This is a genomic window from Streptomyces sp. NPDC006997 (assembly GCF_040635175.1).
GTDB lineage: Bacteria > Actinomycetota > Actinomycetes > Streptomycetales > Streptomycetaceae > Streptomyces.
The window spans coordinates 110,581-165,424 of record NZ_JBEYHH010000010.1 but is presented as its reverse complement, the minus strand read 5'-3'; the positions used below and the strand labels follow the sequence as shown (position 1 = coordinate 165,424).

General features: G+C 72.5%; 56 protein-coding genes, 1 other RNA gene and 5 pseudogenes (1 of these 62 cut by a window edge). 30 read left to right on the top strand and 32 right to left on the bottom strand.

Annotation, left to right across the window (positions count from 1 at the left end):
* Together ABZ659_RS12875 and ABZ659_RS12870 are read left to right on the top strand one after the other, a co-directional pair.
* Positions 1-432: the 3' portion of an ATP-binding cassette domain-containing protein gene (locus ABZ659_RS12875; protein WP_360217383.1), read on the top strand. Its footprint begins 591 nt before the window's first position; only the last 432 of its 1,023 coding nucleotides appear in the window; the start codon falls outside the window, past its left edge; it ends in the stop codon at positions 430-432.
* Positions 429-1,250, top strand: coding sequence for an ABC transporter permease (locus tag ABZ659_RS12870; protein ID WP_360217380.1), 822 nt, complete (start codon positions 429-431; stop codon positions 1,248-1,250). The genes ABZ659_RS12875 and ABZ659_RS12870 overlap by 4 nt, the downstream gene beginning before the upstream one ends.
* Before the next feature lie 11 nt (positions 1,251-1,261).
* On the opposite strand, the gene ABZ659_RS12865 is transcribed toward ABZ659_RS12870, so the two are convergent.
* Positions 1,262-4,516 (bottom strand): BTAD domain-containing putative transcriptional regulator, encoded by a 3,255-nt coding sequence (locus tag ABZ659_RS12865; protein ID WP_360217376.1) that lies wholly within the window; start codon positions 4,514-4,516, stop codon positions 1,262-1,264.
* A gap of 268 nt (positions 4,517-4,784) precedes the next feature.
* On the opposite strand from ABZ659_RS12865, the gene ABZ659_RS12860 reads away from it, so the two are divergent.
* Complete coding sequence (locus ABZ659_RS12860) at positions 4,785-5,585, top strand: site-2 protease family protein (protein WP_360217373.1); 801 nt, start codon at positions 4,785-4,787, stop codon at positions 5,583-5,585.
* Here ABZ659_RS12860 and ABZ659_RS12855 read toward each other — a convergent pair.
* The 3 genes from ABZ659_RS12855 to ABZ659_RS12845 all read right to left on the bottom strand — a co-directional run bounded on the left by ABZ659_RS12855 (position 5,575) and on the right by ABZ659_RS12845 (position 7,674).
* On the bottom strand, positions 5,575-5,760 hold the full coding sequence (locus ABZ659_RS12855) for a hypothetical protein (protein WP_360217370.1): 186 nt from the start codon (positions 5,758-5,760) through the stop codon (positions 5,575-5,577). The two genes, ABZ659_RS12860 and ABZ659_RS12855, sit on opposite strands and share 11 nt — an antisense overlap.
* Before the next feature lie 81 nt (positions 5,761-5,841).
* Positions 5,842-6,558 carry an NADPH-dependent F420 reductase gene (gene npdG, locus ABZ659_RS12850; RefSeq protein ID WP_360217367.1) on the bottom strand — a complete coding sequence of 239 codons (717 nt, stop codon included), beginning with the start codon at positions 6,556-6,558 and terminating at the stop codon, positions 5,842-5,844.
* Between the two features lie 33 nt (positions 6,559-6,591).
* Complete coding sequence (locus ABZ659_RS12845) at positions 6,592-7,674, bottom strand: sialidase family protein (RefSeq protein WP_360217364.1); 1,083 nt, start codon at positions 7,672-7,674, stop codon at positions 6,592-6,594.
* Positions 7,675-7,787: 113 nt separating this feature from the next.
* On the opposite strand from ABZ659_RS12845, the gene ABZ659_RS12840 reads away from it, so the two are divergent.
* A complete protein-coding gene (locus tag ABZ659_RS12840; RefSeq protein WP_360217361.1) occupies positions 7,788-8,390 on the top strand; it encodes a hypothetical protein in 603 nt (200 codons plus the stop codon).
* Between the two features lie 225 nt (positions 8,391-8,615).
* Here ABZ659_RS12840 and ABZ659_RS12835 read toward each other — a convergent pair whose 3' ends face one another.
* Positions 8,616-8,840 carry a hypothetical protein gene (locus tag ABZ659_RS12835; RefSeq protein ID WP_360217358.1) on the bottom strand — a complete coding sequence of 75 codons (225 nt, stop codon included), beginning with the start codon at positions 8,838-8,840 and terminating at the stop codon, positions 8,616-8,618.
* A gap of 58 nt (positions 8,841-8,898) precedes the next feature.
* On the opposite strand from ABZ659_RS12835, the gene map reads away from it, so the two are divergent.
* Positions 8,899-9,756: a type I methionyl aminopeptidase gene (gene map / locus ABZ659_RS12830; RefSeq protein ID WP_360217355.1), complete on the top strand. Its 858-nt coding sequence runs from the start codon at positions 8,899-8,901 to the stop codon at positions 9,754-9,756.
* A gap of 99 nt (positions 9,757-9,855) precedes the next feature.
* On the opposite strand, the gene ABZ659_RS12825 is transcribed toward map, so the two are convergent.
* Positions 9,856-10,059, bottom strand: a complete 204-nt coding sequence (locus ABZ659_RS12825) for a hypothetical protein (RefSeq protein WP_360217352.1) — start codon at positions 10,057-10,059, stop codon at positions 9,856-9,858.
* A 92-nt stretch (positions 10,060-10,151) separates the two neighbouring features.
* A complete protein-coding gene (locus ABZ659_RS12820; RefSeq protein ID WP_360217349.1) occupies positions 10,152-10,796 on the bottom strand; it encodes a PhzF family phenazine biosynthesis protein in 645 nt (214 codons plus the stop codon).
* Between the two features lie 259 nt (positions 10,797-11,055).
* On the opposite strand from ABZ659_RS12820, the gene efeO reads away from it, so the two are divergent.
* Genes efeO through ABZ659_RS12800 form a run of 4 tightly spaced genes read left to right on the top strand, consistent with a single transcriptional unit; the run spans position 11,056 to position 15,309 of the window.
* Positions 11,056-12,216 (top strand): iron uptake system protein EfeO, encoded by a 1,161-nt coding sequence (efeO, locus tag ABZ659_RS12815; protein ID WP_360217340.1) that lies wholly within the window; start codon positions 11,056-11,058, stop codon positions 12,214-12,216.
* Between the two features lie 17 nt (positions 12,217-12,233).
* Positions 12,234-13,481, top strand: a complete 1,248-nt coding sequence (gene efeB / locus ABZ659_RS12810) for an iron uptake transporter deferrochelatase/peroxidase subunit (RefSeq protein WP_360217337.1) — start codon at positions 12,234-12,236, stop codon at positions 13,479-13,481.
* Between the two features lie 3 nt (positions 13,482-13,484).
* Entirely contained in the window at positions 13,485-14,348 is an 864-nt protein-coding gene (efeU, locus tag ABZ659_RS12805; RefSeq protein WP_360217334.1) for an iron uptake transporter permease EfeU, read from the top strand.
* A complete protein-coding gene (locus tag ABZ659_RS12800; protein ID WP_360217331.1) occupies positions 14,317-15,309 on the top strand; it encodes a hypothetical protein in 993 nt (330 codons plus the stop codon). The genes efeU and ABZ659_RS12800 overlap by 32 nt, the downstream gene beginning before the upstream one ends.
* A 15-nt stretch (positions 15,310-15,324) precedes the next feature.
* Here ABZ659_RS12800 and ABZ659_RS12795 read toward each other — a convergent pair whose 3' ends face one another.
* From ABZ659_RS12795 to ABZ659_RS12775, 5 genes are all read right to left on the bottom strand, one after another.
* A complete protein-coding gene (locus ABZ659_RS12795) occupies positions 15,325-16,056 on the bottom strand; it encodes a bifunctional DNA primase/polymerase (RefSeq protein WP_360217328.1) in 732 nt (243 codons plus the stop codon).
* Between the two features lie 137 nt (positions 16,057-16,193).
* On the bottom strand, positions 16,194-16,823 hold the full coding sequence (locus ABZ659_RS12790; protein ID WP_360217325.1) for a TetR/AcrR family transcriptional regulator: 630 nt from the start codon (positions 16,821-16,823) through the stop codon (positions 16,194-16,196).
* Positions 16,824-16,915: 92 nt separating this feature from the next.
* A complete protein-coding gene (locus ABZ659_RS12785; RefSeq protein WP_360217322.1) occupies positions 16,916-17,944 on the bottom strand; it encodes a small ribosomal subunit Rsm22 family protein in 1,029 nt (342 codons plus the stop codon).
* 142 nt (positions 17,945-18,086) lie between these two features.
* The gene (locus tag ABZ659_RS12780; RefSeq protein WP_360217319.1) at positions 18,087-19,280 is read right to left on the bottom strand and encodes a serine hydrolase domain-containing protein; all 1,194 of its coding nucleotides are present in this window, start codon (positions 19,278-19,280) and stop codon (positions 18,087-18,089) included.
* Positions 19,232-20,545, bottom strand: a complete 1,314-nt coding sequence (locus ABZ659_RS12775) for a multidrug effflux MFS transporter (RefSeq protein ID WP_360217316.1) — start codon at positions 20,543-20,545, stop codon at positions 19,232-19,234. Before ABZ659_RS12775 ends, ABZ659_RS12780 begins: the two co-directional genes overlap by 49 nt.
* A gap of 114 nt (positions 20,546-20,659) precedes the next feature.
* Here ABZ659_RS12775 and ABZ659_RS12770 point away from each other — a divergent pair, with 114 nt between their 5' ends.
* Entirely contained in the window at positions 20,660-21,685 is a 1,026-nt protein-coding gene (locus tag ABZ659_RS12770; RefSeq protein WP_360217313.1) for a Gfo/Idh/MocA family oxidoreductase, read from the top strand.
* On the opposite strand, the gene ABZ659_RS12765 is transcribed toward ABZ659_RS12770, so the two are convergent.
* The gene (locus tag ABZ659_RS12765) at positions 21,672-23,312 is read right to left on the bottom strand and encodes an alkaline phosphatase D family protein (protein WP_360217310.1); all 1,641 of its coding nucleotides are present in this window, start codon (positions 23,310-23,312) and stop codon (positions 21,672-21,674) included. The two genes, ABZ659_RS12770 and ABZ659_RS12765, sit on opposite strands and share 14 nt — an antisense overlap.
* A 215-nt stretch (positions 23,313-23,527) precedes the next feature.
* Between ABZ659_RS12765 and ABZ659_RS12760 the strand changes: the two are divergent.
* Positions 23,528-23,910: pseudogene (locus ABZ659_RS12760) on the top strand (3-oxoacyl-ACP reductase); the annotation flags it as partial.
* Positions 23,911-24,173: 263 nt separating this feature from the next.
* Here the strand turns inward: ABZ659_RS12760 and ABZ659_RS12755 are convergent.
* Positions 24,174-24,500, bottom strand: coding sequence for a nuclear transport factor 2 family protein (locus tag ABZ659_RS12755; RefSeq protein ID WP_360217307.1), 327 nt, complete (start codon positions 24,498-24,500; stop codon positions 24,174-24,176).
* Between the two features lie 178 nt (positions 24,501-24,678).
* On the opposite strand from ABZ659_RS12755, the gene ABZ659_RS12750 reads away from it, so the two are divergent.
* From ABZ659_RS12750 to ABZ659_RS12740, 3 genes are all read left to right on the top strand, one after another.
* Positions 24,679-25,224, top strand: a complete 546-nt coding sequence (locus ABZ659_RS12750; protein WP_360217304.1) for a DoxX family membrane protein — start codon at positions 24,679-24,681, stop codon at positions 25,222-25,224.
* Between the two features lie 41 nt (positions 25,225-25,265).
* Positions 25,266-25,679, top strand: a complete 414-nt coding sequence (locus ABZ659_RS12745) for a MazG-like family protein (protein ID WP_360217301.1) — start codon at positions 25,266-25,268, stop codon at positions 25,677-25,679.
* A gap of 158 nt (positions 25,680-25,837) precedes the next feature.
* Positions 25,838-27,028 (top strand): glycoside hydrolase family 64 protein, encoded by a 1,191-nt coding sequence (locus ABZ659_RS12740; RefSeq protein WP_360217298.1) that lies wholly within the window; start codon positions 25,838-25,840, stop codon positions 27,026-27,028.
* Between the two features lie 19 nt (positions 27,029-27,047).
* On the opposite strand, the pseudogene ABZ659_RS12735 reads toward ABZ659_RS12740, so the two are convergent.
* A pseudogene (locus ABZ659_RS12735) lies at positions 27,048-27,426 on the bottom strand (hypothetical protein).
* Complete coding sequence (locus ABZ659_RS12730) at positions 27,423-27,635, bottom strand: hypothetical protein (protein ID WP_360217295.1); 213 nt, start codon at positions 27,633-27,635, stop codon at positions 27,423-27,425. The pseudogene ABZ659_RS12735 and the gene ABZ659_RS12730 overlap by 4 nt, the downstream one beginning before the upstream one ends.
* Before the next feature lie 95 nt (positions 27,636-27,730).
* On the opposite strand from ABZ659_RS12730, the pseudogene ABZ659_RS12725 reads away from it, so the two are divergent.
* Positions 27,731-27,852 (top strand): annotated as a pseudogene (locus ABZ659_RS12725) (ATP-binding protein); the annotation flags it as partial.
* Positions 27,853-28,085: 233 nt separating this feature from the next.
* The gene (locus tag ABZ659_RS12720) at positions 28,086-29,270 is read left to right on the top strand and encodes a type III polyketide synthase (protein WP_360217292.1); all 1,185 of its coding nucleotides are present in this window, start codon (positions 28,086-28,088) and stop codon (positions 29,268-29,270) included.
* Positions 29,271-29,306: 36 nt separating this feature from the next.
* Here the strand turns inward: ABZ659_RS12720 and ABZ659_RS12715 are convergent, their stop codons facing one another.
* The 4 genes from ABZ659_RS12715 to ABZ659_RS12700 all read right to left on the bottom strand — a co-directional run bounded on the left by ABZ659_RS12715 (position 29,307) and on the right by ABZ659_RS12700 (position 34,429).
* Positions 29,307-31,418 carry a SpoIIE family protein phosphatase gene (locus ABZ659_RS12715; RefSeq protein WP_360217289.1) on the bottom strand — a complete coding sequence of 704 codons (2,112 nt, stop codon included), beginning with the start codon at positions 31,416-31,418 and terminating at the stop codon, positions 29,307-29,309.
* A 340-nt stretch (positions 31,419-31,758) separates the two neighbouring features.
* The gene (locus tag ABZ659_RS12710) at positions 31,759-31,950 is read right to left on the bottom strand and encodes a YbdD/YjiX family protein (protein ID WP_360217286.1); all 192 of its coding nucleotides are present in this window, start codon (positions 31,948-31,950) and stop codon (positions 31,759-31,761) included.
* On the bottom strand, positions 31,947-34,118 hold the full coding sequence (locus ABZ659_RS12705) for a carbon starvation CstA family protein (RefSeq protein WP_360217283.1): 2,172 nt from the start codon (positions 34,116-34,118) through the stop codon (positions 31,947-31,949). The genes ABZ659_RS12710 and ABZ659_RS12705 overlap by 4 nt, the downstream gene beginning before the upstream one ends.
* A gap of 89 nt (positions 34,119-34,207) precedes the next feature.
* On the bottom strand, positions 34,208-34,429 hold the full coding sequence (locus ABZ659_RS12700; RefSeq protein ID WP_360217280.1) for a DUF3311 domain-containing protein: 222 nt from the start codon (positions 34,427-34,429) through the stop codon (positions 34,208-34,210).
* A 168-nt stretch (positions 34,430-34,597) separates the two neighbouring features.
* Between ABZ659_RS12700 and ABZ659_RS12695 the strand changes: the two genes are divergently transcribed.
* The 5 genes from ABZ659_RS12695 (at position 34,598) to ABZ659_RS12675 (ending at position 39,936) form a co-directional block, all read left to right on the top strand.
* Positions 34,598-36,139: a sodium:solute symporter gene (locus ABZ659_RS12695; protein WP_360217277.1), complete on the top strand. Its 1,542-nt coding sequence runs from the start codon at positions 34,598-34,600 to the stop codon at positions 36,137-36,139.
* Complete coding sequence (locus tag ABZ659_RS12690) at positions 36,136-36,705, top strand: SigE family RNA polymerase sigma factor (RefSeq protein ID WP_360217274.1); 570 nt, start codon at positions 36,136-36,138, stop codon at positions 36,703-36,705. Before ABZ659_RS12695 ends, ABZ659_RS12690 begins: the two co-directional genes overlap by 4 nt.
* Entirely contained in the window at positions 36,702-37,040 is a 339-nt protein-coding gene (locus ABZ659_RS12685) for a hypothetical protein (protein WP_360217271.1), read from the top strand. The genes ABZ659_RS12690 and ABZ659_RS12685 overlap by 4 nt, the downstream gene beginning before the upstream one ends.
* A gap of 99 nt (positions 37,041-37,139) precedes the next feature.
* Positions 37,140-37,283, top strand: coding sequence for a hypothetical protein (locus ABZ659_RS12680; protein WP_360217269.1), 144 nt, complete (start codon positions 37,140-37,142; stop codon positions 37,281-37,283).
* A gap of 79 nt (positions 37,284-37,362) precedes the next feature.
* Complete coding sequence (locus ABZ659_RS12675) at positions 37,363-39,936, top strand: DUF262 domain-containing protein (protein ID WP_360217266.1); 2,574 nt, start codon at positions 37,363-37,365, stop codon at positions 39,934-39,936.
* Positions 39,937-40,032: 96 nt separating this feature from the next.
* Here ABZ659_RS12675 and ABZ659_RS12670 read toward each other — a convergent pair whose 3' ends face one another.
* The 4 genes from ABZ659_RS12670 to ABZ659_RS12655 form a co-directional block, all read right to left on the bottom strand.
* Positions 40,033-40,200, bottom strand: coding sequence for a hypothetical protein (locus ABZ659_RS12670; RefSeq protein WP_360217263.1), 168 nt, complete (start codon positions 40,198-40,200; stop codon positions 40,033-40,035).
* A gap of 162 nt (positions 40,201-40,362) precedes the next feature.
* The gene (locus ABZ659_RS12665; protein WP_360217260.1) at positions 40,363-40,911 is read right to left on the bottom strand and encodes a hypothetical protein; all 549 of its coding nucleotides are present in this window, start codon (positions 40,909-40,911) and stop codon (positions 40,363-40,365) included.
* Positions 40,908-41,978 (bottom strand): AAA family ATPase, encoded by a 1,071-nt coding sequence (locus tag ABZ659_RS12660; protein WP_360217257.1) that lies wholly within the window; start codon positions 41,976-41,978, stop codon positions 40,908-40,910. The genes ABZ659_RS12665 and ABZ659_RS12660 overlap by 4 nt, the downstream gene beginning before the upstream one ends.
* 102 nt (positions 41,979-42,080) lie before the next feature.
* On the bottom strand, positions 42,081-42,554 hold the full coding sequence (locus ABZ659_RS12655) for an ATP-binding protein (RefSeq protein ID WP_360217254.1): 474 nt from the start codon (positions 42,552-42,554) through the stop codon (positions 42,081-42,083).
* A 162-nt stretch (positions 42,555-42,716) separates the two neighbouring features.
* On the opposite strand from ABZ659_RS12655, the gene ABZ659_RS12650 reads away from it, so the two are divergent.
* Positions 42,717-43,592, top strand: coding sequence for a helix-turn-helix transcriptional regulator (locus ABZ659_RS12650; RefSeq protein WP_360217252.1), 876 nt, complete (start codon positions 42,717-42,719; stop codon positions 43,590-43,592).
* Entirely contained in the window at positions 43,589-43,792 is a 204-nt protein-coding gene (locus tag ABZ659_RS12645) for a DUF397 domain-containing protein (RefSeq protein WP_360217249.1), read from the top strand. Before ABZ659_RS12650 ends, ABZ659_RS12645 begins: the two co-directional genes overlap by 4 nt.
* A gap of 24 nt (positions 43,793-43,816) precedes the next feature.
* Here ABZ659_RS12645 and ABZ659_RS12640 read toward each other — a convergent pair whose 3' ends face one another.
* Complete coding sequence (locus ABZ659_RS12640) at positions 43,817-43,993, bottom strand: hypothetical protein (protein ID WP_360217246.1); 177 nt, start codon at positions 43,991-43,993, stop codon at positions 43,817-43,819.
* 87 nt (positions 43,994-44,080) lie between these two features.
* Between ABZ659_RS12640 and ABZ659_RS12635 the strand changes: the two are divergent.
* The 5 genes and pseudogenes from ABZ659_RS12635 to ABZ659_RS12615 all read left to right on the top strand — a co-directional run.
* Positions 44,081-44,242: pseudogene (locus ABZ659_RS12635) on the top strand (N-6 DNA methylase); the annotation flags it as partial.
* Between the two features lie 70 nt (positions 44,243-44,312).
* Entirely contained in the window at positions 44,313-44,702 is a 390-nt protein-coding gene (locus ABZ659_RS12630; RefSeq protein ID WP_360217244.1) for a hypothetical protein, read from the top strand.
* Positions 44,703-45,089: 387 nt separating this feature from the next.
* A complete protein-coding gene (locus ABZ659_RS12625; protein ID WP_360217241.1) occupies positions 45,090-45,800 on the top strand; it encodes an excisionase family DNA-binding protein in 711 nt (236 codons plus the stop codon).
* On the top strand, positions 45,797-46,366 hold the full coding sequence (locus ABZ659_RS12620; RefSeq protein WP_360217238.1) for a Fic family protein: 570 nt from the start codon (positions 45,797-45,799) through the stop codon (positions 46,364-46,366). The genes ABZ659_RS12625 and ABZ659_RS12620 overlap by 4 nt, the downstream gene beginning before the upstream one ends.
* Before the next feature lie 310 nt (positions 46,367-46,676).
* Positions 46,677-47,117 (top strand): transposase, encoded by a 441-nt coding sequence (locus ABZ659_RS12615; RefSeq protein ID WP_360217502.1) that lies wholly within the window; start codon positions 46,677-46,679, stop codon positions 47,115-47,117.
* Positions 47,118-47,183: 66 nt separating this feature from the next.
* Here ABZ659_RS12615 and ABZ659_RS12610 read toward each other — a convergent pair whose 3' ends face one another.
* The 4 genes and pseudogenes from ABZ659_RS12610 to ABZ659_RS12595 all read right to left on the bottom strand — a co-directional run bounded on the left by ABZ659_RS12610 (position 47,184) and on the right by ABZ659_RS12595 (position 50,240).
* A complete protein-coding gene (locus tag ABZ659_RS12610) occupies positions 47,184-47,957 on the bottom strand; it encodes a hypothetical protein (protein WP_360217235.1) in 774 nt (257 codons plus the stop codon).
* A 165-nt stretch (positions 47,958-48,122) separates the two neighbouring features.
* Positions 48,123-48,528, bottom strand: an RNA gene (gene rnpB, locus ABZ659_RS12605) — RNase P RNA component class A.
* Positions 48,529-48,646: 118 nt separating this feature from the next.
* Positions 48,647-49,363: pseudogene (locus tag ABZ659_RS12600) on the bottom strand (DMT family transporter); the annotation flags it as partial.
* Between the two features lie 82 nt (positions 49,364-49,445).
* Positions 49,446-50,240 carry an AraC family transcriptional regulator gene (locus ABZ659_RS12595; protein WP_360217232.1) on the bottom strand — a complete coding sequence of 265 codons (795 nt, stop codon included), beginning with the start codon at positions 50,238-50,240 and terminating at the stop codon, positions 49,446-49,448.
* A gap of 236 nt (positions 50,241-50,476) precedes the next feature.
* Between ABZ659_RS12595 and yaaA the strand changes: the two genes are divergently transcribed.
* Both yaaA and eda read left to right on the top strand, forming a co-directional pair.
* Positions 50,477-51,265, top strand: a complete 789-nt coding sequence (gene yaaA / locus ABZ659_RS12590; RefSeq protein WP_360217229.1) for a peroxide stress protein YaaA — start codon at positions 50,477-50,479, stop codon at positions 51,263-51,265.
* 66 nt (positions 51,266-51,331) lie between these two features.
* A complete protein-coding gene (gene eda, locus ABZ659_RS12585; RefSeq protein WP_360217226.1) occupies positions 51,332-51,973 on the top strand; it encodes a bifunctional 4-hydroxy-2-oxoglutarate aldolase/2-dehydro-3-deoxy-phosphogluconate aldolase in 642 nt (213 codons plus the stop codon).
* On the opposite strand, the gene ABZ659_RS12580 is transcribed toward eda, so the two are convergent.
* From ABZ659_RS12580 to ABZ659_RS12570, 3 genes are read right to left on the bottom strand one after another with little or no spacing between them, the layout of a single operon-like run.
* Positions 51,945-53,117: a bifunctional RNase H/acid phosphatase gene (locus ABZ659_RS12580; RefSeq protein WP_360217223.1), complete on the bottom strand. Its 1,173-nt coding sequence runs from the start codon at positions 53,115-53,117 to the stop codon at positions 51,945-51,947. The genes eda and ABZ659_RS12580 overlap by 29 nt on opposite strands.
* Positions 53,118-53,129: 12 nt before the next feature.
* Entirely contained in the window at positions 53,130-53,873 is a 744-nt protein-coding gene (locus ABZ659_RS12575) for a C4-type zinc ribbon domain-containing protein (protein WP_360217499.1), read from the bottom strand.
* Positions 53,870-54,715, bottom strand: a complete 846-nt coding sequence (locus tag ABZ659_RS12570; RefSeq protein ID WP_360217220.1) for a Nif3-like dinuclear metal center hexameric protein — start codon at positions 54,713-54,715, stop codon at positions 53,870-53,872. Before ABZ659_RS12570 ends, ABZ659_RS12575 begins: the two co-directional genes overlap by 4 nt.
* Between the last annotated feature and the right edge of the window lie 129 nt (positions 54,716-54,844).

Sequence of the window (54,844 nt, the reverse complement as noted above, 5' to 3'; positions counted from 1 at the left end):
CTGACCACGCAGTACATGGAGGAGGCCGAGCAGCTCGCCTCCGAGCTGACCGTCGTCGACCGCGGCAGGGTGATCGCGGGCGGCCGGATCGAGGAGCTGAAGGCGAAGGTCGGCGGGCGCACCCTGCGCGTCCGCCCGGCCGACCCGCTCCAGGCGCGCCCGCTGGCGTCCTGGCTGGACGAGCTGGGGATCACCGGGCTCGCCACCATCACCGTGGAGGCCGACAGCGGCACCCTGCTGGTGCCCGTGCTCAGCGACGAGCAGCTGACCGCGGTGGTCGGCGCGGTCACCGCGCGCGGGGTCACCCTCGCCTCCGTCAGCACCGAACTGCCCAGCCTGGACGAGGTGTTCCTGTCCCTCACCGGCCACCGCGCGAGCGCCCCGCGGGGCACCGCGTCCGCCCCCGGGATCCGCGAGGAGGTCGCCGCGTGAGCGCCACCACCCTGACCACCGGTGCCCCGGTCGCCGACAGCCGGATCTCGCTGCGCGGGCACCTGCGGCACACCGGAGCGCTGGTCCGCCGCAACCTGCTGTGGATCCGGCAGGACCCGGAGTCGATGTTCGACGCGATCCTCTTCCCGGTCGTGTTCACGCTGCTGTTCGTGTACGTCTTCGGCGGTTCCATCGGGCAGTCGCTCGGCGGCGGGCAGGAGGCGTACGTGCAGTACGTCGTGCCGGGGCTGATGGCCATGATGGGCATGAGCATGGCCCAGGGCGTGGGCACCGGCTTCAACCAGGACTTCAACACCGGCGTGATGGACCGCTTCCGGTCGCTGCCGATCGGCCGTGGCTCGGTGCTGTTCGCGAAGATCGCGGTCGAGCTGCTGCGGATGCTGTTCGCGACGACCGTGCTGCTCGTCGTGGGCGTCCTGGTCGGGTTCGACATCACCGACTGGGGCGGGCTGCTGGCCGCCGTCGGACTGTCGGTCGTGTTCGGCTCGGCGCTGATGTGGGTGTTCATCACCCTGGGCGTGATGATGAAGAACGCCCAGTCGGTGCAGGCGATGGGCTTCCTGGTGCTGATGCCGCTCCAGTTCGGCTCGTCGATCTTCGCGCCGACCGACTCGATGCCGGGCTGGCTGCGGAACTTCACCGACGTCAACCCGCTCTCCGCGCTCGCGGACAGCGCGCGCGGGCTGATGGTGGGCGGGCCGGTCGCCGGCGACGTGTGGCTGACGCTGGCCTGGTCGGTGGGGATCACGGCGGTGATGGCGCCGGTGGCGGTCCACAAGTTCCGTACGAAGAGCTGACCCGCGCCGGGTCAGACGAGGGCGGTGGCCTCCTCCGGGGAGAGGGCGCCGCCCTCCTCGTACGCCTTGGTGTACTCCTCCTCGGGCAGGACGACGCGGGTGAGGTCCACGGCCCGTTGCAGGACCGAGCGCTCCAGCAGGGAGAGCCGGTGGCCCGGCGGCAGCAGCGATGCGGCGGCGCCCAGACAGCGGGCGGCGGCGGTGGGCTCGCCGGTTCCGGTGAGCGTGAGGGCGGTGGTGACCAGGTACGCCGAGGCCAGCTGCGGGGCCATCGCGCGGGGCAGCGGTTCCTGGGCCAGCAGCACGCCGCGCCGCGCCTTGGTCCGGGCGTCGTCGTACCGCTCGTCGAGGACGTCCAGCCAGGCTTCCAGGCAGAGGATGAAGGCGTCGAAGACGACGAAGGCGCTGAGGGCGAAGTCCTCCCGCAGCCCGCGCAGTTCGGTACGGGCCTCCGCCGCCCGCCCGGTCACGCTCAGCCACCCGGCGAGGAACACCCGGGCGAACGCGGTGGACTCGTGCGGGCCCAGGTCCTGCGCGATGACCTCGCGCAGCAGCCGCTCCCCGCGCTCCCCCTGCCCGGCCTCCAGCAGGGTGCTGCCGAGCCGGGCGTTGAGGACGGCGAGCTGGGCACGGGCGCCGAGCCGCTCGGCGAGTTCCATGGCCGCCTCGAAGTCGGCGGCGGCGTCGGCGAACCGGCCCTCGTGCTCGGCGGTCTCGCCCCGGGCGGACAGCGCCTCCGCGGCGCCCCAGACGTCGCCGAGGCGCCGGTAGACGGTGAGCGCCTCGTCGGCGTCGCGGGCGGCGTCGCCGGCCCACTCGGGCCGGTGGGCGATCATGTTGGCGCGCATCTGGAGGCAGGCGGCCAGCTCCCAGTCGAAGCCGGGGGTGGCGCGGCAGGTCGCCACGGCGGCGTCGCAGACGTCGGGCAGCAGGTGCACCTGGCCGGTCAGCATCACCGCGTACATCCACGTCATACCGGGGACGCGGCAGACCTGCGGCAGGCCGGGCTCGTAGACCTCGGTGATGGCGCGCAGCTTGCGCTGCCGGTCCTCGCTCTCCCAGACCTCCAGCTCGGTGTCCATGCAGGCCATGTGGGCGAGGTGGGCGCCGCGCCGGGCCTCGGCCAGCAGCTCGCCGGTCCACGGCGGGGGCCGGTCGGTGCAGCGCTCGTGGACCGGTTCGGCCCGCCGGAGCGGTGCGGCGAACGGGTCGGGGCCCAGCTCCATGACCTCGGCGCACCAGTTGCGGGCCTCCGTGCGCAGGTCACGCATCTGCCAGAACCAGCACAGCGACAGCACCAGGCACAGCCCCTCCTGCTCGTCGCGGCGGGCGACGGCGTGCCGCAGGGCGGTGCGCAGGTTCTCGTACTCGCGCTCCAGGCGGGCGATGGCGGCGAGCTGGCCCGAGCCGCGCAGCGACGGGTCGGTGGTGCGGGCGAGTTCGCGGTAGTAGGTGAGGTGGGCGCGCTCGGCGGCGTCGCGGTCCCCGGCCTCGTCGAGGCGTTCGGCCGCGTACTCGGCGACGGTCTCCAGGAGCCGGTAGCGCATCCCGTCGTCGTCGGAGGGGGCGGCGACGACGAGCGACTTGTCGACGAGGGAGCCGAGCACGTCGAGCGCGGCGGGCCCGCAGACGGCCTCGGCGGCGGTCAGGTCGCAGCCGCCCGCGAAGACCGACAGGCGGCGCAGGACGTCCCGCTCGGGCGCGTCGAGGAGGTCCCAGGACCAGTCGACGACGGCGCGCAGGGTCTGCTGGCGGGGCAGGACGGTGCGGCTGCCGGAGGTGAGCAGGCGGAAGCGGTCGTCGAGCCGGTCGGCGATCTGGCGGGGGGTGAGCATCCGCAGCCGGGCGGCGGCGAGTTCGATGGCGAGGGGCAGCCCGTCGAGGCGGCGGCAGATCTCCGCGCACGCCTCCGGGTCGTCCTCGGCGCGGAAGCCGGGGCGGGCGGCGGCGCCGCGGTCGGCGAGCAGCCGCAGCGCGTACGGCTCCGGCAGCGGGTCCACCGGGCGCAGCACCTCCCCGCTGACGCCGAGGGGTTCGCGGCTGGTGGCCAGCACCGTCACGGCCGGGCAGCGGGCGAGGAGTTCCGCGACGAGGTGGGCGGCGGCGTCGACGACGTGCTCGCAGTTGTCGAGGACGAGCAGGATCCGCTGTCGGCCGCAGTGCTCGACGAGGCGGTCCACGGGGTCGTCGTGCCGGTCGCCTCCCACGGCCCGCATCCCCTCGGCCCCGGCGCCGTACAGCACGGTCTCGCGCGCTCCCACGGCGGTCAGGACGGCCTCGGGTACGGCGGCCGGGTCGTCGACGGGGGCCAGCTCGGCCAGCCACACCCCGCCGGGTACGGCGTCCCGTACCGACTCGGCGGCCTCCTGCGACAGCCGGGTCTTCCCGGCGCCGCCGGGCCCGAGCAGGGTGACGAGGCGGGCGGTGGCGAGGTCGGCGCGGATCGCCTCGATGTCGCCCTCCCGGCCGACGAAGGAGGTGAGCCGGGCGCGCAGGTTGCCGCGCGGGCGGGGGCCGTCGGGGACCGGCGGGGCCGCGTCGGGCCGCAGCAGTTCCGCGTGCAGGGCGCGCAGCTCGGGCCCGGGGTCGGAGCCGAGCCGGTCGGCGAGGAGGCGCCGTACCTCCTCGTAGGCGGCCAGGGCCTCCGCCGTACGCCCGGTCCCGCGCAGGGCGCGCAGCCGCAGCGCCTGGAGGGGTTCGTCCAGCGGGTGCCCGTCGCACAGCGCGGTCAGTTCGGGCAGCGCCAGGTCGGCCTGGCCGAGGGCGAGGGCGGCGGCGAGGCGGGCGCGCCGCACCTGAAGGAGCCGGGCCTCGCAGCGGGCGGCCTCGGCGGCGCGGTCGGGCAGGTCGGCGAGGGCGGGGCCCTGCCACAGCCCCTTGGCGTCGTCGAGGAGGGCGGCGGCCCGCGCCGCGTCCCCGTCGGCCAGCGCCCGCAACCCCTCCTCGGCGAGCCGCTCGAACCGGTGCAGGTCGACGTCGTCGGCCTGGGCGGTGAGCCGGTAGCCGCTGTCGGCGGAGGCGACCGCGTCGGCGCCCAGGGCCCGCCGCAGCCGTCCGACCAGCGCCTGCACGGCGGCGGGCGCGTCGCCGGGCGCGTCGCCGTCCCACACCTCGTCGACCAGCAGGCCCACGGGCACGGCCCGGCCCGCCCGCAGGGCCAGCACGGTCAGCAGGGCGCGCAGGCGCGCCCCGCCGACCGGGACGGGGGTGCCGTCGGGACGGAACGCCTGGGTGGTGCCGAGGATGCGGTAGCGCACGGGGTCCATTGTCCCTGGCCGGGCCCTGGTGCCGCGCCCGGGTTCACACGGGCAGGACGCGCACCGCCGCTCGCCATGTCAGCCGCGGACCACCAGGCCCGGGTGCACGCGGGCACGACCGGCCCGGCGCCCGGGCGTCCCGCGGCGGAGGGGCCGACCCGGCCCCACGGAACCCGCACCGCCCCCCGGGACGTTCTCCCCCAGAACCCGCGGGACGTTCTCCCCCGGTCACCTGTACGGTCGACCCGACACCCCGGTCCCCCCTGTCAGGAGCCCCATGACCACCGCCACCGCCCGCCCCGGCGACCGGCGTATCAGCCCCGTCTTCCTCGGGATCCTCGTCGTCGCCGCGGTGACCGGCTGGGCGACCTGGACCGGGTTCGCCGCGGAGCCCGGGGTCGCCGTGTTCCTGTTCGTGACGGCGGCCTGGGTCGTCTCGCTCTGCCTGCACGAGTACGCGCACGCGCGCACCGCCCTGCACAGCGGGGACATCTCGATCGGCGCGAAGGGCTACCTCACGCTGAACCCGCTGAAGTACACGCACGCGCTGCTGAGCGTCGTGCTGCCGGTGGTGTTCGTGATCATGGGCGGGATCGGTCTGCCGGGCGGCGCGGTGTTCATCGAGCGGGGCCGGATCCAGGGCCGCTGGAAGCACAGTCTGATCTCGGCGGCGGGCCCGCTGACGAACGTGCTGTTCGCCCTCGTGTGCACGGCGCCGTTCTGGCTGGACGCCCTGGACGGCATGCCCCGCGACTTCCGCTTCGCGCTCGCCTTCCTCGCCCTGCTCCAGGTGACCGCGGCGATCCTGAACTTCCTGCCGGTGCCGGGCCTGGACGGCTACGGCGTCGTCGAGCCCTGGCTGTCGTACGACGTCCGGCGGCAGGTGGAGCCGTTCGCCCCGTTCGGGCTGCTGTTCGTGTTCGCGCTGCTCTGGCTCCCGGCGCTGAACGGCGCGTTCTTCGACCTGGTCGACGCGGTCCTGCGCGGCATGGGCGTCGACGACGTCGACACCTACTGCGGTTTCGAGCTGTACCGCTTCTGGCAGGGCGGCGACGACTTCTGCTCGGTCACTCCGTGACGGACGCGCGCCGCTCGGCCTGGCCGCGCTTCAGGTAGTACCACCACATGTTGGACGACAGTCCCGCGAGCAGCACCCACACCACCCCCAGCCAGCTGCCCCGCACGAAGGACAGCACGGCCGCGGCGGTGGCGAGGACGCACACGACGAGGGCGTACACAGCGAGACGAGGCATGGCGGCGGGCTCCTGTCGGGGACACGGTGGGACGGCGGCCGGGTCGCGGTCCGCCGCTGCCCACCAGTGTCCCCCATGGGGTCACACGTCCGTGACGCGGAGTCCGGCGTGGGCCTTGTAGCGGCGGTTCACGGAGATCAGGTTGGCGACCAGCGACTCCACCTGGTGGGCGTTGCGCAGCCGCCCGGCGAAGACGCCCCGCATCCCGGGGATGCGCCCGGCGAGCGCCTGCACCGTCTCGACGTCGGCGCGCTCCTCGCCCAGCACCATCACGTCGGTGTCGATCTCGTCGATCTCCGGGTCCTGGAGCAGCACGGCGGACAGGTGGTGGAAGGCGGCCGTGACCCGGGAGTCCGGCAGCAGGGCGGCGGCCTGCTCGGCGGCGCTGCCCTCCTCCGGCTTCAGGGCGTAGGCGCCCTTCTTGTCGAAGCCGAGCGGGTTGACGCAGTCCACGACCAGCTTGCCGGCCAGCTCCGCGCGCAGGGACTCCAGGGTCGTGCCGTGGCCCTCCCACGGCACGGCGACGATCACGATGTCGGCGCGCCGCGCGCACTCGGCGTTGTCGGCGCCCTCGACGCCGTGGCCCAGCTCCTCGGCGGCGGCCCTGGCGCGCTCCTCGGCCCGCGAACCGATGATCACCTTCTGTCCGGCCCTGGCGAGCCGGTAGGCCAGGCCCTTGCCCTGCGGCCCGGTCCCGCCGAGCACCCCGACGACCAGACCGGAGACGTCGGGCAGGTCCCAGGGATCCTTGGCGGGGGCCTTCGCGGGCTTCTGTGCGGCACTGTCGGTAGAGGTCATGGGCCGACTCTACGGCCGGGCCGCACGGAGGGCTCAGGTGAACCGCGTCACGGGGAGGGCGTGGAAGGCGATGCGCTCGTACTGTCCGAAGTCGCCGGTCTCGTACAGCAGTCCGACGGTGTCCGGGTCGACGCGGACCAGGTCGGAGTAGGCCGCGGGCAGCCCGTCGACGGTGTGGGCGGTCCGCCAGGTGGTGCCGCCGTCGGTGGAGGCGCGCACGGTCATCAGCGCCCGGTGGCCGGGGTCGGCGGGGCCGGAGTAGAGCAGCACGTCGGGGTCGCCCAGGTGCAGCACGCTGCCCTGGCAGACCGGTCCGGTGAGCCCCGCCTGCGGGCGGAAGGGCCGTACGAGGGTGCGTCCGCCGTCGGCCGAGTGGGCGTCGGCGCGGTTGCCGGGCGAGCGTGAGTCGTTGCGGGTGTTGAAGTAGACGCGCCCGTCGGGCAGTTCGGCGGCGGTGGTCTCGTTGGCGTTGATGTAGCCGTCGGTGTCCTGGTCCAGGTAGCCGAGGTACCAGCTCTCCCCGCGGTCGTCGCTGAGCAGGCAGTGGCCGCCGTTGTAGTGCGGCTCGGCGCCGGTGTCGGAGCCCTCCGGGGGGAGGGTGTGGTTGCCGGGGACGACGACCCGGCCGGTGCTGAGCTGGATGCCGTGCCCGGGGGTGGTGGCGTACCAGCGCCAGCCGGGCTGCTTGACCTGCCCGGTGATCTCCCGGGACGGGGACCAGGTCAGCCCCGCGTCGTCGCTGTGCCGCACCCACACCCGGCGCCCGTCGGCCTCGGCGACCTTGCCGTGCCGGATCAGGTCCTCGGAGGCGTCGGCGGCGGAGCGGACGTGGACGAGGAGGACCCGTCCGTCGTCGAGGACGACCGGCGCGGGGTTCCCGGCGAGGTCCGTCCCGTTGGCGGCGACCACCTGGAGCGGCCCCCAGGTGCGGCCCCCGTCCGTGGACCGCTTCATGACGACGTCGACGCGGCCCCAGTCCCGCGCGGACTCCATCCGCCCCTCGCAGAAGGCGAGCAGGGTGCCCGGCCCGGTGGCGACCACGGCGGGGATGCGGTAGCTGGCGTACCCCTCCCGCCCGGCGGTGAACGGGACGGTGGCGACGGGGGTCTCCGACATGCGCGGCTCCTCGGCTCCTGGAATTGACGACGGTCCGGCAGGACTGCCCGTTCTGGGCGAATTCGGGGTGAACTCGGGGTCAAGAGTGTCCCGTTACGGCAGGATGCGTTCGCATGGATGCCGTACGTGTCGCGCTGTTGCGGGAAGTGCTGGCCGGGACCGAGTGGCTGGGGGCCACCCGGAGATTCGCGGGGGCGCTGCGCGGGTCGGTGGTGTCGCACGGCGGCGGGCTGCTGCTGGTCGGCACCCCGGAGTACGAGCCCTGGCACCTGGCGGCCCACCTGGTGGACGAGGCGGCCTGGTCGGGGACGCCGGAGCTGGCGCCGACGCTGGTGCGGCACGGCGCGCGTCCCACGGACCCCGCGCACCTGGCGGTGGGGCTCGGCAGGATCGAGGCGGCGAAGCGGGGCGAGACGCTGCTGGTGGTGGCGGACCGGGAGCCCGGCGGGGCGCTGCTGGAGCGGGTGCACGACGCCCGCAGGTCGGGGGCGACGGTCCTCGCCCTGGGCTCCGGCGACGAGGGCCTCGCGGCGATGGCGCACGAGGCGCTGCCGGTGCGCGAGGACGCGGAGCTGGACCTGGACACCGTGCAGCACCTGGTGAGCGCGGCGGCGGGCGAGAACCCGCTGCCCTCCCCGACAGGGCGCCGCCGCCTCCGCGACCGCCTCACCCGGCTCGCGGACCAGCTCACGGCACCGCCACCGCCGCGGTGGTGACACGGGCCACCGGAAAAGCCGTTACCCGCGGCGAGTCCTGCGACGGAGAGCATGGATCTTCGTGACCGACGCCCCTCCCGCGGCCCCTCGACCCCCGCGGCCCCCGCGGCCCCCTCGGGCCCGCGTGCCCTGCTGCCCGACCTGACGCGACGTCCGCACCGAGCACGCGGTACGCCTCCGCGCACCGCGCGCGGCCACGGCGGTGTAGGGCCGCCCCCGGGGCCGTCAGTCCTCGTCGCGGCGGGTGGCGTCGTGCCAGCGGGGGTCGTTCTCCCACTCCAGGTTGCGTTCGCGGGCCGTCTGCATGGCGTGTTCGGCCTCCTTGCGGCTCGGGTAGGGACCGAACCGGTCCTTGGCCGGGCACTCCGGACCCTCCTCGACCTTCTGGTGTTCCAGGCAGTAGTACCACTCGCCCGGCTTTCCGACCGTGCGCTTCTTGAACAGGGCCATGACCGGCTCCTTTCGCCAGGGACATGGTGTCGTATGCCCGCTGGTTAGACTCGCTGGCATGTCTGGCCAGTCGCTGCTCGTACCAGGGGAGCTGTCTCCCACCCGTTCCGTACCCGGAAACATCCGCCGTCCCGAGTACGTGGGCAAGCCCGCGCCCACCCCCTACACCGGCCCGGAGGTGCAGACCCCGGAGACCATCGAGGCGATGCGGACCGCGGGGCGGATCGCGGCGCGGGCGATGGCGGAGGCGGCCAAGCTGATCGCCCCCGGCGTCACCACGGACGAACTGGACAAGGTGGCGCACGCGTACATGTGCGACCACGGCGCCTACCCCTCCACCCTCGGCTACCGCGGCTTCCCCAAGTCCCTGTGCACCAGCGTCAACGAGGTCATCTGCCACGGCATCCCGGACTCCACGGTGCTGCGCGACGGCGACATCGTCAACCTGGACGTGACCGCGTACATCGGCGGTGTGCACGGCGACAACAACGCCACCTACCTGGTCGGCGAGGTGGACGAGGAGAGCCGCCTGCTCGTCGAGCGCACCCGCGAGTCGCTGAACCGCGCCATCAAGGCGGTCAGGCCGGGCCGCCAGATCAACGTCATCGGCCGGGTCATCGAGTCGTACGCCAAGCGGTTCGGCTACGGCGTGGTGCGGGACTTCACCGGACACGGCATCAACGCGTCGTTCCACTCCGGCCTGATCATCCCGCACTACGACAGCCCGCACGCGACGACGGTGATCCAGCCCGGCATGACGTTCACGATCGAGCCGATGCTGACCCTGGGCACCCACGAGTACGACATGTGGGACGACGGCTGGACGGTGGTCACCAAGGACCGCAAGCGGACGGCCCAGTTCGAGCACACCCTGGTGGTGACGGACATCGGCGCGGAGATCCTCACCCTCCCGTAGACGGAACGGACGGGCGACCGGAAGACCGACCGGGAGGCCGCCCACAAGCGCAGTCCCCCTCGCGCACTCCACCGTGCGCGAGGGGGACCGTCGTCCCGCTCAGAAGCGGCCGTCGCAGCGGGCGCCGCCCCACTCCACCTCGGCGGTCTCCATCTCGATCTCGCCGTGGTACGGGCTGCACGCGTGCCCGCCGTTGAACGGGTAACGCTGACCGTCGCCGTCGCCGTCACCGGCGGTGGCGGTCGCCGCGCCCGTGGCGGTCAGCGCGGCGGCGAGGACGGCGGTGGCCAGAACAGAACGCATACGCATGGAACACCTCTCGTGGTACGGGTCGGACATGCCCAGAGGTCCCCGTTCGCCACGGCCCGCACACGCGGTTCCACCCGTACGGCCGCTCAGCGCTCCAGCCGGACCCGCCCCCCGACCTCGACCCAGCCGTGCGGCTGCGGCGCGGTCAGGATCTGGGAGCCCAGCCCCTGCGTGATGTTGAGCGCCCGCCCGAGCCGCTCGGTCAGCAGCAGCGCCGCCGCACCGGTCGCCTCGTCCTCCTCCACCCCGTCGCCGCGGCCCGGGAAGGCCCGCGCCCGCACCCGCCCCGCGGCCTCGTCCTCCCAGGCCCAGGCGTACACCCACTCCCCGGCCGGGGGCACCGCCAGCGCCTCCACCTCACGGGCGCTCGGATACCGCCGCAGGGTGCGCGGCGGCACCCACTCCGCCCGCGCCTCGATCCAGCTGAACTCCCCGTCCAGCCGGACCCCGACCGGCCCCGCCCCGGTCACCAGCTCGGGCACGTCGAGCAGCCATCCCACGCCCACGCACGGATGCCCGGCGAAGGGCAGCCGCGTGCCGGGCGTCCAGATGTCGACGACGCCCCGCTCGGGGTCGTCGACGAACACCGTCTCGCTGAACCCCAGCTTCGCCGCCAACGCCTGCCGCTCGTCCGCCCCGGGGACCTGGGACCCCTCCCGGACGACACCGAGTTCATTGCCGTACCCACCGTTCGGCGCACAGAAGACGCGCAGCACGTCGTAGTCAGTCACGTCGGCATTCAAGCACCAACGGGGCGGTCGTCGGCCCGGGACACTTGAACAGCTCTTTGCCTTTTCTTGGCCTTTTTGACCTACCCATGGCATCCCGATTGGTCATCCGTGATCATTTCGCGCTCGTACGCCGTCCATGAGAGCTGAATCACCACACGCGTGGGTAGCCCACAGGTAAGCCTCAGATAAGTTAGGTGAGCCTACCCAATTCCGAGTGACCCCCGTCACACGGCGTAAGAGTCACCCTCATGGAGCCCGTATGCGCGCCGCCCGCCTGACCGTCGCGACCGCCGCCACCGCGGCCGTCCTCGCCGCCGTCTCCGGCTGCACCGAGAAAAGCGGTGCCTCGGACGGCGAGCACGTCATCAACGTGACCGCCACGGACGACGCGTGCGAGGTGTCGAAGACGTCGGTGCCCGCCGGGCACGTCGAACTCGCCATCGAGAACAAGGGCTCCAAGGTCACCGAGGTCTACCTGCTCTTCCCGGACGACCGGGTCGTCACCGAGCGGGAGAACATAGGCCCCGGCACCAAGCAGCGGGTCACCGCCGAGGTGAAGGCCGGTGACTACCGGATCGCCTGCAAGCCCGGCATGAAGGGCAAGGGCATCCGGCAGGACATCAAGGCCACCGGCAAGACCGGCGCCCAGCGCGACCCGCGCCTGGACAAGGCCGTGGCCGAGTACCGCGCCTACGTCCAGCAGCAGGCCGACGAGACGCTGCCGCTCGCCGAGGCGTTCGCCAAGGCGGTCAAGGACGGCGACCTCGCGGCGGCGCGGAAGGCGTACGCGCCCTCCCGCATCGGCTGGGAGCGCACCGAGCCCGTCGCGGAGTCCTTCGGCGACCTCGACCCGAAGGTCGACGTCCGCGAGGACGGCCTGGAGGACGGCCAGGACCCGGCCACCGACTGGACCGGCTGGCACCGGCTGGAGAAGGCCCTGTGGGCGGAGAAGAAGATCGGCGACCGGGAGAAGGAACTCGCCGACCAGCTGATCACGGACCTGGAGGAGTGGCAGGACCGGGTCGGCAGCGCCGAGATCACCCCGACCTCCATGGCCAACGGCGCCAAAGAACTCCTCGACGAGGTCGCCACCGGCAAGGTCACCGGCGAGGAGGAGCGCTACTCCCACACCGACCTCGTCGACTTCAAGGCCAACGTCGAGGGCGCGCAGAAGTCGTACGAGCTGCTCAAGCCGGTCGCGCAGGAGAACGACAAGGCGCTCACCACCGAGCTGGACCGGCAGTTCGCCGCGCTGAACACGCTGCTGGACGACTACCGCCAGGACCGCGGCGACAAGGAGTCGTACGACTTCACCCCGTACGACGAGGTCGGGGCCGCCGACCGCAAGAAGCTGTCGGACGCGGTCAACGCGCTCGCGGAGCCGCTGTCCATGCTCGCCGCCGCCGTCGTGGTCAAGTAAGTCAGGAGGGAACGCACGTGGCTGAGACTCCGCGACCCAAGGACCCCTCCCGGCGGGCGCTGATCGGCTGGGGCGGTGCCGGGCTCGCGCTCGGGGCCGCCGCCGGGGGCGGTGGAGCCGCCATGGCGCTCGGCGGTGACGACGTCGCCCCGGCCGCCGAGGCGGGCGCCGCCGTCGCCTTCCACGGCGCCCACCAGGCGGGCATCGCCACGCCCGTGCAGGACCGGCTGCACTTCGCCGCGTTCGACGTGCGCACCGAGGACCGCGCCGCCTTCGTCCAGCTGCTGAAGGACTGGACCGAGGCCGCGCGGCTGATGACCGCCGGGCACCCGGTCGGCGAGGGCGCGTACGGCGGACCCGCCGAGGCGCCCCCGGACGACACCGGCGAGGCGCTGGGCCTCAAGCCGTCCCGGCTGACCCTCACCATCGGCTTCGGGCCGTCGCTGTTCGAGAAGTTCGGCCTGGCCGACCGGCGCCCCGAGGCCCTGGTCGACCTGCCGAAGTTCCCCGGCGACAACCTCGACCGGAACCGCAGCGGCGGCGACCTGTGCGTGCAGGCGTGCGCCGACGACCCGCAGGTGGCGGTGCACGCCATCCGCAACCTGGCCCGCATCGGCTTCGGCCGGGCCGCCATCCGCTGGTCGCAGCTCGGCTTCGGCAAGACGTCGTCCACGACGCCCGACGAGCAGACCCCGCGCAACCTCATGGGGTTCAAGGACGGCACCCGCAACATCGCGGGCACCGAGACGGACCGGCTGGAGAAGTTCGTCTGGGTCGGCGAGAAGGAGGGGCCGCGGTGGATGACCGGCGGCTCCTACCTCGTCGCCCGCCGCATCCGGATGCACATCGAGACCTGGGACCGCACCTCCCTCCAAGAGCAGGAGGACATCTTCGGCCGCGACAAGGGCGAGGGCGCCCCGGTCGGCAAGGCCAGGGAGCGCGACGAGCCGTTCCTGAAGGCGATGAAGCCCGACGCGCACGTGCGGCTCGCGCACCCCGACTCCAACGACGGGGCGACCCTGCTGCGCCGCGGCTACTCCTTCACCGACGGCACCGACGGACTCGGCCGCCTGGACGCGGGCCTGTTCTTCCTCGCCTACCAGCGCGACCCGCGCACCGGGTTCATCCCCGTCCAGCGCAGCCTGGCCACGGACGCGCTCAACGAGTACATCCAGCACGTCGGTTCGGCCGTCTTCGCCATTCCGCCGGGCGTGACCGACAGCGACGACTGGTGGGGCCGGACCCTGCTGACCGAGGAGGCGTGACGGATGTTCTCCAACTACCTGATCGGACTGCGGGAGGGCCTGGAAGCCTCCCTCGTCGTCTGCATCCTCATCGCCTACCTCGTCAAGACCGGCCGCCGGGACGCGATCCGCCCGATCTGGATCGGCATCGGCGTCGCGGTGGCGCTCTCCCTCGGCTTCGGCAGCGCCCTGGAGTACGGCTCCCAGGAGCTGACCTTCGAGGCGCAGGAGGCGCTCGGCGGCTCGCTGTCGATCCTCGCGGTGGTCCTGGTGACCTGGATGGTGTTCTGGATGCGCCGCACCGCCCGCCACCTCAGGTCCGAACTGCACGGCAAGCTCGACGCCGCCCTCCAGCTCGGCACCGGCGCGCTGGTCGCCACCGCGTTCCTCGCGGTGGGCCGGGAGGGCCTGGAGACCGCGCTGTTCGTGTGGGCGTCGGTGCACGCCGCGAGCGACGGCACCCCGCGCCCGCTGGTCGGCGTCGCGCTGGGCCTGGCGACGGCGGTGCTGCTCGGCTGGCTGTTCTACCGGGGCGCCCTGCGCATCAACCTGGCCAGGTTCTTCACCTGGACCGGCGGCATGTTGGTGGTCGTCGCGGCGGGCGTGCTGGCGTACGGCGTCCACGACCTCCAGGAGGCCGACTGGGTGCCGGGCCTGACGGACCTCGCCTTCGACATCAGCGGCACCATCGATCCGTCCAGCTGGTACGGCACCCTGCTCAAGGGCGTGTTCAACTTCCAGCCCGACCCGACCGTCCTCCAGGTCACGGTGTGGCTGCTGTACCTCGTCCCGGCGCTCACGCTGTTCCTCGCCCCGGTAGGGTTCGCCTCCGGGAAGGGGAAGGTGAAGGAACCGGATGACCAGGGATCGCAGCCGTCGCGGGCGTGACCGGAACGCACTCATAGCCGCCTCGGTGACCGCTTTGTCGCTGACGGCGAGCGGTTGTGTGGTGGTGCACGGCGAGCGCGAGGTGCTGCCCGCCACGACGAAGGCCGAAGCAGCCGAGGCGCTACGGGAGTTCACCGCCGCCTACAACGACGCCGACGAGGCGTACGACACCTCCCTCGACGCCGACCACGTCACCGGGCCCTTCGCCGACATCGACGAGGCCCGGCTGACGGCCGGTCGCGCCAACCACCCCGGCGGCAACCCGCGGCACACCCCGCTGGAGCTGACGGACGCCAGGTTCACCATCCCGAAGAAGGCGGGCTGGCCCCGCTGGTTCCTCGCCGACGCCGAGGGCAACAAGGGCGGTTCGGCGCGCTGGCTGCTGGTGTTCACCCGGGACTCGCTGGACGAGCGCTGGCAGGTGTCGTTCCTGACGCTGGTCGCGCCCGGCAAGGTCCCCGCGTTCAGGACCGACGCGGACGGCTGGGCGGAGCCGGTGGACGCCGACAGCGCCGGACTGGCCGTCAACCCGGCGAGGCTGAGCGCGGAGTACGTGTCCTACCTCAAGGACGGCGGCGACACCTTCGCGCCCGGCACGCACACCAGCGCCTGGCGCGACACCCGGGAGAAGAACGCCACACGGCCCGGCCTCGCGACGCAGTACATCGACGAGCCGCTCACCAACGGCGACTACGCGCCGGTCGGCCTGCGCACCGAGGACGGCGGCGCGCTGGTCTTCTTCACCACCCGCCACTTCGAGAAGCAGACGGCCGCCCCCGGCACCGAGGTGCCCACCCCCAACGACAGCGTGCTGGCCCTGACGAAGGGCGAGATCAAGCAGTCCCTGACGTTGGAGTTCGTCTCCACCGAGGCCGCCCTCGACCCGCCCGCGGACGGGGCCGGGGACCAGGTGACCATGGTGGGTCGCGTCCAGGGGGTCACGACGGCGCGGGGCGAGTGACGTACGGCCCGTGCCTCAGCGGCGGGAGGGCCAGGCGCCGTTCGGGTCGGGGTGCTCGGCGGCGTGGCGGGCGCAGGCGTCCGTGAGGTGTTCCAGGAGGCTCAGCGGGTCCGGCAGGGCGTGCTCGGGGCCGCGTACCCAGTGCACGTCGAGGCCGTCGCCGGGGAGCCGGGACGGGGGGACGAGGACGTAGGAGCCGCGGCAGTGCCAGCGCAGGCCGGGGTGCTCGTCCATGGTCTCGGGGTGGCAGTCCAGCTCGCAGGGCCACCACTCGTCCTCGTCCTCGGGGGTGCCGCGGGTGAGGGTGAAGAAGAGCATCCGGCCGTCGCCGGTCTCGGCCACCGGGCCGACCTCGACGCCGTCGGCGAGGAGCCGCGCCAGCGCCGCGTTCCCGGCGTCGAGGGGGACGTCGAGGACGTCGTGGACCATGCCGGTCGCGGTGATGAAGTTGGCCTGCGGCTGGTGCCGGGCCCAGCGCTCGATCTGCGCGCGGTCGGTCGTGGACTGCGTCTGCCAGGCGAACGACACCGGGTGCCGGGCCGGGGTGGGACAGCCGACCCGGTCGCAGGAGCAGCGGTAGTCGGGGGCGGGGTGCGCGGCGGGCGCCAGCGGCAGTCCCGCGGCGGCGGCGGCGAGCAGCAGGTCCTCACGGCCACCGTCACCGGCGGCCTCCTTCGGTCGGCGTCCGCGCAGCCACTGGGAGAGCCTGCTCTGCCGGCCGGTGCGACCGCCGTACTCCGCGCTCATCTATCCCCTCGCCTCGCCGTCGTGCCGTCAACGTGCCCATGGTCCCACCATCCTGCGCCCTGGGGAGCCACAGTCCCCAACCGGGGACGGGGGTACGAGAGATACCCCACACCCGCGACCGGGGCCGTTACCCGGCGTCAGCGGGGTGCGAGGCCGCCGAGGGCGTAGTCGACGAGAGTGTCCGTGTAGGCGTGGGAGATGGGTCCGGTGCGCTGGAGCCAGCGCTGGGCGAGCGGGGAGACGAGGAGTTCCAGGGCGATGCGCGGGTCCACGTCCGGGCGCACCTGACCGGCGTCCTGGGCGGCGCGCAGCCGTCGTACGTAGAGCTGGAGCTGGGGTTCGAGGAGGGCGGCGACGAACCGGCGGCCGAGCGCCTCGTTGACGACGCCCTCGGCGGCCAGGGCCCGGCTCGGGACCTCGAAGCGGGGGTCGAGCAGTTCGTCGACGGTGGCGCGCAGGACGGCCTTGAGGTCGGCGGCGAGGTCGCCGGTGTCCGGGATGCCGTACTCGTCGGTGCCGTCGGCGGCCTGTTCGGCGGCCTGTGCGCTGAGGTCGAGGAACGCCTCCAGCAGGACGTCCGCCTTCGAGGACCACCAGCGGTAGATGGTCTGCTTGCCCACCCCGGCGCGGGCGGCGATCCCCTCGACGGTCGTCCTGGCGTAGCCGACCTCCCCGACGAGGGCGAGCGCGGCGTCGTAGATGGCGCGGCGGGACTTCTCGCTGCGGCGGGTGGCGTCGGGGCGGGGCGGGGCGGGGTTCTGGGCCATGGCCTCGAATCTAGCAAGGGGGCAAGACGCCGCGTCTCGCCTCAGGGGTCCTTTCACCATGAGCGACCCGGCCGGGCACAGGGAGAGGACCCTCAGTCGCCGGGGTCCGCCGCGGGCGGCCAGGCGTCCCCCCAGTCGGCGTCGCGGGCGGCCCGGTAGAGCGGGCCGTGGCGCTTGGTCACGGTCGTGCGCCGCAGGCCCGGCTCCGTCTCGCACAGGTCGAGCAGCACCTGGCCCTTGCGGAGCTGCGGCCTGCGGACGACGCGGGCGGTGGCCGGGGCGGGCGGGAAGCGGGTGGCGGCGACGTAGGAGAACTTCTCGTCCTCGTAGGCGAGGGAGCCGCCCTTGACCTGGCGGTGCAGGGAGGACCGGCTGACCCGGGCCGAGAAGTGGCACCAGTCGGTGCCGGGGACGATGGGGCAGGCGGCGCTGTGCGGGCACGGCGCGGCGATGTGGAACCCGGCGGTGACGAGGCGGTCGCGGGCCTCGACGAGGCGGGCGTAGCCGTCGGGGGTGCCGGGCTCGACGATGACGACGGCCTGTCCGGCGGACGCGGCGGCGTCGACCACGGCGGCGCGGTCGGGCGCGGTCAGCTCGTTGAGGACGTAGGAGACCGTGACGAGGTCGGCGTCGTCGAGGGTGAGCGCCGCCCCGATCCGCGCACGCTGCCAGCGCACGTCCCGCGACCCGGGGTCGGCGGCGGCGATCTCCCGCCCGAGGGCGAGCGCGGGTTCGGCCCAGTCCAGCACGGTCACCGCCCGCGCCCTGGGCCACACCGCCCCGGCCGCCCAGACCGCCGCGCCGGTGCCGCCGCCGACGTCGACGTGCCGGTCCGGTGCCCAGCCGGGCACGGCCGCCGCGAGCTCCGTGAGCGCCGAGCTGACCGCGGCGAAGGTCGCGGGCATCCGGTACGCCGCGTACGCCACCACGTCCGCGCGGTCCCGCAGGATCGGCGCGTCGGTCGGGGTGCGCCCCCGGTAGCTGGCGATCAGCCGCTCCACGGCCCCCGCGGCCTGCCGTGGCGGCAGCCCGTCGAGCAGCCCGGCGAGCGCGTCCCGCAGGGTCTCCGCCGAGGGCACGGGCGGGGAGGCGGAGTCGGGGGTGGGCACGGGTACGTTCACCCGGCGATTCTCTCAGGTCCCCGGCGCCGCCCTCCCGCCCCCGGCCCACCTCCGGACGCGACCCGGAGCCGCCCCCGCCGCCTCCGACGCCCAGCGGCGCCCTCCCGACCCCGGCCGCCTCCGGACGGCACCCGGCGTCCCCTCAGACCCCCCGCACCGGCCCCGCCGCCCGCACCGCGCGGGCCACCCGGGTTCCCGCCGCCGCCCTCGGGCGGCTGTCCGCCGGGCGGCGTCTCGGGTGGACGGTGTTGGCGAGGAGGACGAGGTAGGTGTCCGTCTCCGGGTCCAGGACGAGGGACGTGCCGGTGAAGCCCGTGTGCCCGGCCGCGCCCCGGCCCGCCAGCTCGCCCATGAACCACGGCGCGTCCAGCGCGAAGCCCAGGCCGGGCGGGGTGAGCAGCAGTTCCACGAAGTCGGGGCCGAGGATGCGCGCGGGCCCGTAGCCGCCGCCCGCGAGGAGCGCCCGGCAGAACACCGCGAGGTCCCGGCCGGTGGAGAACAGCCCGGCGTGCCCGGCGACCCCGCCGAGCACCCAGGCGTTCTCGTCGTGGACGACGCCCCGCAGCATCCCCCGGTCCGCCTTGGCCCACGGCCGCCGCTGGTCCTCGGTGGCGGCGGCGCCGGGGCAGGGCCCGAAGCGGGTGGCCGCCATGCCGAGGGGGCGGGTGATGCCGTCGCGGACCAGGACGTCCAGGGGGCGCCCGGTGACGCGTTCGAGGACGTACTGCAGGAGGAGCAGGTTCAGGTCGGAGTAGCGGTAGGTGCCGGGCTCGGTGTCCGGGGCCTCGGCGCGCAGCAGCGCGAGGCGTTCGGCGTGGTCGGCGCAGTCGTACAGGGGCAGTTCGGGGCGGAGCCCGGAGGTGTGGGTGAGGAGGTGGCGGACGGTGGTGCCGTGCCGGGCGGCGGCGTGGAACTCGGGGAGGTAGTCGCCGACGCGGGCGTCGATGCCGAGGGTGCCCCGCTCGATCTGCTGGACGGCGGCGACGGCGGTGAACAGCTTGGTGAGGGAGGCCAGGTCGAAGGGGGTGTCGACGGTCATCGGCACCCGCTCCCCCGGCGGCAGTTCGACGCCCCGGTCGGCCACCGGGTCGTAGGCGGCGTACCGCACGGCCCAGCCCGCCGCCTCCTCGACGGCGAGCACCGGGCCGCGCCCGGCGACCACGACGGCGCCCGCCGCCCAGGGGTGGTCGCCGGTGGTGAGGCGCTGCACCCCACGGACCAGGCGGCGCAGTTCGGCGGGGTCGAGTCCGGCCCGCTCGGGGGTGCCGCCTCGCAGTCTCGGCGCGCTCAGCTGTCTGCTCCCTCCAGGCTCGGGCGGCCCCGCCACGGACGGCACATGCCGACGAAGAAGGCCACGCCCACCAGTGTGGCGGTCAACTGCGTGACGGCCATCGGTACGGCGGTGTGTTCCCCGGCGATCCCGACGAGCGGGGAGACGACCGCGCCGACGAGGAACCCGGAGGTGCCGAGCAGCGCGGACGCGGACCCGGCGGCGTGCCGCACCCGCAGCAGCGCCAGCGTCTGGGTGTTGGGCAGGGTGACGCCCATCGCGGACATCAGCACGAACAGCGCGGCGGCGACCGGCACCAGGCCGACGTCGCCGAAGACGCCGAGGGTCATCAGCAGCAGCGCGCCGGCGGCGGTCACGACGATGCCGAGGCCGACGGCGAGCACCCGGTCCAGCCGGACCCGGCCGACGAGCACCCGGCCGTTGAGCTGCCCGGCGGCGACCAGGCCGATGGAGTTGAGGCCGAACAGCAGGCTGAACGTCTGCGGGGAGGCGCCGTAGATCTCCTGGACGACGAAGGGCGAGGCGGAGACGTAGGCGAAGAGGGCGGCGAAGGTGAAGGCGCCGCAGAACATGTAGCCGGTGAAGGGCGGGTCGGCGAGGAGGGCGCGGACGGCGCGCAGGGTCTCGCCGATGCCGCCGGAGTGGCGGTCGGCGGGCGGCAGGGTCTCCGGCAGCCGGAACCAGACGACGGCGGTGAGCAGTGCCCCGACGACGGTGAGCAGGACGAACACGCCCCGCCAGTCGGTCGCCCGGAGGATCTGCCCGCCGATGAGCGGCGCGATGATCGGGGCGACGCCGGAGATCAGCATCAGGGTGGAGAAGAAGCGGGCCATGGCCATGCCGTCGTAGAGGTCGCGGACGACGGCGCGGGCGATGACGATACCGGCGGCGCCCGCGAGCCCCTGCACCAGCCGGAAGGCGACGAGGGTCTCGACCGTGGGCGCGAAGGCGCACAGGGCGGTGGCGGCGACATAGCACGCGAGGCCGACGAGCAGCGGGCGGCGGCGTCCCCAGCGGTCGCTCATCGGGCCGACCACGAGCTGTCCGAGCGCCATCCCGGCCAGGCAGGTGGTGAGGGTGAGCTGCACGGTGGCGGCGGGGGCGCGCAGGGAGCTGGTGACCTCGGGCAGCGCCGGGAGGTACATGTCCATCGCCAGCGGGGGCGTGGCGGTGAGTCCGCCGAGGACCAGGGTGACGAGGAGGGAGGTGCGGCGCGGGGAGCGCGGCACACCTTCCTCCAGCGCCCGCAACCCGCTTGTTTTGTCTGTTACTTCTGATACGTCCGGTATCGATGCCCCTGGTTCGGGCATGTGCCCCTCCCTCTGCGAGTGATCCGCGACCTATGCTCTCAGCTCGTACAGGTGGTCGGAGCCGGGTCGACGGTCCGAACAGCGGCGGCCACACCGAGGAACAGGGCGGGCGGGATGACGGACTCGACGGAGACGGTGCGGTGGGGCGTTCTGGCGACCGGGGGGATCGCCGCCGCGTTCACGGCGGACCTGGTGGATCTGCCGGACGCGGAGGTGGTGGCCGTGGGTTCGCGGTCCCGGGCGTCGGCGGAGGCGTTCGCGGAGCGGTTCGGCATCGGCCGGGCGCACGGTTCGTGGGCGGAGCTGGCGGCCGACGCGGAGGTGGACGTCGTCTACGTCGCCACCCCGCACGCGGCGCACCGGGCGGCGGCCGGGATGTGCCTGGAGGCCGGGCGCGCGGTGCTGTGCGAGAAGCCGTTCACGCTGAACGTGCGGGAGGCCGCGGAGCTGGTCGCGCTGGCGCGGCGGCGCGGGGTCTTCCTCATGGAGGCCATGTGGATGTACTGCAACCCGCACCTGCGGCGGCTGAAGGCGCTGGTCGACGACGGCGCGATCGGCGAGGTGCGCACGGTGCAGGCCGACTTCGGCCTGGCGGGCCCGTTCCCGCCCGCGCACCGGCTGCGCGACCCCGCGCAGGGCGGCGGCGCGCTCCTCGACCTGGGCGTGTACCCGGTGTCGTTCGCGCAGTTGCTGCTGGGTGAGCCGTCGGACGTCGCGGCCCGGGCGGTGCTGTCGGACGAGGGCGTCGACCTCCAGACGGGCGCGCTGCTCTCCTGGGACGGCGGCGCGCTGGCGTCGGTGCACTGCTCCATCGTGGGCGGCACCGCGGGGACGGCGTCCGTCACCGGCTCACACGGCCGGATCGACATCCCCGACGGCTTCTTCCACCCCGAGACGTTCGTCCTGCACCGGGACGGCCGCGACCCGGAGGTCTTCACGGCCGACCCGGCGGACGGACCCCGCACCACCTACCGGCACCAGGCCCGTGAGGTGATGGCCTCGCTGCGCGCGGGCCGCACGGAGTCCGCCCTGGTCCCGCTGGACGGCACCCTCGCGGTGATGCGCACGCTGGACGCGATACGGGAGCGGGTGGGCGTGCGCTACCCCGGTGAGAGCGGACTGGTCGCTACGCCGGCTTGAGCCCCTGGTCGCCGACCTCGGTGACGAAGGAGGCGGCGGTGGTGAGCGGCGCGTCCGGCGTGGTGACGTACGGGACGGTCTTGAAGTCGGCGCGCGCCGCCGTACCGCCGAGGGTGACGGTGGCGTACCCGCGCTGCCCGTTGTAGAAGCGCAGGTGGGGGTTGGCGGCGAGGTAGGTGCCCCAGTTGGCGGGCCGCTCCGAGCCGTTGCCGCCGCTGCTGACGGAGCTGGTGACGATCTCGGTGCCCACGACCCGGGACCCGGGGTCCTCGAAGTCCCGCTTGATGTCGAACCCGTAGTGCACGTGGACGTCGCCGGTGAGGACCATGAGGTTGTCCACCCCGGCGGCCTCCGCCCCGGCCAGCACCCGCTCGCGGGAGGCGGGGTAGCCGTCCCAGGAGCCCATGGAGACCTTGGAGGGCAGGGTGGTGGAGTTGTGCCGCCGGGAGAAGGTGACCTGCTGCGGTACGACGTTCCACAGCGCCCGCGACCGCTTCCAGCCGTCGATCAGCCACCGCTCCTGGGTGGCCCCGGTGAGGGTGCGCGAGGGGTCCTCGGACTCCGGACCGGGGAACTGCCAGCCGTCGCCGTACGCCTGGTCGGACCGGTACTGGCGGGTGTCGAGGACGTCGAACTGGGCGAGCCGCCCCCAGTGCAGGCGCCGGTAGAGCTGGAGGTCGGGCCCGTCGGGGAGCTGGGGTCGGCGCAGCGGCATGTTCTCCCAGTAGGCCCGGTAGGCGGCGGCCCGGCGCAGCAGGAACTCCTCGGGCGGGACGCCGTTCTCGGGGGTTTCGTCGGCGTAGTTGTTCTCGGTCTCGTGGTCGTCCCAGGTGACGACGAAGGGGTGCGCGGCGTGCGCGGCGGCGAGGTCGGCGTCCGTCTTGTAGAGGGCGTACCGCAGCCGGTAGTCCTCCAGCGTGACGGTCTCGTGGTGGAACTGCTCGGGCAGCGTCCCGGCGGCGTAACCACGGGCGCCGGCGGACGAGTTGACGGCGTACTCGTACAGGTAGTCCCCGAGGTGGAAGACGACGTCCACGTCCTCCTGGGCGAGGTGCCGGTACGCGGTCCAGTACCCCTGGTCGTAGCGCTGGCAGGAGACCAGGCCGAAGGTGAGGTCGGTGACCTTGCTGCCGGTGCCGGGCGCGGTGCGGGTGCGTCCGACCGGGCTGATCCAGCGGCCGGTGCGGAAGCGGTAGTAGTAGACGCGGTGCTCGGCGAGGCCGTCGACCTGGACGTGCACGGTGTGGTGGAACTCGGGGTGGGCGGTGCTGGTGCCCCGTCTGACGATCCGTCGGAACCGCTCGTCGAGGGCGACTTCCCAGGCCACCGGGACGCGTCGGGCGGGCAGTCCGCCGTCGGCCTGGAAGGGGACGGGGGCGAGCCGGGTCCACAGCAGGACGGAGCCGGGCAGCGGGTCCCCGGAGGCGACGCCGAGGGTGAAGGGGTCCTCGCCGATGCGGGCGGGGTCGAGTCCGGCCGCGGCGGCGGTACCCGCGGCGGGCAGGTTCACCGTGAAGGCCAGCGCGGCGGCGGCGCCGGTGACGGTCAGGAAGCGGCGGCGGCCGAGGTGGCGGGCGGCGGCGCGGAGTTCGGACGAGTGCCCGGGGTGCGGGTGGCGGGGTGTCATGAGCGGTGGGTCCTCCCTGCGGCGTGAATGGACGCAGGGGGCATTCGAGTGGCCGGGAACGACCTCCGCTTGCCACGGACATGACCATCCCGTTGCGGCTCGGTGAGGAGTTCCGCAGCGCTGCTCCACCCGTACGCTGCGGACTCGTGAACGTCAGGCAAAGCACCCCGGGCGCACCGCGTGTCGCCCCCGTCACCGACGCGGGCCCGGAGCCGCCCTACGACGCCTGGCGGCACGTCGTGGACACCAACCCGAACGGGGCGCTCCCGTGCGCCCGGGCGGCGTACCGGCAGAGGAGGGAGCAGGACCCCGAGGGCGGCCGGATCATCAACAACGGCTCGGTCTCGGCGCACGCCCCGCGTCCGCACCCGGTGGCTACACGGCGACCGACATGACGGCGCGGATGGGGACGGGCGCGCTCCAGGCGAGCGGGGAGGTGGCCCGGGAACCGGTGAGGGACGTGGCGGACTTGGCGAACTTGGCGGACTTGGCGGACGTGCCACGCACGGTACGGCACAGGGCGGAACCGCCCCTGGAGGCGAACGTGCGGTTCGCGACGGTGCTGGCGACGGGGATGCCGTACGCACGACGGGGGTGAGGTGGGGGCCGGACGGGCCCCCTGTTCGTCACCTCGTCAACCTCCACAAAGGGAATTCGACCATCCGCTCCTGCGCGGCCAGCGGCGGGCTTATGCTCGACTCGCCTCCACAGGAGCTTCACATGTGGAGCGCTCGGCTTCCGCTGCCACACCGAGGGGGGAGGCGGCAGCCGTTCCACGGCACCGGGTGGGGGTGGACCCCGCGCGGGACCGCGGGGTACGCACCGGAACCGTGGAACGGCTGTCGCACCACCTCCCCGGCGTCACGCCTGCCCGGTCTCGAAGCGCGAGATCCGTCCGTCGTCCTCGACGGTGAAGCTCCACCGGGTGCGCATCTCGCCCCAGGTGTCGTTGCTGTAGCGGGCGACGAGGGCCCGTCCGCCCCGCGACTCGTTGTCGACCTCCATATGGCCGTGCGAGGAGAAGATCTCCCGGTCCACCCAGTCGTCGAGGTCCCGGTCGGTGCCGTCGTCGGCCATCGTCGCGTCGGGCGTGAGCAGCGCGCGGAAGCCGTCGAGGTCGTGGGCGTTGACTGCGGCGACGAAGGCACGGACGGCGGGGTCGCGGAGCTTCGCGGTCTGGATCGTCATGGGGGCAGCGTCACACCGGCGGAACGGGTCCGCCACCGGGGCGGGCACGGAGGGGCGGTGGGGGGCCGTGCACCCGAACGGCCCCTGCGAGACGCCCGGCGGATGTTGGGGAGTGCGGCCGGTGCGACGGTGGGAACCCGGCACCTGATCCACCCCGGCACCCCTGGAGCGACTGACCATGACCTCTCCCACCCGCATCGACCTGGGTCTGCTGCTGCTCCGGCTGGGCACCGGCGGCGTCCTGGCCGCGCACGGCGCGCAGAAGCTGTTCGGCTGGTTCGGAGGCGGTGGGATCGAGGGGACGGGCCAGTTCATGGAGTCCGTCGGCTACCGCCCCGGCAGGGCGAGCGCGCGGGCGGCGGGGCTCGCGGAGGCCGGGGGCGGCACCCTGCTGGCGCTGGGCCTGGCCACGCCCGCGGCGGGCGCGGCGGCGGCCGGTGCGATGTCGGGCGCGGCGGCGGTGCACGCCCCGAACGGCTTCTTCAACCAGAGCGGCGGCTACGAGTACGCCGTGTCCCTCGCCCTGGCCGCCTCCGGCCTCGCCGTCACGGGCCCCGGCCGGCTGTCCCTGGACCACGCCCTGGGCCACGCCGTCAACCGCGGCTGGATGGTCCCGACGGCGTTCGCGGTGACGGCGGCGGCGACCGCCGTGGTGGTGGGGGCGCGGGTGAAGCGGCTCCAGCGGCCGCCGGAGGCGGAGCAGGACCCGCTGTTCGAGGAGTGACGGCGTTTCAGGACGTGTCGGCGGCCTGGCAGGCTACGGCCATGCCCGACCAGAACACGCAGCAGACCACCACCGCTCCCCCCGCCGATCTGTGGGCGGACATCGACGCCCTGTGGGACTGGCTCGACGCCCACCGCGCGCACGGCGGCCGGGAGGGCCTGCTGCTGCGCATGTTGAAACTGACGGAGGAGGTCGGCGAGGTCGCCCAGGCGGTGATCGGGGCGACGGGCCAGAACCCGCGCAAGGGCACCTCGCACACCTGGGACGACGTCCAGTCGGAGCTGTGCGACGTGGTGATCACGGCCCTGGTCGCGCTGCGGACGCTGACGCCGGAGCCGCGGGAGGTGTTCGAGCGGCACCTGGCGAAGGTGCGGGAGCGGTCGCTGGGCGCCCCGGGGGCGGCGGAACGGACGGAAGAGGCGGAGCGGACGGAAGAGGCGGAGCCGACGCCTTAACCGGCCCTTAAGCACCGGTTAAGCGCACCGCGGACCCCCCGGATCCGGTTGGCCGCCCCAGACGCCGTGCGTAGCATCGGGACCCCCGAATGAGAGCGCTCTCACAGGCGCCGCTCGGACCCCCCGCACACCCGCAAGTCGCTCTGGAGACCCCCCACATGACCGCACGTCACCAGCGTCAGCTCGGCCGCCGCAAGCTCCTCTTCGCCCTCGGTGGAGCGGCGGTGGCCGTCCCCGCCGCGGCGGCGATAGCCCCGTACGCCCTCGCCGACGACCCCGACGCCAGCACGGCCGCGGGCCTCCCCCTCACGGTCGTCAACGACACCGGCACCTTCGGCAACGCGGAGGTCCACCTCTACATCGTCGGCAACCAGGACGGCCGCCAGGTCCGGGTCACCCCGGACGGCGGCCTGGCGCCGATCGCCCTGGCGGACAACGGCGCGGACGGCTTCACGGACTACGCGATCAGCCTGGCGCCCAACGGCGAGACCCGCCTCACCCTCCCCCACATGTCGGGCCGCGTCTACGTCGCGCTGGGCGAGAAGCTCAGGTTCAAGGCGGTCACGGACGGCGCGGGGAACGCCGCGCTCCAGTACCCGGCGGGCTGGGTGAAGTCCGACCCCAACTACGGCGTGCTGCACGACTGCGCGGAGTTCACGTACAACGCGGCCGGGATGTTCTGCAACACGACCATGGTCGACATGTTCAGCGTCCCCCTGTCCATCCGCCTGACCGGCGCGAAGACCCAGACGACGGGCACGGTACGCCCCGGCGGCCGGGCGGCGGTCTTCGACGCGATCCGCCGGGCGGAGGAGTTCGCGCCCCTGATCGTCGACGACACCCGCGTGATCGCCCCGGGCCACGGTCTGGACGCGGGCCTGTTCCCCAAGGACTACCTCGCCCCGTACATCGACGAGGCGTGGAGCACGTACACGGGCCGGGACCTCACGGTCACCACCAACGCGGGCACGTTCACCGGCCGCGTCCGCGCCGACCGCCTCACCTTCGACGGCCCCGCCCAGGTGTCCTTCGCCCGCCCCTCCACCCGCGACGTCCTCTTCTGCGACGGCAACCTGGCCGCCCCGAACGACGGCACGACGGGCCCGGTGGCGGCGATCCTGGGCGCGGCCCTGAACCGCACGACACTCCTCTCCTCGGCCGACCAGCCGACGACGGACCCGGCGAGCTTCTACCAGACGGCCCTCACGAACCACTACGCCAAGGCGGTCCACACGGCCACGGAGGACGGCAAGGCGTACGGCTTCGCCTTCGACGACGTGGCGGACTTCGCGTCGTACATCCAGGACACGGCGCCTACGGGGGTACGGCTGACGCTGACGCGCCACTGACCGCCGGGTCGGGGAGGGGTCAGGCGTCGAGGTCGAGGACCCGCACGGGCCGCCCCTCCCAGACCTCGGGATCAACGGTGGCGATCACCGCCCCGCTCGGCCGTTCCGGCGTGGGCTCGGCGGCGTGCCTCGCATGGGCGGGACCCCAGTCCACTTCCCGGGCCACGGCGAGCGCGGCAGGGAGGTCCAGGTCGAGCACCGTGCTCCCGGGGAGCGAGGCGAGGTGCTCGGCGGTGCCGGGCCGCACCCGGTCCGCCTCGACCAGGGCAGGCGGGCGCGTGAAGGAACCAGCCCGCCTCGGAGTGCGCCCGGTGGATCAGCCGGGAGGCGAGCACGTTGCCCTTTCCCGCCGCGATCATCGCCGTCGCGTCGAGGACGACGTGTACGGCCTCGGTCACCGTCCCCCCGCCTCGCCGAGGCTCCGGTCCAACTCGGCGTCGAGAGCCGCCTGTTCGTCCGCGCTCGGGTCGTACCCGTTCCACCCCCGCAGGGTGGCACGCGCCTCCTCCGCACGGGCCGCGCGCTCCTCCGGGGTGAGGAGCGTCGCCGCGAGGTGAGCGAGGTAGCCCCGCAGGGACATGCCCTCGGAGGACGCTACCTGTGGCACTCCGTGTGCACCCGGCTGTCAAGTCCCCCGAAGGGGCACACGCCCCAGCACCCCACCCCCGCCCGCGAGTTCACCATGCACCCCCCGCCCCGACCTCCGAGTCCGGCCGCGGCCTGCTCCTCGTCGACACCTCGCGGACGACTGGGGCATCGCCCCGCGCCCGACGCAGCCCGGCAAGACGGTCTGGGCGGAGCCGCACGTACGGGAACCGGACTGACGGGCCCTCATCCCGCCCGCGGTGTGCGCGATGTCACGCATGGCAGAAATCGCCTGTGTTGCTCAGCTCACAGCGCAAATGCCCGTTTATGCCCCATGCTCGGTCGGAACGCAGGATTCACAGCGGAGCGCACCGGTACTGACTCGAAGTGTCGTGGCCGCGGTGGTTCATGACACTGCGTCAGCGAAGCGCGCCGCACGTTTCCGTCGTTCCCGTCGAAAGGTGAGACCCTCATGCCCGCGTACCTGTGCCCCCCGACCGTGATACACGGCAAGCACACCGTGAAGACCAGCGAGATCGTGGCGGACGTACGCGGCCGGCACCCGGACGCGCCGTGGGCGCCGCGGATGGACGGCATCGCGGCCAGTACGGGCATCGAGACCCGTGGGTGGATGGTGCCGCTGGAGACCGCCGTCGCGCCCGGCGACGGGAGCGTCCTGTCGGCCGCCGGTGTCGGCCCGGCGCGCGAGGCGCTGGCGGGTGAGGGGTTCCGCGACGAGGACGTGGAGCGCGTGATCACCGCCCTGGAGTCCGTACCCTCCCCGCAGACCGTCCAGGAACGCACCGCACCGGCCTGGGCGGCCGTACGGTCCTACGGTGAGCACGCGGCACGCGGGGCCCTCCAGGCCGCCGGGCTGGACGCCTCGGACGTCGACTGCCTGATCACCAGCCACTCCACCACCCCGGCCCTGCCCGGCCTGGACGTCGCCCTGGCCAACAGGCTCCCGCTGCGGAGCGACGTACTGCTGCTGCCCGCCACCCAGTGGGCCTGCGTCGCCGGGACCCGCTCCCTCGCGCTGGCGGCGGAGCTCGTGGCCGCCGACCCCGACCGGGTCGTCCTCGTCGTGATCGCGGAGGCGCTGAGCACCACCTACCAGCCCGCGGACGACACCCTGGAGTCCCTGATCGTCCGGTTGCTGTTCGCGGACACCGCGGTCGCCGCGGTGGTCACCGGACGCCCGAGGTCGGAGTCGGCGCTGCGGCTGGACGCCTCCTGGCACCACACGCTGCCCGGCACCCAGGACCTGCACCGACTGGACACGAAGGCGGACGGCACCCACTTCGTGATGGACCGGCGCGGACCGCGCGCCGTGCAGGAGACGGTCACCGCCATGTGGGAGTGGCTGCGCACCCGCTACCAGGACGACCCGGGCGCCTGGCACCCCGACGTACTGCTCGCGCACCCCGGCGGGACGCGCGTGCTGGAGTACATGGAGCAGACGATGCCCGCGGCCTGGCCGTCGGGGCTGCTGGACTTCAGCCGGGACAGCTACGCCACCGGCAACCGCGGCGGCGCCGCCGTGTTCGACATCATGCGCAGGGCGTACGACGCCGGGCAGGCGCCGGGCAGCCGTGCCGTCCTGTACGCGGCGGCCCCCGGCCTCACCGCCACCGCGCTGGAAGGCCAGTGGCTGTAGGAGGAGCCGCCGCCCGCCGCACCGCCGGCAGCCGCGTCACCTTCCGACCGACGCCCACACCACCTTGCCGTCGTCGGTCCACCGCACCCCCCACCGGGTGGTGAGCCCGTGGACGACGCGCAGTCCCCGGCCGCCGTCCCCGAGGAGTTCGTCGCGGGCCAGCCGCGGTCTGCCGTTGCCGGTGTCGCCCACCTCGCAGAGCAGTCCCTGACCGGTCCTGATCAGCCGTACCGTGACGGGGCCGGTCGCGAAGCGGACCGCGTTGGCGACCAGCTCACTCACGACCAGCAGCGCCCGGTCCCTGGTGTCGTCGCGGACGCGCCACCGCCCCAGCAGCTCGGACACCACCGCGCGGGCCCGGCCCGCCGCGTCACCACGGGCGGGTAGCCGCCAGGTCGCGGTGTCCCCTTGCCGGTAACCGATCATCCGCGCCAGCAGCAGGGTCATGTCGTCGCGGTGCCGGGCGGGCGACAGCGCGGCGACCACGCTGCGCGCGGCGCGGTCCAGCGCGTCCCAGGGGTGCACCTCGGACACGGCGTCCGAGAGCCTGCCGATGCCCTCGTCGATCGACAGGGCGGGGTCCTCCACCAGGCCGTCGGTGTACAGGGCGAGCAGCGAGCCCGGGGGCGCGGCGAACGTGTGCACGTCGAACGGCTCCCGCAGCGCGAACTCGGCGCCCAGCCCGGGGTGGGGACGTACCGCGACCGGTCCGCCCGGCCCGTCCGGGGGCACCAGGATCGGCGGGAGGTGACCGGCGCTGGACAGGGCCATGTGGTGGCTGACCGGGTCGTAGACGGTGATGCAGCAGGTCGAGCCGAGGGCGCTGTACCCGGCCGCCAGCCCGGACTCCGCGTCGTCCAGCAGGGTCACCGTCTCGTCCAGGTGCTCCAGCACCTCGTCGGGCGCCAGCCCCGCGGACAGCAGCGCGCGGGCCTCCATGCTGAGCTGTCCCATGGTCGCGGCGGCCCCCAGGCCGTGTCCGACGACGTCGCCGACCACCAGCGCGGTACGGCCGTCCGGCAGCGGGAAGCTGTTCACCCAGTCACCGCCGACGCCCGCGCTGTCGGGGGTGGCGGGCTGGTAGACGCTGGCGGTCTCGATGGTGTCGCCGCTGGACCGCGGCAGCAGCCGGCGCTGCAGCGCCAGCACCTGCGTGTGCTCGCGCTGGTGCTGACGGGCCAGGTCCACGTGGTGGGAGGTCCTGGCCACCAGTTCCCGCAGGTCGAGCAGCTCACTGTCGTCGAAGGGACGGCCCGAGCGCCGCCAGACCTCCGCGACTCCGAGGACGACGGGCGGCGCGCCGTCCAGGACGAGCGGCACGTACGCCACGGCCGCCGCCTGGTCACCGGGCACCAGGGCGCGTACCAGCCGCGCGTTGTCCAGGACCCGCTCGATCGCCGCCCGGTCGGGCAGGACGATGGCCCGCGCGACGTCGTCACGCCGTACCGCCCGCGACAGCAGACGGCTCGCGTCACCGGGCAGGTCGTCACCCGGAGTGACGTACCCGTCGGGCCACACGCGGTCGGGGACCAGGGCCGCCCGCCGCAGCCGGATGCGCCGCCGCGGCTGCTCGGTGACCACCTCGCCCGTCCACACGGCGAGGTCGAGGTCGATGGCGGCCACGTCTCCCCAGGCCAGCAGGGACTCCGCCAGCGACTGCGCGGTCTCGCCGATGTCCAGCGAGGTGCCGATCGCCGTCTCGGCCGCGTACAGGTGCAGCCTCTTGGCCATGCCGATCAGGGAGACGGTCAGCCCCTCCAGCGGCGCCACGGCGGGCAGGATGCTCATCGAGACCACCAGCTCCGAGCCGTCCTCGCGCCGCAGCCGCTGGACCCGGGCGACATGCGGTTCCCCGGTCTCCAGCACCTGCCGCAGCCGCCGGGTGACCGTCGGGACGTCCCAGGGCGGCAGCAGGTCGACGAAAGGGCTCCCGACCGCGGCCCGCACCCCCGCGAAGACGGGTGCGTCCAGGTTGGAACGGGTGATCCTCAGCTCCCGGTCGAGATTGACCGCCCCGAGGATCTGCTCCGCCCGCCCGGGGTCCCGCGCCGCCGCACCAGGCGGGACGTCACGCGGGATGTACCGCCCCAGCGCGCCGCTGACCATGTCGAACGGCGACCCGGACGCGGAAGAAGAGGCGGACTCCATGCGGCTCTCTCACCTCGTTCCTGACCGCACACCTCCTTCCATGAGACCCGGACTGGCGCAGTGGCACCACCTGATCACCCGGCGGGCACGGAGAGCGAGGGGGCAGCCGGGCGGCCCACGGCATGATCGCGGCATCACGCGCCACCGACCCGCGGAACGGCTCCCGGCATCAGTGCGACGGCACGTCGACGTCTCCCGCCGACCAGGTCAGACCATCAGGACGCGTCGGCTGCGGGCCGCTCCTGTATACCGCCCGAGTTCGCGGAACGGCTCGGCTCCGCGCCCGAGAGCCCTGCCGGTCCTGGGCACGGACCTGGCAGGGCTCTCCCGCGTGCCGGAGTCAGCAGCAGCGGCTGGGGGACTCGCCCTCGCGCCGCTGGGTGCGCAGCCGTTGGTACTCCCGGCGGGTGGGCAGGGGGGCGTCGGGGTGGTGGCGGAGGTGCCGTGCGCAGTAGCGCTCGTACTCCGTCTCGCCGGTCACCTCACGCGCGTACCAGACCACGGTGGCCAGCGCCCTCCGGACGACGCTCATGAGTCCGCCCCCACCAAGGGCTCGCTGCCGCGCTGCTCCGGCACGTCGAGGCGGGACTCGACGTAGGGGACCTCGGTCGTCGGCAGCGGCTCGTCGGACCGGACGGCGCGGACGCACACCACCGCGCAGTTGACCAGGACGATGAGGACCAGCAGCAGGAAGACCGCCATGATCACGCCATCCACGGTGTTGTTGAGGACGATGGTGTGCATGTCGTCCATGTCCGTGGCACCCGGCAGCAGCTTGCCGGCGTCGATGGCGTCCGCGTAGGCGTCACGCTGGGCGAAGAAGCCGATCTTGGGGTCGTCGGAGAAGATCTTCTGCCAGCCGGCGGTGAAGGTGACGACGACATCCCAGGCCAGCGGGACGCCCGTGACCCATGCCCAGCGCAGCTTGCCCGCCTTGACGAGCATCGTGGTGGTGACGGCCAGGGCGACCGCGGCCAGCAACTGGTTGGCGATGCCGAACAACGGGAAGAGCTGCTTGATGCCGCCCAGCGGGTCGGTGACACCGGCGTAGAGGAAGTAGCCCCAGGCGCCCACGACCAGGGCGCTGGTGATCCAGATGCCCGGCTTCCAGGTGACCCGGCCGATCGGCTTCCAGACGTTGCCAAGCATGTCCTGGAGCATGAAGCGGCCGACGCGCGTGCCGGCGTCCACGGTGGTCAGGATGAACAGCGCCTCGAACATGATCGCGAAGTGGTACCAGAACGCCTTCATCCCGGCACCGCCGAGCACTCCGGAGAAGATCTCCGACATGCCCACGGCCAGCGTGGGAGCGCCACCGGAGCGGCCGACCAGCGTCTCCTCCTCGACGGCCCGGGCCGCCGCGGCGAGCTGGTCCGGGGTGATCGTGAAGCCGAGGTTCCCGACCGCCTCGGCGGCGCTGTCCACGGTCGGGCCGAGCAGGGCGCCCGGGGAGTTCATCGCGTAGAACAGGCCGGGTTCCAGGACGCAGGCGGCGATCAGCGCCATGACGGCGACGAACGACTCCGTCAGCATGGAGCCGTAGCCGATCAGCCGGACCTGGGACTCCTTCTGGATCAGCTTCGGGGTGGTGCCGGAGGAGACCAGCGCGTGGAAGCCGGACAGGGCGCCGCAGGCGATGGTGATGAACAGGAAGGGGAACAACGACCCGGCGAAGACCGGTCCGGCACCCGTCGAGGCGAACTCGGTGACCGGCTCGGCCTTGAGGGTGGGGGCGGCGATCACGACGCCGACGGCCATCAGGGCGATGGTGCCGACCTTCATGAAGGTCGACAGGTAGTCACGCGGGGCCAGGAGCATCCACACCGGGAGCACGGAGGCGACGAAGCCGTAGCCGACCAGGCAGAAGACCAGGGTCTCGGGGCTCCAGACGAAGTACTCGGCCAGCGAGGAGTCCTGGACCCAGCCGCCGCCGAGGATGGCGAGCAGCAGCAGTGCCACCCCGATGACGCTGGTCTCGACGACCTGGCCCGGCCGCAGGTAGCGCAGGTAGAAGCCCATGAGGAGGGCGATGGGGATGGTCATGGTGACCGAGAAGGTGCCCCAGGCGGACTCCGCCAGCGCGTTGACCACGACCATCGCGAGGACCGCGAGCAGGATGACCATGATGGCGAAGACACCGATCAGAGCGGCGGCACCGCCCACCCTGCCGATCTCGTCCCGGGCCATCTGGCCGAGGCTCTTGCCGTCCCGGCGCATGGAGAGGAAGAGCACGATCATGTCCTGCACCGCGCCCGCGAAGATCACGCCGACGATGATCCAGAGCGTGCCCGGCAGGTAGCCCATCTGGGCGGCCAGGACGGGGCCGACCAGCGGGCCCGCGCCCGCGATGGCCGCGAAGTGGTGGCCGAACAGCACCCGCTTGTCGGTGGGGTGGTAGTCGACCCCGTCCTCCAGCCGTTCGGCCGGGGTGGCGCGGGTGTCGTCGACCTCCAGGACCCGGCGGGCGATGAACCGGGAGTAGAACCGGTAGCCGATCGCGTACGAGCCGAGGGCCGCCATCACCAGCCAGACGGCCGAGATCTCCTCGCCCCGGGACAGGGCGACCACGCCCCAGCCGACCGCCCCCACCAGGGCGACGGCGGTCCACACGAGGATTGGTCTGAGAGGCATCCGGGACCGCCGGGACGGTGGGCCTTCCGGCGCCGGGAGAGCGGATTCGGGCATGGCTGATGTGGGCATGACGACTCCTCGCCTGGGTGGTGGTGTGGAAACGATGCGGAGGGGTGGTGCGCGGAGGGCAGGCAGTACGGGACACGGGGCGGCGCGGATCAGGGATCGCCGCCGCTGTGCCCGGTCAGCGCGTACGCGGCGAGCAGGAAGAGGCCGCACCCCGGCACCCAGGCGAGCTGGTACCAGTAGAAGAACGGCGTCCCCGCCAGCCGCGGACTCGCGTCGGCGTACCAGGGGACCCACAGCAGACCCGCGGCGGGCGCGAGGAGCAGCGCGGCGACCGCGACGCGCCGTAGCCGGTGATGCCCCGTCCGTGCCATGACCTGCGCTCCTCTCCCGCTCTCTGTCGGTCTGTGCAAGAGTTGCCGACCGGGCGGAGACGGTTGACAGCGGATTACCAGAAGATTTCCCGCCGTTTCGCTGTCCTCCGAACCGGCCCGCCGCGCAACTCTCCCGAGAGGGCTCAGGCACACCAAGGACGGTGACCCATGGCCGACGGCGCCATGACCGCGACGTTCCTCGCCGTGATCGGCGGAGCGTCGCTGCTCGCCGTGACCGCGCGCCGTCTGCGTCCCAGCGACCGGTTGCCGTCGCTGGAGGGCTGGGCACTGGCCGACCGCAGCCTCGGCCCGGTGTGGACGTGGTTCCTGCTGGGCGGCACGATCTTCACCGCGTACACCTTCGCCGCGATACCGGGTCTCGCGTACGGCAACGGCGCGCCCGCCTTCTTCGCGGTGCCGTACACGGTGATCGTCTGCCCGCTCGCCTTCGTCCTGCTGACCCGGCTGTGGAGCGTGGCCCGTCGGCACGGCTACATCACCGTCGCCGACTTCGTGCGCGGCCGGTACGGCTCGCCGCCGCTGGCCCTGGTGGTCGCGCTGACCGGGATCCTCGCGACGATGCCGTACCTGGCACTGCAACTGCTCGGCATCAGGGCGGTACTGACCGCCGGGGGCGTCTACTCGCGCGGGGCGGCCGAGGACCTGGTGATGGTGGCGCTGTTCGCGGGACTGGCGGTGGCCACCTACCGGCACGGGCTGCGCGCGCCCACCGTCATCTCCGCGCTGAAGGCGGTCGCCGTCTTCGTCTCGCTCACGGCCGTCACCTGGCTGGTGCTGGCGCGCCTCGGTGGTCCGGGCAAGGTGTTCGAGGGGGCGGCGGAGCGGCTGGGGGGACCGGCGCTCCTGCTCACCCCCGAGCAACAGCCCGCGTACGCCACCCTCGCCCTCGGCTCCGCGCTCGCCCTGCTGATGTACCCGCACGTCCTGACCGCCGGTTTCGCCGCCGACAGCCCGCGCACCCTGCGCAAGGTCGCCGTCGCCCTGCCCGCCTGGACGGGCCTGCTCGCCCTCTTCGGCTTCCTCGGCATCGCGGCGCTCGCCACCGGGGTACGGGCGCCGGAGGGCGGCGCCGAGGCCGCCGTGCCGATGCTGGTCGACCGGCTGATGCCCGCCCCGCTGGCCGGGCTCGTGTTCGGCGCGATCACCGTGGGGGCGCTGGTACCGGCCGCGGTGATGTCGATCGCGGCCGCCACCAGCTTCGTGCGCAACGTCTACGTCGAGTACGTGCATCCGACGGCCACGCCCAAGCGGCAGGTGCGCATCGCCAAGGCGGTGTCGCTGACGGCGAAGGTGGGCGCGGTGGCGTTCGTGTTCGGGCTGCGCGACCAGGACGCCATCAACCTCCAGCTCCTCGGCGGTGTCTGGATCCTCCAGATCTTCCCGGCGGTGGCGGTCGGCCTCTTCACCGGGCGGCTGCACCCACGGGCGCTGATCGCCGGGTGGGGCGCGGGGATGCTGGTCGGCACGTTCCTGGTCGTGCGGGAGGGGTTCTCGTCCGTCGTGTCGGTTGGCACCGGCCCGTTCGAGATCTACGCCGGACTCGCCGCCCTCCTGGTGAACCTGGCCGTGGCCGTCGTCGGCACGCCGGTCCTCGAACGCTTCGGCGTCCCGCGCGGCGCCGACCTCACCGACCTGCCGTCGCGCCTGATCGTCAGCCGGCGTCCCGAGACGGGAGCGAACAATCCGTGAGACAGCACGTGAGACCCAGCACCCCGGTGCCGGTGCCGCTCGCCCCGGCGGTGACCGACCCGGCCGAGCTGGAGCGCGAGGCGGGCGTGGCCCGGCTCTTCGAACTGCACTACACCTCCATGCTCCGCCTCGCCGTGCTGCTCGGCGCCGACGACCCGGAGAACGTCGTGGCCGAGGCGTACTACCAGATCTACCGCAAGTGGCGGCGGCTGCGGGACGTCGAGGCGGCGGAGGCGTATCTGCGCTCCACCGTCTGCAACCTGACCCGGATGCGGATACGGCACCTCCAGGTCGCCCGCAAGCACGTGGAGAACCCGCCGGAGTTCCCGGACGAGAGCGTCGCCTCGGCCGAGAGCACCGCGCTGCTCCGCGACGACCAGCGGGTGCTGATCGACGCCCTCCAGCAACTGCCGGCCCGGCAGCGGGAGGCACTGGTGCTGCGTCACTGGCTAGGCCTGAAGGAGAGCGAGATCGCGGCCACGATGGGAATCTCCTCCGGCTCGGTCAAGACCCACACCTCGCGCGGCCTCGCCGCCCTGACCCAGGCGATGGAGGCCCGGCGATGACGCACCGAGACGCGACGCCGCCGCGCGGAACCAGCCCCGACCGCACCGAGCAGGAACTCCAGGAGTCCCTCGCCGCGCTGGCGGGCGCCGTCCACCCGATGCCCGACGCCTACCGCACGGCCCGCGGCGCGTGGCTGCGCCGCGAGCGCCGCCGCCGACTCGTCCTGACCGTCCTGGTCGCGGTGGTGTTCGCGGTGGCGGTGCTGATCGGCCTGTGGACGCTCAACCAGACGCCGTCGGACCCGGGGGTGATCTTCTCGGGTACTGGAACTGGGACCAGCACCGAAACCGGAAGCGCGCTGTCCGCTCACCCGCCCGGTTGGCGGGGCCCCTGAGAGACGGGACGTGCCGAGCCGACCACCCTGGACTCCGTCTCCGCACTCACCGCCGACCTGCTGCCCCGCGTGCCCTCCGGTCAGGTCCGGAGGGAGCGGGTGCAGCAGGTCGCGGCACACCTGGTCGCACTCGCGGCAGGGATCGTCGACCGAGCCTTCCTGGACGCCCGGTTCACCCGGGCGTCACTGGACGGGATGGACCGGGCCCGCGCGCTGCGGTGTGCGTGCCCGGACGAGCACTGAAGCGCCCCTGGCTGTCGGGGAGAGGCTCTAAGGTCCTTCCCACGTGCCACGACCGCATCGATCACCGAGGGGGACCACGATGCAGGCGAAGGAGACGCTGTTCGCCGACCTCGTGCAGGGGAGGGCCCAGCAGTTCCAGGTGCCGCTCTATCAGCGGACGTATTCCTGGACGGAGAGGCAGCTCAGACAGTTGTGGAGCGACATCCTGGAGCAGGCCGGGTTACTGGAGCGCGGGGAGAAGGCGAGTACGCACTTCCTGGGCTCCGTCGTGCTCGCGCCGTCCCCGCAGAACGAGGCGACGTTCCCCCGCTGGCTCGTGGTCGACGGTCAGCAGAGGCTGACCACGCTCTCCCTCGCGCTGGCCGCGATCCGCGATCACGTCAAGGACGGCGATCCGGACGAGGCCGAGCGCATCGACGAGGAATACCTGATCAACAAGCGCAAGGGCGGCAGCGACCACTTCCGGTTGCTGCCGACTCAGGCGGACCGGCCGCAGTTCGCCGCGCACATCAGGGGTCCGCGCACGGAGCAGTCCGCCGGGGGCAGCGTCAACGCGGCCTACGGCTTCTTCCGCCGCAAGCTGGTCGAGGCGGCCGATCCCGCGGCCCCGCAGGACGTGTTCCGCATCGAGCAGGCCATCACCTCCCGGCTGACGCTGGTGGCGGTGACCGCCGAGCGCGGTGACAACGTGCACCGGATCTTCGAGTCACTCAACAACACCGGGCTCAAGCTCAGTCAGGCCGACCTGCTGCGCAACTACCTGTTCATGAAGCTGCACACCCGCGGCGAGCAGGTCTACGAGACGTACTGGCTGCCGCTGCAGGACAGTCTGAGCAACGAAGAGCTGGAACAGCTCATGTGGCTGCAGCTGGTCCTCGACGGCGACGACCGGGTGCGCCGCCAGGACCTGTACGCGGCCCAGCAGCAGCGGTTCGAGCGCGGCGAGGCGAGCGAGGAGGAGATCGAGGCGTACATCAGGGAGTTGTACCGCCGTGCCACCCTCTTCCGCCGACTGCTGCACCCGGAGGAGGAGCCGGACGCGTCGGTCCGCGCCCATCTGCGCCGCCTGGACGCCTGGCAGGCCCAGGTCACCTACCCCGCTCTGATGCTGCTGCTGGACCGGCGCGAGCGCGGAGACCTCGACTCGGCGGACACGGCCCGTGCGATGTCGTACGTAGAGAGCTTCCTGGTGCGCCGGATGATGTGCCGGGTGCCGACGAACAACCTCAACAGGATCTTCCAGGCCGTCCCCGGGCAACTGCCGCTCGACGTGCCCGTCGCCGACGGACTGCACCAGCTGCTCTCCGCCGACAACCGGTTCTGGCCCGACGACGACGAGCTGCGCGAGAAGATCCAGAAGGCGCCCTTCTACCAGTTCGGACGCTCGCAGCAGCGCAAGATGGTGCTGCAGCGGCTGGAGGAGACCTACGAGCACCCCGAGCCGGTGGACTTCGCCGCCGCGCAGCTCACCATCGAGCACGTCATGCCGCAGTCTCCCGGGGACGAGTGGCTGCGGATGCTGGAGGAGGACGCGGTCGGCGGAGAGCGGGCGGAGGATCTGCACTCCCGGTGGCAGCACACCCTCGGGAACCTGACGCTCACCGCGGTCAACTCGGAGCTCTCGAACCGTCCCTTCGAGCGCAAGCAGGACCTGCTGCGGGGCAGCCACCTGGAGATGAACCGCCGCATCGCCGCGACCGAACGCTGGGGTGTGAAGGAGATCCGGGCCCGTGCCGACGAACTCGCCGACCGCGCGGTCACGCTGTGGCCGGCCCCGCTGCGCGGAGTCGGCCGCGCGGAGCGCAGCAGGGACTGGGTCCTGGCCCACGAGGTGCTCGCGGCGCTCCCCCACGGCACGTGGACGTCGTACGGCGATCTCGCCGCGTTCCTCGGCTCCGGTGCCCAGGCCGTGGGCAACCACATGGCGAGCACCCCGGGGGTGGCCCACGCGTACCGGGTACTCACCTCCGAGGGCAAGGTCTCCGACGGCTTCCGCTGGACGTCGGAGGACGAGGGGGGTGATGTGCGTGCCCGGCTGATCGCCGACGGCGTCCGCTTCACCGTGCACGGGGCCGCCGATCCGGCGCAGCGCCTCACCGCCGACGACCTCGCCCTGCTGGTCGCCGAGGACGACGACCGGGCCGACGGCGAGGAGACCGCCCGGCGCACGCCGGGCGGCGGTCAGGGCGAGGAGACGCGCGCCGACCGGTTCTTCCGTCAGCTCGCGGCGGACGACTCCCCCGAGACGGTGGAGGCGGTCCGCGCGCTGTTCGCCCGCTGGGAGGAACTCGGCGGCTGGGTCGGGCATGGTGCGGGTCAGGTCACGACGAGCGCGTTCCTCATGCTCGGGGAGGCGGGCGCGCCGGGCCGCGGGATCTGGCCGTTGACGCTGTACCCGGGCGGGGGGCGGGGCGGCACGGCGCAGGTGGTGTTCCAGTACCTGGCCGCACGGGAACCGTTCACCGACCGCGGCCTGCGTCTCGAACTCCTCAAGCGTCTCAACGAACTGGAGGGCGTCGAGATCCCGGAGGGCAAGCTGGAGCTGCACCCGAGCTTCCGCCTGTCGCTGCTGGAGAGGGACCGCAACCGCCAGCTGCTCGCCGAGACCCTGGCATGGTTCCGGGACCGCTGGGATAAGCGGGACACGGCCTGAGAGTGCGGGCGCCGAGCCGGCGGCCTGCGCGACGCCCTCTCAGGCGTCGAAGAGTGCGCCCTGGCGGTCCGTTCCGCGCCAGGGCGCTGCCTCGCGTCACAGGCGGGCGACGGCCCGCATCTGCTGGCCGGTGGTGAACAGGTCGTCGAAGAGGAGGAGGGTGCGGCCGTCCAGGCGGCGCTCGACGCGGATGGCCTTGGCGTGGGCGGCGGCCGCGAGGCGTCTGGCCTCACGGTTCCTTCCGGCCGAGCGCTCGGTGTCCACCGGCTTGACCAGGACGGGGACGTCGGGAAAGGCCAGCGGCCAGCCGTGTCCCCGACGGCGGCGGCCCCGAGGATCGTCTCGATGCCAGAGGCACTGGGCCGAGACCGTCTTGCCACGCGCGGTTCCCTTGTGGGCCAGACGGCTCGTCGCGCCCGGCCTGCCTCATGTCGAGGGGTCTTCGGCCGCCTGGCTGGCTGCCTCGTCGTGCCGCGGTTCGGACTGCTCCGGCCGTCCCCGGAAGGCGGCCCCCTTGGCTGTCCGCGATTCGACGCGTTCCACGATGCGGTCGATGACCCGCTGAGGGTCCTTCCACTTCAGAGCCAGCCGGTCGTGGTCCATCCCGTGTTCGGAGACGATGTCCCGCAGCTGTTCGAGGCCGAGCTCGCTCAGGCGTGAGCGGAGTCCCGTCTCGCCCGTCTCGGCGAACACCGCGAACGGGTCGATCACACCAGGAGCGCGGCGACTACGCCTCGGGCGTTCGGTCAGCCGAGGCGCGGTCTGCGCATCGGGGGGTGTCAGCGCCTTGGCCAGGGCTCGGGCGAAGCGTGTCGTGCGTGCGGCCTCGGACGCCACCACGCCGAGGACACGCGCGAGCGTCGCCGCGAGCTCCGGGTCGGACGCGCCGAGCTTGATCAGGGCTTCCTCGGCCTCCCGCACCTGGGCGCTCAGGAGACCACCGCCGTCCGGCCGACTGTCGCTCTGCTCGGTCACGCCTTCTCCTCGACCAGTTCGATGAACTCCTGCGTCATGGCACGGAAGGCGTCGAATCCGCCCTGGTACCCGTACTTCTGCCGCAAGGTACCGCGACCGACGAACTCCGCCGAACCGGCGATGTCGTTCTTCTCCGGGATGAACGTCGGCAGCACGGCGGGAAGCTCCTTGTCGCCCTGAAGGCGCCTGACGGTGTTCCAGTGGACCGTCGAGTTGGCCCTGTATTTCGTGATGACGATCCCGATCTCGTTGATGGTCTCCCCCAGGTCGTCCGCGAAGGCCCGCACCCGCCGCTGGATCTGCGGGATTCCGTAGGTCGACAGGACATCCGGAATGGTCGGGATGATGTATCCGTCGGAGATACGCAGACCGTTCAGAGTGACGATTCCGAGGTTGGGAGGGCAGTCGACGAGCACGTAGTCATATTCATCAATGATCTTCCGGGTCGCCTTGCGCAGGAGATCGGTGGGGTTGTTGGCGTGGAAACGCCCCCTGGGCATGGAGGCAAGGCGGTCCTGGACGTCGATGAGGTCCAGGGAAGAGGGCAGGAGGTCCACCTTCGTCACCGCGTCGACCGATGAGACATTACGCTGGAGCGTCTTCTCCAGGTCGAACTCCGCAGGCTCGTCCTCGGGGCGTAGCGCGTCCTTGAACAGGGTCGCCAGGGTGTACCCCTCGTCGTTGAGCTCCTCCCACCTCTCCTCCCCGATCAGGACCGTGGTCAGATTGGTCTGCGGGTCGAGATCGACCACCAGGACCCGCTTACGGAACTCCGCGGAGAGGAATTCCGCGAGCCCCGCCGTGGTGGTGGTCTTCCCGACGCCGCCCTTCAGATTGATGGTCGAGATGACATGGGCTTTGGCTGCCATGTGCTTCTTCCTCCGTCTGAGGTAGCGCCGAATCTGACTCGCCCGGAAAACCGGCCCGCTCCGCAGGTCCGCGACGGGAGCGGGGAAGTGCCTGTCACGGGCGCGCCAATTCGCTACGACCGTCCGACCGACCCCCGCCATCTCCGCGACTTCGAACAGTCCGACGAGTTGGTCCTCCGCCTCGGGCATGTCTTTCATGACATCTCCCCGTGAACGGCCTTCACGATGACCCGCCAAGCGTGAAGGCCGTTCACATTCACCGTCAATCCTTAAATCTGTTGAGCAGCAGCGCAGTTGAGTTCACGCGCCCCCCTTGAGCGCGGGTTCACGCCGGGCACACTCGGCCCAGACCGTCTTGCCGCCGGGGTGGTGGGGCTCGCACCCCCAGGCATCGGCGAGCGAGGCGACGAGGAGCAGGCCACGCCCGGACTCGCCGTCCCCGCCAGGTGCCGGTTCGGGCAGGCGGTCACCCCGTGCGTCCGTGACCTCGACGCGCAGGGCGTCGGCCGTGAGGGTCAGGGCGAGGCGGGCGTGGCGGCCTCGTACGCGGCCGTGCAGGGCGGCGTTCGCGGTGAGTTCCGCGATGAGGAGGGAGGCCGTGGCCGCGTCCTCGTCGCTGGGCGCGACCTCTGGGCAGTCCTGCTGGTCGGTGAGCCAGCACTCGGCTGCGTGGCGGGCGGAGTGGGCGCCGTGTCTGCTGGCGGGGAAAGTGAGGTGGAAGTGGTGGGTGGTGACGTTCGGTTCACCGGAGACGGTGACGGTTTGCTGGATCACCTCACCGAGCGTGACGGAGTGCTTCTACTGTGTGCAGGATGTGGGGCGGTACGGAGGCGACTGTCCCGGTGCGGAGGGCGAGATGTACGGGCGTACGGCCGTGACCTGGCCGGATGTTCGGCGGTTCGCCCCTGGTGCGACGAAAGTGGGCGGTGGTACGGGATGGTGGCAGGGGCGGGCGGTTCGGGGGTTCCCACCGGCGGTGAGGCGGACGGCACGGACGAGGTGGCCGACCTGTTCCGGGCCCTCGGGCGGCAGATCAAGGTCGCGCGGGTCCGGGCCGGGATGACCCAGAGGGAGCTGGGCGAGCGGCTCGGGTACGGGGAGGAGACGATCGCCTCCGCCGAGCGGGGGCGGCGGACGCCTCAGCCTGACCTGCTGATCGCGGTGGATGAGTTGCTGGAGTGCGGGGGGCTGCTGGCGTCCGCGGCGGAGGACGTGGAGCGGGCGCGGGAGCGGAGGAGGGTTCGGCATCCGGAGTGGTTCAGGGATTATGCGCGGTTGGAGCAAGGCGCAGTTGAGATCAACTTCTACAACAACCATGACATTCCGGGCCTGTTTCAAACCGAGCGGCGGACACGCGCCCTGTACGAGATGCGCAAGCCGCTGCTGGACGAGGAGACGATCGAGCAGCGGGTGATCTCTCGAATGGGCCGTCAGGCGCTCTTGACCAGTTGGCCTCCGCCCATGATCAGCGCCGTCATCGAAGAGACCGTGGTGCGACGACCTCTCGGCGGGCAAGAAGTCCACGAGGAACAACTGGAGCGACTACTCAAACTCGGACGGCTGCGCAATGTTGAGCTGCAAGTGATGCCGACCGACCGCAGCGAGCACGCGGGGATGGGCGGTTCGTTCGTACTCCTCACGCCGAAGGGGAAAGCACAGTTGGGATACACCGAGGCGCAGAACTCCAGCCGGTTGATCACGGACTCGGAGGAAGTCCGTATCCTGGCCGCACGGTACGGCAGCATCAGAGGACAAGCGCTCACCATGCGCGAGTCCCTGTCCCTGATCCAGAACTTGCTGGGGGAACGTTGAACACTGCGGAACCCGCGCGACTTGTTTGGTACAAGAGCAGCTACAGCGGCAACGAAGGCGGCGAATGCCTGGAGGTCGCCGCCGACGTGACCACCGTCCGCATACGGGACTCCAAGAAGCGGGGCGACAGTCCACAGCTCGCGTTCACGCGGGGCGCGTGGGCCGGATTCGTCGCGGACCTCGGGCGGGCCGGGTTCTGACCGACCCGCCCGAGGCTGCGGCGCTCAGGCCGGATGGCGCGGCCCCTTCCCCGGCGGCGGGTCCAGCACGGTTCGGCACTCGCCGCCGGTCGCGCGGGCCTCTTCCATGCGGTCGTAGACGTCGAGGATGAGGTCCTTGGTGCGGTAAGCGTCGCCGTGGGCTGCCTCGTCCTGGCGCTTCACCACGGGGAAGGTGTCCATGACGTACTCCACGTCCGCTCGACTGACCCCATGGTGGAAGAGCGCCGCGTCCAACTCCACGCGGATCAGTTCACGGCGTCCCTCATCCCACCTGAACGGGACTGGGGATACGAGGAGCTGGCCACCGACGCCCGTTGGAGTCACGGCCTTCCCCCGCGCACCGAGCCCGAACTCGCCTGGGTCCAGCACTGTCTGGCCCAGCTGCGGCCCGGCGGCGCCGCCGTACTACTGCTGCCGCCCGCCGTCGCCGGAGGATTCGATCCACGTCGGCCCGCCGTCCGACGACGGCATCCCCCTCCTCACCGTCCCCGATCTCCTGGTGGACGGCGAACCCCGCAGCTGGCTCGCTCCCGGCACCGCGGCAGCCGACGAGGCCGTGATCGCCGAACCCGGGGACATCGTGGTGGTGGGCGCCGCCCGCGCCTTCACCGCCTGGGTCCACACGGGTCCGCCGACCGCCCTCGGCCCACAACTGCGCGTCGTGCGCGTACAGCCCGAACAGCTCGACGCCTGGTTCCTCGCCGGTTCACTGCGGGCTCCCGCCCATGCCCGGCAGGCCAGCACCCACACCACGAACTCCTCCCGCCTCGACGTCCGCCGTCTCCGAGAGGCTTCAGGCGTGAGGGAGGCGTACGGGCCCCCGAAGACCGTGGAGTCTTCGCCCATTGCTGGCCCTACTCGAATTCACTCCGTCCACAGGCGCCCTTAGCATCAGGATCGCGGCGGTCGCAGCGAGCTCCAACTGTTGCCGGTACACGGCCTGGCGTGAGTGTCCGTGACCACTTCTACGCTGCTGGCGGAGCGAGCCGTCAGTCAGTACGGAGTTGGGATGCCACATCGGCTCAATCAATCCGAACCAGGCCGCCGAGCGGATGCGCGAGGCTGGGGCGAAGACCCTGGACCCGTACCCGCACGCGGACGGTCCATGGCACTGCGACCGTACGACCTGCGGGACAAAGGCACGGACTGCTTCCCTCCGGTGCCGCAAGGGGCAGCACCGGCCCTCCAAGCAGTTACACATATTGCACTTGGTTCACTTGTTTCATATGGTTGAGGGTGATAGTAGCCACTCAAAGCTGGGGACGCACCTATGCCCGTGACCCACCAGGACCAGAAACCGGCCAAGCAGAAGAAGCACCCCACCGGCGACAATACGACGACCGTCAGCTCCGAGATCGAGACCTCCCGCACTCGGAAGAAGGTACGGCGCAAGCGCCCCACTGAGAACCCGCCGGCACTGCGTGGGACCCAGGCGCAGCGGACGCGGAAGGAGCAGCGCAAACGCAGCGTCGAGGAGGCCGTGCCGTGCCTACGTGACGCCCTCACCAGCAGTGCCGAGACGTTCCACGTCACCGTCGCCGAAGCGGGCAAGGTCACCATGGAGGTGCCACGTGAAGCCCTGACGGTCCTCATGGAAACCATGGCGCTCATTACCTCCGGCCGCACGGTCGAGGTAATCGCCAAGCGTATGGAGCTGTCCACCATCCAGGCAGCGAAGACCCTCGGCGTCTCCCGACCGCACCTGGTCAAGCTGCTCGACAAGGGCTTGATCGAGTTCCGCATGGTCGGCACCCACCGCCGTGTGGACGTCGCATCCCTGGAGGGCTACCGGCGACGCGAACAGAACGAGCAAGCCCGACGTCGCCAAGCGGCGGTCGCCTCCGCCATCGGCTCCACCGAGGCCGAGGGGCTGCGCGTCACCGCTGACACCACCGCCGACCTCGACGCCTATGCACGCGGAGAACTCGACGCCGCAGCCTTGCGCGCCCGCACCCTCGCCCGCTACACCCGTAAGGCCGCTGAGTGACCGACCCCTACAGCGAGCCCAACGGCGTCCTCCGAAACAGTCTCGGCATCACCGACGCAACCGAGCTTTCCGAGGCTGAATCGGACATCGCCGCGGTGGAACTCGCCATTCTGGACGCCGAGCCGCTGCCTGGCAGCTACGACCTCGCACACCTGCAAGCGTTCCACCGGCAGATCTTCGGCAGCGTGTACCCGTGGGCCGGGGAGCTGCGCACCATTGAGATCTCCAAGGGCACATCGTTCTGCCCGTCGATCCACATCGTCTCCTACGCGGAGGACGTGTTCCGCAAGCTCGCGAACAACGACCACCTGCAAGGCTTGGCCCGCCCGGAGTTCGTCCGAGCCCTGGCTGACCTGTACGGCGACGTAAACGCCATCCACCCCTTCCGGGAAGGCAACGGCCGGACCCAGCGCGCCTTCCTCGCCCAACTCGCCCGCGAAGCCGGCTACACCATCTCCTGGCAGGACATGGACCAAGAGGAGAACATCGCCGCATCGGTGGCCAGCTTCAACGCCAACAACGACCTACTGGAGAAGATGCTCGACGCCCTGGTACGCCCCGCCTGACTGGCGTCCGCCGACGGCTCCGTCACCGAGATCGGTCAGCCAGTCACGACCTCTCAGCTCAGTCATCGAAAGCGACGAGCTCCCATACAAGCTCGTCCCAGGTTCCTTCCCTGACCACCCGGCCACGGCTCCTGCAACGTCCCGAGGTGGAGTACGTGTTCGACCAGATCTTCGTACGCGGCGCGGACGTTGACGTCGGTCGGGAGCATCGCGGGCGCCACCGGAAGGCTGTGGTCGACGCGCCCCACCACCTTGCCCAAGGCCCAGCCGAATACCACAGGCTCAGCGGGGGCGTCTGTCGGTAGCCGGGCTGGTCGCGATCCGTCCCGGCTCACGGACCCGGCTGTGCCACCGCCTGCGCACCCACCCCGCGGGCAAGGGCAGACGCCGCAGTATGGGCGAGCGTGACTTCATCGCGCTGATCGACGGCACTCATCAGCTCGTCAAGGTACCGATCGTGCTGGTGTGGGACCGGCTCAACACCCATATCTCCCACGCCATGCGTGAGCTGATCGCCGAGCGCGACTGGCTGACGGTGTTCCTGCGGCCCGCGTACTCGCCTGACCTCAACCCGGTGGAGTGGGTGTGGGCGCACGTCAAGCGCAGCCTGGCCAACCTCGCCGTTGTCGCCCTCGACCGGCTCGAGACGCTCGTACGCAACCGCCTCAAACGCCTTCAGTACCGGCCCGACACCCTCGACGGCTTCATAGCAGGTACCGGCCTGACCCTCGACACCCCGGCCTCCCTCTGACATGCGGTGGCCTCACTGAGACCGGTCTGTTCATGGACGTCCAGACGGGAGCCGGATGAGTTGTTGTCAGGCGTCGCGCCACCACGGGGGTCGGATGGTCTCGTTGTCGTCGGCGGCGCAGTTGACGCCGTGGACGACCTCTGAGCCGGCCAGGTCCCAGCCGACGATGCCGTTGCCCTGCCGGGCCAGTTCCACCAGGCGGGCGCGGTGGGTTCCGCTGCCGGTGTTCACGTCGCACGTCTCGACACTGGTCCAGGAGCGTCCGTCCAGGGCGGCGATGATCGCTACGGCGGGCAGGACGATGCCGCCGAGCAGCAGTCCGGCGATCCACAGGGCGTCGGCGGCACGCTGGGGGGCGGTCTCGGCCCGGTTGCCGGTACGGCGGCCCGTGGTGTGCTCACGGCGGCCGGTTTTGTAGTCGACCATCACCCCCACCCGCAGTACGTAGGAGGCCAGGCCGGTGGCCAGGCCCCAGCCCAGGCCGTTGAACGCACCGACGACCACCCCCAGGGCGGCCGGAACTACGGCGGCAGTGGCCGCGGTCACGGTCATGGGGGTGTCCCGATGTCTGAGGGCGCCGCCCCTGGCTGCGAAGTGGGCGTAGGTGGCGCGCGAGATGACCACGGCTAGCACTGTGGCCAACAGGGCCTCGTTCAGGAACATGCCGATTGGGATGTCGGCCCAGTTGCCCGGCCCCATGGCGATCAGTGCGTCCCGGGCCGCGTCACCGCCACCGAGCGTCCAGGCCAGCTTGAGCGCCGGGATCGCGAGCACCACCGCCAGCAGCATCACGTGCCCCGCCCTCTCCCGGTAGTCCCCGGAAGCCTTCTCCTCACTCATGCGACGAGTCTCACGGACCGCCCGCTACCGGCGAGGGCCGACACACGTACACACCTACGTCACCCTGACGAGCCGAAGTCAGTAACGCGGCAAGCCCCCGAAAGACCGGAAAGGGCCTCCGACGCAGGTCAGAGGCCCTTTCCCAGGCAAAGCCGCAGGTAGCGGCAGACGAGTCGGGCTGTACGCCGGGTTCTGTTCCCCGGTCCCTCGCGGGAGTCGGGGCGACGGCCATCCATCTAGGGTCGACGTTGCCGTCGGCCTCGTGCGGTCTACCCGCGGACTCGGGCGGGCAGCCCTCGGACGTCCGCGCAGGGTCACGTTCTACGGTGGCCCCTCTTGACCTTGCTCCGGGTGGGGTTTACCTAGCTGCCCAGGTCACCCTGGGCACTGGTGGTCTCTTACACCACCGTTTCACCCTTACCCAGCACCGGAGTGCTGGGCGGTTTGCTTTCTGTGGCACTGTCCCGCGGGTCACCCCGGGTGGCCGTTAGCCACCACCCTGCCCTGTGGAGCCCGGACGTTCCTCGGGGAGCCCCTCACGGGGATTCCACGCGGCCGTCCGCCCGGCTCGTCTGCCGTGTCGACCATGGTACCCGGCGCATTTCCCGCCGCGCACCGGCCGCGGACGTCGCGAGGACCGAGCCCGCCAGGATGAGGGTGAAGGCGATGCCGATCGTCGGGGTGAGGGGCTCGTCGAGGAGGAGCGCGCCCGCCGCGACCGCCACCGCCGGGTTGACGTACGTGATGACCGTCGCCCGCGTCGGGCCCGCCTCCCTGATCAGCTCCAGGAACGCGACGAAGGCCAGGGCCGTGCAGATCGCGCCGAGGGCCGCCAGGGACACCAGGACCTGGGTGGGCGGGAGACTCCCCGGGCGGGTCAGGACCGCCGCCGGGGCGTAGACCAGGGCCGCCAGGGCCAGGCACGGTGCCGTCAGGTGGAGGGACGGGACGTCCCTCAGGTGGCGGGCCGCGATCAGCGGGGCCGTAGCGTAGCCCACCACCGTCAGCAGGACCTCCGCCAGGGAGCGGGCGTCGCCGCCCGTCAGGTGGGGGGCCGTGAGGAAGGCGACCCCCGCCAGGCCCAGGGCCAGGCCCGTCACGCGGCGCGGGCCCAGCCGCTCCGTCTCGCCGAAGAAGCGGGCCGTCAGTACGCCGACGATCGGGACGCCCGCGATGAGGAGTCCCGCCGTCGAGCTGGACAGGTGGCGTTCGGCGTCGGTCAGGGTCCACCACGGGCCGATGATCTCGATCACCGCGAAGGCCAGCATCGGCTTCCAGTGGGCGCGGAGTGTCGTGCCCAGGCCGCCCTGGCGGAGGGCGAAGGGGAGGAGCAGGGCGGCGCCCAGGGCGCAGCGGGTGAACACCACCGTCGACGGGGACACCTCGTCCACCGCCACTTTGATCATCAGGTACGGGATACCCCAGACCACTCCCATCAGGGAGAACAGGAACCAGCCGCGTGCAGTCATGCGGTGAGTGTCGGCCGCCTCAGCCCCTGCCGTCTTGAACGCTGTTGCGGTACGCCGCCGGGGTGACTCCCAGGACGCGTCGGAACCAGCGGGTCAGGTGGGCCTGGTCCGCGAACCCGACCAGGACCGCCACCTCGGCCGGGCGCAGGCCGCCGTCCAGCAGGACGCGTGCCCGGTGCACCCGGTGCTGGGCGAGCCAGGCGTACGGCGGCACCCCCATCGTCGTACGGAAGGCGCGGAGGAGCTGGTAGCGGGAGGACAGGCCGAGGTCCGCGGCCAGCGCGGCGAGGGAGGGCGGGTTCGTGAGGTCGTCCGCCAGGCGGTCGCGTACCGCGTGGGCCAGGTCCCTCGTGCCGGGGATCCTGTCGTCCGTGGCGCGGGCCGTGGAGTGGCGGCGGGACAGGGCCGTGAGCAGCCACGGCAGGCGGGACTCCGTTTCCAGGGGGTCCGGGCACGTGCTGAGGTCCGTGTGGGTGGCGCGCAGGGCCGCCGCCAGGGCCGGGTCGTGCAGGACCGGGTCGCGGAAGTGCGGGAGGGCGGCGCCCAGGGTGCCGTCCGTGAGGAGGTCGGGGGACGCGTACAGGGCGCGGTAGGAGTAGCCCTCGGGGGCCGCGGGGCCGCCCGTGTGCATCTCGCCGGGTTCCAGTACGACGATGGAGCCCGGGCCCGAGTGGATGCGTCCGCCCCGGTAGGCGATCACCTCCAGGCCGCCGACCGTCACGCCGATCGTGTACGCGTCGTGCGCGTGGGGGGCGTAGACGTGGCGGTCGAAGCGGGCGGTGAGGAGGTCCAGGGGTGGGCCGTCGTGGCCCATGCGGGACCTGGTCCACCGTGCTACCTCTCTGCCGGTCACTGCCCCCACCCCCTGGTCACGGGGATCAGGGCATCAGAGGAAGCCGGTTGTGTCCAGATCGAAGGCGAAGGGCTGCGGAAGCGGCAGGGGGTCGCCGAACGCCCGCCGGTGCAGTCGCCTGTGATCGTGGCACACCGGCCGCCGCGCCGTACCCTGGCCAAGGCCACGACGCCCACAACCCCCGCCCAGGAGACCCCGTGCTCGTCCTGCTCCCCCCGTCCGAAGGCAAGGCCCCCTCCGGTGGGCGTGGTGCGCCCTTGCGGTTGGAGTCGCTTTCGTTGGCGGAGTTGGGGGCCGCGCGGGAGGTGGTGCTCGGGGAGTTGGTGGAGTTGTGCCGGGGGGACGAGGAGAAGGCCCGGGAGGTGCTCGGGCTGAGTGCGGGCCTGCGGGGTGAGGTGGACAAGAACGCGCGGTTGTACGACGCGCCCGCACGGCCCGCCGGGGACGTCTACACCGGGGTGCTGTACGACGCCCTCGATCTCGGGTCGCTTGAGCCCGCTGCCAGGCGGCGTGCCGGGCGGTCGTTGCTGATCTTCTCGGGGTTGTGGGGGGCCGTGCGGATCGGGGACCGGATTCCGTCCTATCGGTGTTCCATGGGGGTCAGGTTGCCGGGGGTGGGGGCCCTTGGCTCGTACTGGCGGGGTGTCATGGGCGGTGTGCTGCCCGAGGTCGCCGGGGACCGGCTCGTGCTTGATCTGCGGTCTGCCGCCTATGCCGCCGCCTGGAAGCCGACGGGGGAGGTCGCCGCGCGGACCGTGACCGTGCGGGTGCTGCACGCGCCTACCCGGAAGGTCGTCAGTCACTTCAACAAGGCGACCAAGGGGCGGATCGTGCGGAGTTTGATGACGGCGGCGGGGGGCGAGCCGGGTGGGCCCGCCGAGCTTGTTGACGCGTTGAGAGGCCTCGGGTACGTGGTGGAGGTTGAGGTGCCGGGGAAGGCCGGGGCCCCCTGGCGGGTGGATGTGCTGGTGGAGGACGTGCACTGAGGTCGGGCGTTGCGGTGCGCGCAACGGGCGTTGCGGGGCGTGTCCTGTCTCGGCAGCATGCACGCCATGGCCGCCGTCCTTGAGCTCGTTTCCGCTCCCGTCGTGCCCGTCGTCGTGCTGGATGACCCGGCGGACGCCGTGCCGCTCGCTCGGGCGCTTGTCGACGGGGGGTTGTCCACCATCGAGGTGACCCTGCGGACGCCCGGCGCTGTCGATGCCCTGCGGGCCATCGCCGACGGGGTGCCGGACGCCGTCGTGGGGGCCGGGACCGTGCTCACGCCGGGGCAGGTGGACCTCGCCGTCGATGCCGGGGCGCGGTTTCTCGTCAGTCCGGGGTGGACCGAGCTGTTGATCCGCGCCATGCGCGAGAGCGGGGTGCCGTTTCTGCCCGGGGTTTCCACCGTGTCGGAGGTTCTCGCGCTGTGGGAGCGCGGGGTGCGGGAGATGAAGTTCTTTCCGGCGGAGGCGGCCGGGGGGACCTCTTGTCTCCGGTCGGTGTACGGGCCTCTGCCGCAGGTTCGGTTCTGTCCCACCGGGGGGATCGGGCCCCGGTCCGCGCCCGAGTACCTCGCCTTGCCCAACGTCGGGTGCGTCGGCGGGAGTTGGATGCTTCCCCCGGACGCCGTGGCGGCGCGGGACTGGGGGCGGGTGGAGGGGCTGGCTCGGGTCGCCTCGGGGCTCAGGGGCGCAGGTGTGACGTGTCGTTGAGGAGGCGGACGCTCGCGTTGCCGTCCGCGTAGTACGCCACCGCCGACAGGGACGCCGCCGAGAGTTCCATGCGGAAGAGGGATTCGGGCGGGGCGTTCAGGGCCAGGCGGACCAGGGTCTTGATCGGGGTCACGTGGGTCACCAGCAGGACCGTGCGGCCCGCGTACGCCGCGACCAGTTTGTCGCGGGTGGCCGCGATCCGGGTCGCCGTCGCCGTGAAGCTCTCGCCGCCGCCGGTGGGGGCCACGTCGGGGGAGGCCAGCCAGGCGTTCAGGTCGTCGGGGTGGCGGTCGCGGGCCTCGGCGAAGGTCAGGCCCTCCCAGGCGCCGAAGTCGGTCTCGCGCAGCCCGTCCTCCACCGTGACGTCCAGGCCCAGGCGGGCGGCGACGATGGCCGCCGTCTCGCGGGTGCGGGTCAGGGGGGAGGTGACGATCGCCTCGATCGTGCCCCGGCGGGAGAGGAGCGCCGCCGCCCGTTCCGCCTGGTCGCGGCCCGCCTCCGAGAGGGACGGGTCCGTGCCGCCGCTGCCGGAGAAGCGTTTCTGGGGGGTGAGGGGGGTCTCGCCGTGGCGGAGGAGGACGAAGGTGGCCGGGGCACCCATGTCGGCGGGGGCTCCCCAGCCGACGGAAGGGGCAGCCGACCTCTCGTCGCCCGCCGTCTCACCGCCCGCCGTCCCCGCCACCGCCCGCGCCGCGCGCGCGTCCGACGCGGCCTTGCCTTCCGTCCCCGCGTCCATCGCCCCGTCCATCGCCCCGTTGGCCAACCGATCCGCCCGCTTGTTCCGCTCCCGCGGGATCCACTCGTACGTCACCCGCCCCGGCGGGAACACCCGTGCCGCCTCCGTCGCCAAGGGCTTCAGGTCGGGGTGTTTGATCTTCCAGCGGCCGGACATCTGCTCGACGACCAGCTTGGAGTCCATCCGGACGTGGACCGTCGCGGTGTCCGTCGGGTCCAGTGCGCGGGCGGCGCGCAGGCCCGCCAGCAGGCCGCGGTACTCGGCGACGTTGTTGGTGGCGGTGCCGAGGTACTCGGCGGCCTCCGCCAGCGTCTCCCCGGTCGCCGCGTCGAGCACCAGCGCGCCGTAACCCGCGGGGCCGGGGTTGCCCCGTGACCCGCCGTCCGCCTCGACGATGAACTCCCGCACGCCCAAGGCTCCCTACAGCCCGGAGTCCGCCGTGCGCACCAGGATGCGGCGGCAGTTCTCGCAGCGCACCACCGTGTCCGGCGCCGCCGCGCGGATCTCGTTGATGTCCGTGATCGCCAGCTCCTGGCGGCAGCCCTGGCAGGTGCGCTGGTGGAGGCGGGCCGCGCCGATGCCGCCCTGCTGCTGGCGCAGCTTGTCGTAGAGCTTCAGCAGGTCGGCGGGGACGGCCGCGGCGATGACCTCGCGTTCCTTCGTCACCGTCGCCACCTCGCCGTCGATCTCCTCGAACGCGGCGTCGCGGCGCGCGGTGGCGTCGTCGATCTTCGACTGGACGGAGGCGACCCGGCCGGTCAGCTCCTCGACCCGCTCCTGCGCGGACTCCCGGCGCTCCATGACCTCCAGGACGATGTCCTCCAGGTCGCCCTGGCGCTTGGCGAGGGAGGCGATCTCGCGCTGGAGGTTCTCCAGGTCCTTCGGGGAGGAGACGGCGCCGGAGTCCAGGCGCCGCTGGTCGCGGGCGGCACGCTGGCGGACCTGGTCGACGTCCTGCTCGGCCTTGGTCTGCTCGCGGCCGCAGTCGCTCTCCTCGGTCTGCGCGGCGACGAGCAGGTCGCGCAGCTGGGCGTGGTCCTTGGTCAGCGACTCGATCTCGGCGTGCTCGGGCAGGGACGTCCGCTTGTGCGCCAGCTGCTGGAGGCGGACGTCGAGTGCCTGGACGTCGAGGAGTCGGATCTGGTCGGCGGGCGCGGCGTTCAGTTGGGGGCTCCAAGTGGCAGTGAAGGGGAGTGGCTGGTCCAGGGGTCGGTGACCGTCCGGGAGACATGGACGCGGAGGTCCCAGCCGTGGCGGTCGGAGACCTCGTCGAGCTGTGCGGCGGCCTGCTCGCACCAGGGCCATTCGGTGGCCCAGTGCGCGGCGTCGAGCAGCGCGAGGGGGCTTTCGGCGCGGGCCTCGGACACCGGGTGGTGGCGCAGGTCCGCGGTGAGGAAGGCGTCGGCTCCGGAGGCCCGTACGGCGTCGAAGAGGCTGTCGCCCGCGCCGCCGCTGACGGCCACCGTGCGCAGCAGCGCCTCCGGGTCGCCCGCGACGCGGATGCCCTGGGCGGTGGCGGGGAGGCGTTCGGCGGCGCGGGCGGCGAACTCGCGGACGGTCACCGGGTGGTCCGGTTCGCAGACCCGGCCCAGGCCACGACGGCCCTCGGGGTCGGTGGCGTCCGGCACCAGGGGGCGTACGACCCGCAGGCCCAGGGCGCCGGCGAGCGCGTCGCTGACCCCGGGGTCGGCGGTGTCGGCGTTGGTGTGGGCGACGTGCAGGGCGATGTCGTGCTTGATGAGGGTGTGCACGACGCGGCCCTTGGAGGTGGACGCCGCGACCGTCGTCGTACCGCGAAGGTAGAGGGGGTGGTGGGTGACCAGCAGGTCGGCGTCCAGCCTCACCGCCTCGTCGACGGTGTCCTGGACCGGGTCGACCGCGAACAGGACCCGGGTGACCTCCTGGTCGGGGTCGCCCACGACGGTGCCGACCGCGTCCCAGGACTCGGCCCGCTCGGCGGGCCACAGGGTCTCCAGCGCGGCGATGACTTCTGACAGACGGGGCACGGGGAAAAGGCTACCTGCCCGTCCCCCGGGGCTGAACCGCTGGCGGGGGGCGTCCCCGGTGCCGTTCCCCGCTCAGCACACCCGTCCCCGTTTCCTCAGGCGAATCGTTACGCGGCCACCCTTATGTGT

Coding starts and splice junctions, on each gene's coding strand:
- ABZ659_RS12865 (WP_360217376.1), bottom strand. CDS start 4,516: ATGGACCCCGTGCGCTACCGCATCCTCGGCACCACCCAGGCGTTCCGT.
- ABZ659_RS12860 (WP_360217373.1), top strand. CDS start 4,785: ATGACCACCGCCACCGCCCGCCCCGGCGACCGGCGTATCAGCCCCGTC.
- ABZ659_RS12855 (WP_360217370.1), bottom strand. CDS start 5,760: ATGCCTCGTCTCGCTGTGTACGCCCTCGTCGTGTGCGTCCTCGCCACC.
- npdG (WP_360217367.1), bottom strand. CDS start 6,558: ATGACCTCTACCGACAGTGCCGCACAGAAGCCCGCGAAGGCCCCCGCC.
- ABZ659_RS12845 (WP_360217364.1), bottom strand. CDS start 7,674: ATGTCGGAGACCCCCGTCGCCACCGTCCCGTTCACCGCCGGGCGGGAG.
- ABZ659_RS12840 (WP_360217361.1), top strand. CDS start 7,788: ATGGATGCCGTACGTGTCGCGCTGTTGCGGGAAGTGCTGGCCGGGACC.
- ABZ659_RS12835 (WP_360217358.1), bottom strand. CDS start 8,840: ATGGCCCTGTTCAAGAAGCGCACGGTCGGAAAGCCGGGCGAGTGGTAC.
- map (WP_360217355.1), top strand. CDS start 8,899: ATGTCTGGCCAGTCGCTGCTCGTACCAGGGGAGCTGTCTCCCACCCGT.
- ABZ659_RS12825 (WP_360217352.1), bottom strand. CDS start 10,059: ATGCGTTCTGTTCTGGCCACCGCCGTCCTCGCCGCCGCGCTGACCGCC.
- efeO (WP_360217340.1), top strand. CDS start 11,056: ATGCGCGCCGCCCGCCTGACCGTCGCGACCGCCGCCACCGCGGCCGTC.
- efeU (WP_360217334.1), top strand. CDS start 13,485: ATGTTCTCCAACTACCTGATCGGACTGCGGGAGGGCCTGGAAGCCTCC.
- ABZ659_RS12800 (WP_360217331.1), top strand. CDS start 14,317: ATGACCAGGGATCGCAGCCGTCGCGGGCGTGACCGGAACGCACTCATA.
- ABZ659_RS12795 (WP_360217328.1), bottom strand. CDS start 16,056: ATGAGCGCGGAGTACGGCGGTCGCACCGGCCGGCAGAGCAGGCTCTCC.
- ABZ659_RS12790 (WP_360217325.1), bottom strand. CDS start 16,823: ATGGCCCAGAACCCCGCCCCGCCCCGCCCCGACGCCACCCGCCGCAGC.
- ABZ659_RS12775 (WP_360217316.1), bottom strand. CDS start 20,545: ATGCCCGAACCAGGGGCATCGATACCGGACGTATCAGAAGTAACAGAC.
- ABZ659_RS12770 (WP_360217313.1), top strand. CDS start 20,660: ATGACGGACTCGACGGAGACGGTGCGGTGGGGCGTTCTGGCGACCGGG.
- ABZ659_RS12765 (WP_360217310.1), bottom strand. CDS start 23,312: ATGACACCCCGCCACCCGCACCCCGGGCACTCGTCCGAACTCCGCGCC.
- ABZ659_RS12755 (WP_360217307.1), bottom strand. CDS start 24,500: ATGACGATCCAGACCGCGAAGCTCCGCGACCCCGCCGTCCGTGCCTTC.
- ABZ659_RS12750 (WP_360217304.1), top strand. CDS start 24,679: ATGACCTCTCCCACCCGCATCGACCTGGGTCTGCTGCTGCTCCGGCTG.
- ABZ659_RS12745 (WP_360217301.1), top strand. CDS start 25,266: ATGCCCGACCAGAACACGCAGCAGACCACCACCGCTCCCCCCGCCGAT.
- ABZ659_RS12740 (WP_360217298.1), top strand. CDS start 25,838: ATGACCGCACGTCACCAGCGTCAGCTCGGCCGCCGCAAGCTCCTCTTC.
- ABZ659_RS12720 (WP_360217292.1), top strand. CDS start 28,086: ATGCCCGCGTACCTGTGCCCCCCGACCGTGATACACGGCAAGCACACC.
- ABZ659_RS12715 (WP_360217289.1), bottom strand. CDS start 31,418: ATGGAGTCCGCCTCTTCTTCCGCGTCCGGGTCGCCGTTCGACATGGTC.
- ABZ659_RS12710 (WP_360217286.1), bottom strand. CDS start 31,950: ATGAGCGTCGTCCGGAGGGCGCTGGCCACCGTGGTCTGGTACGCGCGT.
- ABZ659_RS12705 (WP_360217283.1), bottom strand. CDS start 34,118: ATGCCCACATCAGCCATGCCCGAATCCGCTCTCCCGGCGCCGGAAGGC.
- ABZ659_RS12700 (WP_360217280.1), bottom strand. CDS start 34,429: ATGGCACGGACGGGGCATCACCGGCTACGGCGCGTCGCGGTCGCCGCG.
- ABZ659_RS12695 (WP_360217277.1), top strand. CDS start 34,598: ATGGCCGACGGCGCCATGACCGCGACGTTCCTCGCCGTGATCGGCGGA.
- ABZ659_RS12685 (WP_360217271.1), top strand. CDS start 36,702: ATGACGCACCGAGACGCGACGCCGCCGCGCGGAACCAGCCCCGACCGC.
- ABZ659_RS12675 (WP_360217266.1), top strand. CDS start 37,363: ATGCAGGCGAAGGAGACGCTGTTCGCCGACCTCGTGCAGGGGAGGGCC.
- ABZ659_RS12660 (WP_360217257.1), bottom strand. CDS start 41,978: ATGAAAGACATGCCCGAGGCGGAGGACCAACTCGTCGGACTGTTCGAA.
- ABZ659_RS12650 (WP_360217252.1), top strand. CDS start 42,717: ATGGTGGCAGGGGCGGGCGGTTCGGGGGTTCCCACCGGCGGTGAGGCG.
- ABZ659_RS12640 (WP_360217246.1), bottom strand. CDS start 43,993: ATGGACACCTTCCCCGTGGTGAAGCGCCAGGACGAGGCAGCCCACGGC.
- ABZ659_RS12610 (WP_360217235.1), bottom strand. CDS start 47,957: ATGAGTGAGGAGAAGGCTTCCGGGGACTACCGGGAGAGGGCGGGGCAC.
- ABZ659_RS12595 (WP_360217232.1), bottom strand. CDS start 50,240: ATGGGCCACGACGGCCCACCCCTGGACCTCCTCACCGCCCGCTTCGAC.
- eda (WP_360217226.1), top strand. CDS start 51,332: ATGGCCGCCGTCCTTGAGCTCGTTTCCGCTCCCGTCGTGCCCGTCGTC.